This is a genomic window from Shewanella sp. 4_MG-2023, assembly GCF_030548015.1.
Lineage (GTDB): Bacteria > Pseudomonadota > Gammaproteobacteria > Enterobacterales > Shewanellaceae > Shewanella.
In genome coordinates this window covers 57672-115342 of record NZ_JAUORL010000002.1, presented here as the reverse complement: position 1 = coordinate 115342, position 57671 = coordinate 57672, and the positions used below count along the sequence as shown (strand labels likewise).

The 57671-nt window shown below is 42.0% G+C and carries 53 protein-coding genes and 1 tRNA gene (2 of these 54 cut by a window edge); 26 read left to right on the top strand and 28 right to left on the bottom strand.

Annotation, left to right across the window (positions count from 1 at the left end; all coding sequences use genetic code 11):
- The 4 genes from Q4546_RS01485 to pepA form a co-directional block, all read right to left on the bottom strand.
- Positions 1–283, bottom strand: partial view of a PBPRA1643 family SWIM/SEC-C metal-binding motif protein gene (locus tag Q4546_RS01485; protein ID WP_102438807.1) — the 5' portion only. Its footprint begins 53 nt before the window's first position; only the first 283 of its 336 coding nucleotides appear in the window; its start codon is at positions 281–283; its stop codon lies off the left edge, out of view.
- A gap of 389 nt (positions 284–672) precedes the next feature.
- Positions 673–3588 (bottom strand): valine--tRNA ligase, encoded by a 2916-nt coding sequence (locus Q4546_RS01480; RefSeq protein WP_102475554.1) that lies wholly within the window; start codon positions 3586–3588, stop codon positions 673–675.
- Between the two features lie 58 nt (positions 3589–3646).
- Positions 3647–4099 carry a DNA polymerase III subunit chi gene (locus Q4546_RS01475; protein ID WP_102438803.1) on the bottom strand — a complete coding sequence of 151 codons (453 nt, stop codon included), beginning with the start codon at positions 4097–4099 and terminating at the stop codon, positions 3647–3649.
- Positions 4100–4412: 313 nt separating this feature from the next.
- The gene (pepA, locus tag Q4546_RS01470; RefSeq protein ID WP_102438801.1) at positions 4413–5921 is read right to left on the bottom strand and encodes a leucyl aminopeptidase; all 1509 of its coding nucleotides are present in this window, start codon (positions 5919–5921) and stop codon (positions 4413–4415) included.
- Positions 5922–6177: 256 nt separating this feature from the next.
- On the opposite strand from pepA, the gene lptF reads away from it, so the two are divergent.
- Positions 6178–7290, top strand: a complete 1113-nt coding sequence (lptF, locus tag Q4546_RS01465; RefSeq protein ID WP_102438799.1) for an LPS export ABC transporter permease LptF — start codon at positions 6178–6180, stop codon at positions 7288–7290.
- Positions 7287–8345 (top strand): LPS export ABC transporter permease LptG, encoded by a 1059-nt coding sequence (gene lptG, locus Q4546_RS01460; protein ID WP_102438797.1) that lies wholly within the window; start codon positions 7287–7289, stop codon positions 8343–8345. The genes lptF and lptG overlap by 4 nt, the downstream gene beginning before the upstream one ends.
- A 367-nt stretch (positions 8346–8712) precedes the next feature.
- On the opposite strand, the gene Q4546_RS01455 is transcribed toward lptG, so the two are convergent.
- Together Q4546_RS01455 and Q4546_RS01450 are read right to left on the bottom strand one after the other, a co-directional pair.
- Entirely contained in the window at positions 8713–9222 is a 510-nt protein-coding gene (locus Q4546_RS01455; RefSeq protein WP_102438796.1) for an RDD family protein, read from the bottom strand.
- Positions 9223–9309: 87 nt separating this feature from the next.
- Positions 9310–9567, bottom strand: a complete 258-nt coding sequence (locus Q4546_RS01450) for a DUF2960 domain-containing protein (RefSeq protein ID WP_102438794.1) — start codon at positions 9565–9567, stop codon at positions 9310–9312.
- Between the two features lie 213 nt (positions 9568–9780).
- Between Q4546_RS01450 and Q4546_RS01445 the strand changes: the two genes are divergently transcribed.
- Positions 9781–10344, top strand: a complete 564-nt coding sequence (locus tag Q4546_RS01445; protein WP_102438792.1) for a DsrE family protein — start codon at positions 9781–9783, stop codon at positions 10342–10344.
- Positions 10345–10477: 133 nt separating this feature from the next.
- Here Q4546_RS01445 and Q4546_RS01440 read toward each other — a convergent pair whose 3' ends face one another.
- From Q4546_RS01440 to Q4546_RS01425, 4 genes are all read right to left on the bottom strand, one after another.
- Positions 10478–11146, bottom strand: coding sequence for a DUF2913 family protein (locus tag Q4546_RS01440; RefSeq protein ID WP_102438790.1), 669 nt, complete (start codon positions 11144–11146; stop codon positions 10478–10480).
- A gap of 74 nt (positions 11147–11220) precedes the next feature.
- The gene (locus Q4546_RS01435; protein WP_102438788.1) at positions 11221–11856 is read right to left on the bottom strand and encodes a peroxiredoxin-like family protein; all 636 of its coding nucleotides are present in this window, start codon (positions 11854–11856) and stop codon (positions 11221–11223) included.
- 235 nt (positions 11857–12091) lie between these two features.
- On the bottom strand, positions 12092–13393 hold the full coding sequence (locus tag Q4546_RS01430; protein WP_076541129.1) for a DEAD/DEAH box helicase: 1302 nt from the start codon (positions 13391–13393) through the stop codon (positions 12092–12094).
- A gap of 334 nt (positions 13394–13727) precedes the next feature.
- Positions 13728–15515, bottom strand: coding sequence for an aminopeptidase P family protein (locus tag Q4546_RS01425; RefSeq protein WP_102531565.1), 1788 nt, complete (start codon positions 15513–15515; stop codon positions 13728–13730).
- Between the two features lie 252 nt (positions 15516–15767).
- Between Q4546_RS01425 and Q4546_RS01420 the strand changes: the two genes are divergently transcribed.
- Positions 15768–16982 (top strand): Xaa-Pro peptidase family protein, encoded by a 1215-nt coding sequence (locus Q4546_RS01420; protein WP_102438784.1) that lies wholly within the window; start codon positions 15768–15770, stop codon positions 16980–16982.
- 245 nt (positions 16983–17227) lie between these two features.
- Here the strand turns inward: Q4546_RS01420 and Q4546_RS01415 are convergent, their stop codons facing one another.
- The 4 genes from Q4546_RS01415 to Q4546_RS01400 all read right to left on the bottom strand — a co-directional run bounded on the left by Q4546_RS01415 (position 17228) and on the right by Q4546_RS01400 (position 20028).
- Positions 17228–17698, bottom strand: coding sequence for an FKBP-type peptidyl-prolyl cis-trans isomerase (locus tag Q4546_RS01415; RefSeq protein WP_102475551.1), 471 nt, complete (start codon positions 17696–17698; stop codon positions 17228–17230).
- 155 nt (positions 17699–17853) lie between these two features.
- Positions 17854–18189: a DUF1294 domain-containing protein gene (locus tag Q4546_RS01410; protein ID WP_157936110.1), complete on the bottom strand. Its 336-nt coding sequence runs from the start codon at positions 18187–18189 to the stop codon at positions 17854–17856.
- Between the two features lie 77 nt (positions 18190–18266).
- Entirely contained in the window at positions 18267–19466 is a 1200-nt protein-coding gene (locus Q4546_RS01405; protein WP_241904060.1) for a DUF418 domain-containing protein, read from the bottom strand.
- 85 nt (positions 19467–19551) lie between these two features.
- Complete coding sequence (locus Q4546_RS01400; RefSeq protein WP_102475549.1) at positions 19552–20028, bottom strand: hotdog fold domain-containing protein; 477 nt, start codon at positions 20026–20028, stop codon at positions 19552–19554.
- A gap of 342 nt (positions 20029–20370) precedes the next feature.
- On the opposite strand from Q4546_RS01400, the gene Q4546_RS01395 reads away from it, so the two are divergent.
- From Q4546_RS01395 to Q4546_RS01335, 13 genes are all read left to right on the top strand, one after another.
- On the top strand, positions 20371–21291 hold the full coding sequence (locus tag Q4546_RS01395) for a DUF368 domain-containing protein (protein WP_102519337.1): 921 nt from the start codon (positions 20371–20373) through the stop codon (positions 21289–21291).
- A gap of 242 nt (positions 21292–21533) precedes the next feature.
- Positions 21534–22496 carry a DUF523 and DUF1722 domain-containing protein gene (locus Q4546_RS01390; protein ID WP_303445586.1) on the top strand — a complete coding sequence of 321 codons (963 nt, stop codon included), beginning with the start codon at positions 21534–21536 and terminating at the stop codon, positions 22494–22496.
- Positions 22497–22571: 75 nt separating this feature from the next.
- A complete protein-coding gene (locus Q4546_RS01385) occupies positions 22572–24068 on the top strand; it encodes a deoxyribodipyrimidine photo-lyase (RefSeq protein ID WP_303445551.1) in 1497 nt (498 codons plus the stop codon).
- A gap of 320 nt (positions 24069–24388) precedes the next feature.
- Positions 24389–25600: an NnrS family protein gene (locus Q4546_RS01380; protein ID WP_303445550.1), complete on the top strand. Its 1212-nt coding sequence runs from the start codon at positions 24389–24391 to the stop codon at positions 25598–25600.
- A 187-nt stretch (positions 25601–25787) separates the two neighbouring features.
- A complete protein-coding gene (locus Q4546_RS01375; RefSeq protein ID WP_303445585.1) occupies positions 25788–27107 on the top strand; it encodes an ammonia-forming cytochrome c nitrite reductase subunit c552 in 1320 nt (439 codons plus the stop codon).
- A gap of 365 nt (positions 27108–27472) precedes the next feature.
- Positions 27473–27958, top strand: a complete 486-nt coding sequence (locus Q4546_RS01370) for a nuclear transport factor 2 family protein (RefSeq protein ID WP_102519333.1) — start codon at positions 27473–27475, stop codon at positions 27956–27958.
- Positions 27958–28746 carry an SDR family NAD(P)-dependent oxidoreductase gene (locus Q4546_RS01365; protein WP_303445549.1) on the top strand — a complete coding sequence of 263 codons (789 nt, stop codon included), beginning with the start codon at positions 27958–27960 and terminating at the stop codon, positions 28744–28746. Before Q4546_RS01370 ends, Q4546_RS01365 begins: the two co-directional genes overlap by 1 nt.
- A gap of 64 nt (positions 28747–28810) precedes the next feature.
- Positions 28811–30079 carry an NAD(P)/FAD-dependent oxidoreductase gene (locus tag Q4546_RS01360; protein WP_303445548.1) on the top strand — a complete coding sequence of 423 codons (1269 nt, stop codon included), beginning with the start codon at positions 28811–28813 and terminating at the stop codon, positions 30077–30079.
- Complete coding sequence (locus tag Q4546_RS01355) at positions 30076–30864, top strand: DUF1365 domain-containing protein (protein ID WP_303445547.1); 789 nt, start codon at positions 30076–30078, stop codon at positions 30862–30864. The genes Q4546_RS01360 and Q4546_RS01355 overlap by 4 nt, the downstream gene beginning before the upstream one ends.
- Positions 30865–31054: 190 nt before the next feature.
- Positions 31055–32332: a cyclopropane-fatty-acyl-phospholipid synthase family protein gene (locus tag Q4546_RS01350; RefSeq protein ID WP_303445546.1), complete on the top strand. Its 1278-nt coding sequence runs from the start codon at positions 31055–31057 to the stop codon at positions 32330–32332.
- 5 nt (positions 32333–32337) lie between these two features.
- Positions 32338–32862 (top strand): DUF2878 domain-containing protein, encoded by a 525-nt coding sequence (locus Q4546_RS01345; RefSeq protein ID WP_102475539.1) that lies wholly within the window; start codon positions 32338–32340, stop codon positions 32860–32862.
- Between the two features lie 216 nt (positions 32863–33078).
- Complete coding sequence (locus Q4546_RS01340) at positions 33079–33639, top strand: chalcone isomerase family protein (protein ID WP_157936284.1); 561 nt, start codon at positions 33079–33081, stop codon at positions 33637–33639.
- 65 nt (positions 33640–33704) lie between these two features.
- The gene (locus Q4546_RS01335) at positions 33705–34232 is read left to right on the top strand and encodes a DUF3833 domain-containing protein (RefSeq protein WP_303445584.1); all 528 of its coding nucleotides are present in this window, start codon (positions 33705–33707) and stop codon (positions 34230–34232) included.
- Between the two features lie 91 nt (positions 34233–34323).
- On the opposite strand, the gene Q4546_RS01330 is transcribed toward Q4546_RS01335, so the two are convergent.
- Positions 34324–34668: a DUF3634 family protein gene (locus tag Q4546_RS01330; RefSeq protein ID WP_303445545.1), complete on the bottom strand. Its 345-nt coding sequence runs from the start codon at positions 34666–34668 to the stop codon at positions 34324–34326.
- A gap of 298 nt (positions 34669–34966) precedes the next feature.
- On the opposite strand from Q4546_RS01330, the gene Q4546_RS01325 reads away from it, so the two are divergent.
- Together Q4546_RS01325 and Q4546_RS01320 are read left to right on the top strand one after the other, a co-directional pair.
- Entirely contained in the window at positions 34967–36415 is a 1449-nt protein-coding gene (locus tag Q4546_RS01325; RefSeq protein WP_303410451.1) for an NAD-dependent succinate-semialdehyde dehydrogenase, read from the top strand.
- A gap of 156 nt (positions 36416–36571) precedes the next feature.
- Complete coding sequence (locus tag Q4546_RS01320; protein WP_102438751.1) at positions 36572–37297, top strand: DUF599 domain-containing protein; 726 nt, start codon at positions 36572–36574, stop codon at positions 37295–37297.
- Positions 37298–37429: 132 nt separating this feature from the next.
- Here the strand turns inward: Q4546_RS01320 and Q4546_RS01315 are convergent, their stop codons facing one another.
- The 6 genes from Q4546_RS01315 to rpsU form a co-directional block, all read right to left on the bottom strand.
- Positions 37430–38323 carry a polysaccharide lyase family 7 protein gene (locus tag Q4546_RS01315; protein WP_303445544.1) on the bottom strand — a complete coding sequence of 298 codons (894 nt, stop codon included), beginning with the start codon at positions 38321–38323 and terminating at the stop codon, positions 37430–37432.
- A gap of 414 nt (positions 38324–38737) precedes the next feature.
- Positions 38738–38814, bottom strand: a tRNA-Ile gene (locus tag Q4546_RS01310).
- 215 nt (positions 38815–39029) lie between these two features.
- A complete protein-coding gene (gene rpoD, locus Q4546_RS01305) occupies positions 39030–40859 on the bottom strand; it encodes an RNA polymerase sigma factor RpoD (protein ID WP_102439278.1) in 1830 nt (609 codons plus the stop codon).
- 144 nt (positions 40860–41003) lie between these two features.
- Positions 41004–42731: a DNA primase gene (gene dnaG, locus Q4546_RS01300; RefSeq protein ID WP_303445543.1), complete on the bottom strand. Its 1728-nt coding sequence runs from the start codon at positions 42729–42731 to the stop codon at positions 41004–41006.
- 84 nt (positions 42732–42815) lie between these two features.
- Positions 42816–43259 carry a GatB/YqeY domain-containing protein gene (locus tag Q4546_RS01295; protein WP_102439276.1) on the bottom strand — a complete coding sequence of 148 codons (444 nt, stop codon included), beginning with the start codon at positions 43257–43259 and terminating at the stop codon, positions 42816–42818.
- Between the two features lie 7 nt (positions 43260–43266).
- Positions 43267–43482: a 30S ribosomal protein S21 gene (gene rpsU, locus Q4546_RS01290; RefSeq protein ID WP_055024252.1), complete on the bottom strand. Its 216-nt coding sequence runs from the start codon at positions 43480–43482 to the stop codon at positions 43267–43269.
- Between the two features lie 237 nt (positions 43483–43719).
- Between rpsU and tsaD the strand changes: the two genes are divergently transcribed.
- Complete coding sequence (gene tsaD, locus Q4546_RS01285) at positions 43720–44733, top strand: tRNA (adenosine(37)-N6)-threonylcarbamoyltransferase complex transferase subunit TsaD (protein ID WP_303445542.1); 1014 nt, start codon at positions 43720–43722, stop codon at positions 44731–44733.
- Positions 44734–44823: 90 nt separating this feature from the next.
- Here the strand turns inward: tsaD and plsY are convergent, their stop codons facing one another.
- The gene (gene plsY, locus Q4546_RS01280) at positions 44824–45432 is read right to left on the bottom strand and encodes a glycerol-3-phosphate 1-O-acyltransferase PlsY (RefSeq protein WP_102439274.1); all 609 of its coding nucleotides are present in this window, start codon (positions 45430–45432) and stop codon (positions 44824–44826) included.
- A gap of 241 nt (positions 45433–45673) precedes the next feature.
- Between plsY and folB the strand changes: the two genes are divergently transcribed.
- The 4 genes from folB (at position 45674) to Q4546_RS01260 (ending at position 48368) form a co-directional block, all read left to right on the top strand.
- Positions 45674–46027 (top strand): dihydroneopterin aldolase, encoded by a 354-nt coding sequence (gene folB / locus Q4546_RS01275; protein ID WP_102439273.1) that lies wholly within the window; start codon positions 45674–45676, stop codon positions 46025–46027.
- A gap of 64 nt (positions 46028–46091) precedes the next feature.
- Positions 46092–46595, top strand: a complete 504-nt coding sequence (gene folK, locus Q4546_RS01270) for a 2-amino-4-hydroxy-6-hydroxymethyldihydropteridine diphosphokinase (protein WP_102439272.1) — start codon at positions 46092–46094, stop codon at positions 46593–46595.
- 17 nt (positions 46596–46612) lie between these two features.
- Positions 46613–47413 (top strand): undecaprenyl-diphosphate phosphatase, encoded by an 801-nt coding sequence (locus tag Q4546_RS01265; RefSeq protein ID WP_102439271.1) that lies wholly within the window; start codon positions 46613–46615, stop codon positions 47411–47413.
- Between the two features lie 127 nt (positions 47414–47540).
- Positions 47541–48368, top strand: coding sequence for a methyltransferase domain-containing protein (locus Q4546_RS01260; RefSeq protein WP_102439270.1), 828 nt, complete (start codon positions 47541–47543; stop codon positions 48366–48368).
- A gap of 155 nt (positions 48369–48523) precedes the next feature.
- Here Q4546_RS01260 and Q4546_RS01255 read toward each other — a convergent pair whose 3' ends face one another.
- Together Q4546_RS01255 and Q4546_RS01250 are read right to left on the bottom strand one after the other, a co-directional pair.
- On the bottom strand, positions 48524–48790 hold the full coding sequence (locus tag Q4546_RS01255; protein WP_076542485.1) for an Lpp/OprI family alanine-zipper lipoprotein: 267 nt from the start codon (positions 48788–48790) through the stop codon (positions 48524–48526).
- A 276-nt stretch (positions 48791–49066) separates the two neighbouring features.
- On the bottom strand, positions 49067–50296 hold the full coding sequence (locus Q4546_RS01250; protein ID WP_303445541.1) for a multifunctional CCA addition/repair protein: 1230 nt from the start codon (positions 50294–50296) through the stop codon (positions 49067–49069).
- Between the two features lie 142 nt (positions 50297–50438).
- Here Q4546_RS01250 and Q4546_RS01245 point away from each other — a divergent pair, with 142 nt between their 5' ends.
- Both Q4546_RS01245 and Q4546_RS01240 read left to right on the top strand, forming a co-directional pair.
- Complete coding sequence (locus Q4546_RS01245; RefSeq protein ID WP_303445540.1) at positions 50439–52055, top strand: ExeA family protein; 1617 nt, start codon at positions 50439–50441, stop codon at positions 52053–52055.
- Complete coding sequence (locus Q4546_RS01240) at positions 52055–53206, top strand: general secretion pathway protein GspB (RefSeq protein WP_303445539.1); 1152 nt, start codon at positions 52055–52057, stop codon at positions 53204–53206. Before Q4546_RS01245 ends, Q4546_RS01240 begins: the two co-directional genes overlap by 1 nt.
- A gap of 175 nt (positions 53207–53381) precedes the next feature.
- Here the strand turns inward: Q4546_RS01240 and nhaD are convergent, their stop codons facing one another.
- From nhaD to Q4546_RS01220, 4 genes are all read right to left on the bottom strand, one after another.
- Positions 53382–54629 (bottom strand): sodium:proton antiporter NhaD, encoded by a 1248-nt coding sequence (gene nhaD / locus Q4546_RS01235; RefSeq protein WP_102439266.1) that lies wholly within the window; start codon positions 54627–54629, stop codon positions 53382–53384.
- Between the two features lie 191 nt (positions 54630–54820).
- The gene (gene hemL / locus Q4546_RS01230) at positions 54821–56113 is read right to left on the bottom strand and encodes a glutamate-1-semialdehyde 2,1-aminomutase (RefSeq protein ID WP_102439265.1); all 1293 of its coding nucleotides are present in this window, start codon (positions 56111–56113) and stop codon (positions 54821–54823) included.
- 27 nt (positions 56114–56140) lie between these two features.
- Positions 56141–57160: an aspartate carbamoyltransferase gene (locus Q4546_RS01225; protein WP_102439264.1), complete on the bottom strand. Its 1020-nt coding sequence runs from the start codon at positions 57158–57160 to the stop codon at positions 56141–56143.
- Between the two features lie 145 nt (positions 57161–57305).
- Positions 57306–57671 carry the 3' portion of a chloride channel protein gene (locus Q4546_RS01220; protein ID WP_102439263.1) on the bottom strand. 1359 nt of this gene lie beyond the right edge of the window, so the window shows 366 of its 1725 coding nt (coding positions 1360–1725); its start codon lies off the right edge, out of view; the stop codon is at positions 57306–57308.

The window sequence follows — 57671 nt, the reverse complement described above, 5'->3', positions numbered from 1 at the left end:
TACGGTTAATTTTGGCTTCTGCGGTGACTGCCGTTGGCTTGTTTAAAATACCCAGAAGTTCAAATATATCTTCAGCGACGTCACTGTTAACAGTAATAGTTGCGACTAGTTTGCTCTCTGCAACTAATGCTTCAACTTCAAGCTTACGCTTATCAGTTTGAACTGATAACTGTAAAGGAAGCGCTGCAGTGCCAGGTTTAGCTTGGCGTTTGGTGTTGTAACCACTTTCGCCATAGGCAGGTTTTGGCGTTTGACGGCCTTTGAAAAAGAATTTATCTGACATGTGTTGTGCCTGCCTATCGTTTTAAATGTCGAGTATTTGAACCAAGGTGGTAAACCAAGGCATTTGAAGCTAACTTAAGGTTGATAAGTGATTATAAGCTAAAGCTTCAAGACTCTTAAAATGGATGAAAAATATCTAGAGGCGAAGCTTATACAGTATCTAAGCCATTTTGACCATTTTTTTAGGTATTATTTGCCTGAATAAGCCGCCAGTGGCGTTGTAATTAACTTAATGGAGATAAGTTTTTACAATCTATTGTAACTGCTCAACAATCATACTTTTCATCGCTTGGGTTAATTTTAGCCATTAAAAAAGGCTATCAAATACCTTGATAGCCTTTTTAGTTTGGGTTTATTTAGCGAGATGGCAAATAAACCAAGCTTTGTTACTTAGCCTTCTAGCTTAGCAAGTTCTGCTTTTTGCTCTGCAAGCTTATCCATATCACGTTGATATTCAGCTTGCTTAGCACGTTCTTTTTCAATCACGGCGGCAGGGGCTTTAGCCACAAAGCCTTGGTTAGATAACTTGCCTTCAATGCGCTTGAACTCGCCAGCTGCTTTTTCAAGTAGCTTGTCGATACGGGCTACTTCTTTAGCCACATCAATCAACCCTGCCATTGGGATTAATAGCTCCATGTCACCGACAAGTTGGGTAGTCGACATTGGGGCAGTTTCACCATCAGCAAGAATTGTCATAGACTCAAGCTTAGCTAGTGTCTTGAAGAAAGTTTGATTAGCCTCTAAACGTGCCTTATCTTGCTCACTCACGCCGCGAAGTAGGGCGTTAAGTGGCTTAGATGGGGCAATGTTTAGTTCAGCGCGAATGTTACGCACAGCAGTAATGACTTGCTTAACCCACTCAAGATCTTCCATTGCCTGCGCGTCTACCTTAGTTGCGTCATACTCAGGGAATTGCGCAATCATTAAGGTATCACCTTCAACACCTGCTAGCGGCTTAACGCGCTGCCAGATAGTTTCAGTGAGGTAAGGCATCATTGGGTGCATTAGGCGCTGCATTTGCTCAAGTACATTAACCAGCGTATGACGTGTGCCACGCAGTTGTGCATCGGTGCCGTTTTGCATTACCGGCTTAGTGAGCTCTAGGTACCAGTCACAGAATTGGTTCCAGGTGAACTCATAAATAGTATTAGCCGCTAAGTCGAAACGGTAATTGGCCATGTGCTCATCGTAGGTTTTAACGGTTTCGTTAAACAGACCGATAATCCAGCGATCAGCTAGCGACAATTCCATTGCTCCTGGCTTGCCATCAACCAAGATTTGGCCGCAATCTAATGCTTCGCCGATAGCATCGTCTGCTGCATCTTCAGTTTGCACTTCAGTGTTCATCAACACGTAACGTGATGCGTTCCAGATCTTGTTACAGAAGCTGCGGTAACCATCAAGGCGTTTCATGTCCCAGTTAATGTCACGACCGGTTGATGCCATTGAAGCTAAAGTAAAGCGCAGTGCATCGGTGCCATGTGCTTCAATACCTTCACTGAATTCTTTACGAGTGCTTTTTTCAATTTTAGCGGCCATTTTGGGCTGCATCATATTGCCGGTACGTTTTTCAACAAGTGATTCAAGATCGATACCGTCAATCATGTCTAAAGGATCTAATACGTTACCTTTAGATTTGGACATCTTATTACCGGCTTCATCACGGATAAGTCCAGTGACATATACCGTTTTGAAAGGCACTTGCGGCTTGCCGTTTTCATCTTTGATGAAATGCATGGTCATCATGATCATGCGCGCCACCCAGAAGAAGATAATATCAAAACCAGTGACCAACACGTCAGTTGGGTGGAAAGCTTTCAATTCTTCAGTATTTTTTGGCCAGCCAAGTGTTGAGAATGTCCATAACGCTGAGCTGAACCAGGTATCTAATACATCGTTATCTTGACGTAAAACAACCGAGTCATCTAGCTTATGTTTAGTGCGAACTTCAGTTTCGTCACGACCCACATAGACTTTGCCACTTTCGTCATACCAAGCTGGGATACGATGTCCCCACCAAAGTTGACGTGAGATACACCAATCTTGAATGTCGCGCATCCAAGAGTTGTACATGTTCTCGTATTGCTGTGGCACAAACTTGATGTCGCCGTTATCAACCGCTTCCATGGCTGTTTTAGCCATAGGCGCAACTGACACATACCATTGGTCGGTAAGTAGTGGCTCAATAACCACGCCAGAGCGGTCGCCGTATGGCACTTTTAATCCGTGAGGATCAATTTTGCCTAATAAACCTAAGGTGTCGAACTCTTCAACAATGGCTTTACGTGCAGCAAAGCGCTCAAGACCGGCATAACGCTCAGGTAAGCTGTTATCTAATTCGGTGTTTGCGGTGCCATCAGTATTTACCACTTCTGCAGCGCTACGAATGTCAGCATTGATGGTTAAGATGTTGAACATAGGTAGGGCGTGACGCTTACCGACTTCATAATCGTTAAAGTCATGAGCTGGAGTGATTTTCACACAGCCGGTACCAAACTCCATGTCAACATAGTCATCTGCCACAACAGGAATACGACGGTTAACGATTGGCAGAAGAATGAACTTACCAATAAGTGATTGATAACGCTCGTCATCAGGGTGAACCGCAACGGCACTATCACCTAGCATGGTTTCAGGACGTGTGGTGGCAACTTCTAAGTAGTCTTTACCGTCGGCTGTCAATGCGCCATCAGCTAACGGGTAGCGGAAATGCCACATGCTACCTTGCTTTTCTTTGTTTTCTACTTCGAGATCTGAAATAGCAGTGTGCAGTTTTGGATCCCAGTTGACTAAGCGTTTACCACGATAAATCAACTCGTCATCATATAAGCGTACAAATACTTCTTGTACGGCTTCAGACATACCTTCGTCCATTGTGAAACGTTCACGATCCCAATCAACAGAAGCGCCTAAACGACGTAGCTGTTTGGTGATGGTGCCACCTGATTCATTTTTCCAATCCCAGATGCGCTCGATAAAGTTATCACGGCCTAGGTCGTGACGACCTAAACCTTCTTCTGCAAAGACTTTACGCTCAACCAGCATTTGGGTTGCAATGCCTGCGTGATCGGTACCCACTTGCCAAAGGGTGTTTTTGCCCTTCATGCGCTGGTAGCGAGTCAACGTATCCATGATGGTGTCTTGGAATGCATGACCCATGTGCAAACTACCCGTCACATTTGGTGGCGGGATCATGATGCAATAGTTACCTTTTGACTCATCGCCATGTGGTTTGAAGTAGCCTTGCTCTTCCCAATTTTGGTATAGAGATTGCTCAATTGACTGCGGATTATATGTTTTTTCCATGGGATTTTTGTTTTCTCAATCTAAATTAATAGTTGGTATTGTTAACGAATCAACTGACTTAAACGCCAGTGAACTCAGTGGTAGTAAGCTCAATGCCCAATTGCTTGTATTCACGGTAGCGAATACGGGCAATCTGTTTAAGCGCATCATCATTAGCAACAAAATCGATAATATGCGGAAAGTTAACCGCAAATGCTGGCACTTGGTCTGCAAGGTTTATCAGTAATTGGCGACTTTTATTGGCGCCTAATTTATCAAAACCAATCTCGACAGGTGAACCTGTTATCGGTCCTTCCCCTTTTAAATTGTGGGGAACAAATGCTGTTGGCTCAAATTGCCATAATAATTCATCAATGGCATAGGCTTGTTGCTTATTCTGACAGTGAATATAAACAAGCTGCTGCTGGCGATAATGCCGTTCTGCAATCTGACATGCTGCAAGGTATACGCTTTCAAGCGCACTGGCTTGGGTATTGATTGCTGGCATTAAGTAAAACAGAGTCTTTGACATTATTTTAATTTTTGATGAAGTAAAGGCGAATTTTACACTAAAAGCATCGATTGGGGCTAGGGTGCAGGAGAGTTAATTTTGCTTAATTGAATAGAAATCTGCTGAAATTTTAGCAATCCTTGTGTTCGCATTTATTTGTCAGGCTTATCGGTTTGCTTGCTACTCAAAGGGAGCTGTTTTTGCGGTTTTAAAATATGTAAACCTTCGAACAAGAGGGATAAAAAAGGCGAAGTAACTACTTCGCCTTTTATTAGGTTACTGCCTGTTATTTACAGTAAACTATTAGCAACAAACTATTTGCAACAAAAGTCAATTACTCGCCTTGCTCAACTCCTGCGCGGTTCAATAAGAACTGGCTTAATATTGGTACTGGACGACCTGTAGAGCCTTTATTAGCGCCACTGTTCCAAGCTGTACCGGCAACATCAAGATGTGCCCAGTTATATTTTTTAGCAAAGCGCGCTAAGAAACAAGCTGCAGTGATTGACCCTGCTGGACGACCACCTAGGTTAGTCATATCAGCAAACGGGCTTTCAAGCATTTCTTGATACTCATCCCAAATCGGCATGCGCCATGCGCGATCACCTGATTGCTCACCGGCATTGAGTATTTCATGGGCAAGTGGATTATGAGATGAGAATAAACCTGAAGCATGTTTGCCCAGAGCAATGACACAAGCACCAGTTAATGTGGCAGTATCAATCACTAATTCTGGGTCAAAACGCTCAACATAAGTCAGCACGTCACATAATACTAAGCGGCCTTCGGCATCAGTATTAAGCACTTCAACAGTTTGACCTGACATAGTGGTTAAGATGTCACCAGGGCGATAAGCATTACCCGCAACCATGTTTTCACAACCTGCAAGAATACCGATAACGTTAATTGGCAGCTTCATTTCACATAAGGCTTTCATGGCGCCAATAACACCGGCAGCGCCACCCATGTCGTATTTCATCTCATCCATGGCCTCGCCCGGCTTTAATGAAATACCACCAGAATCGAAGGTAAGGCCTTTACCAACAAGGACGATTGGCTTTTGAGTCTCATCAACTGCGCCCTTATATTCCATTACTGTCATGATAGATTCATTGGCACTAGCACGCCCTACAGCAAGGTATGAATGCATACCGAGTTTTGCCATTTGCTCTTCGCCCACAGTTGAAACCGTAAGGCTGTCATGAACTTCAGCAATTTGACGTGCTTGAGAGGCTAAGTATGCAGGGTTACAAATGTTTGGCGGCATGTTGGCAACATCACGGCATAAGTGCATACCTGATGATACTGCCATTCCATGGTCGATAGCGCGTTCACCAAGAGTTAACTCGCGACGAGTCGGGACATTGAATACCATTTTACGTAACGGACGACGGGTTTCGCCTTTACGGGTTTTCAGAGCATCAAAGCTATATAAACTGTTATAAGTAGTTTCAACTGCTTGGCGTACTTTCCAATAAGTATCGCGGCCTTTAACGTGTAATTCAGTTAAGAAGCAAACTGCTTCCATTGAACCCGTTTCATTTAAGGTATTGATAGTCTTTGTGATAATTTGTTTGTATTGGCGCTCATCAAGTTCACGCTCTTTGCCACAACCGACTAACAAAACACGCTCACTGAGCACATTGGGAACATGATGCAATAATAACATCTGTCCAGGTTTGCCTTCTAAATCACCGCGTCGAAGCAAGTTACTGATGTAACCTTCACTGATTTTATCCAACTGCTCTGCGATACCTGACAAACGACGTGGTTCGTATACACCGACAACGATACAAGCTGAACGTTGTTTCTCGGGGCTGCCGCTCTTTACGCTAAACTCCATGAGCACTCCTAGATTATTAAAGACAAATTTTTATATTTATTAGATAATGTTTTAATTCGGCCTGTTAGGCCATATTTACAAACCTTTAAGGAAATAAATCCTTGGTAATTTTCTGCTATATCAGCTAAATGAATTACACTTAAAGAAGCTCACGCGCTGGTCAGAAAACTATCAATAACTGCTAAAAGCAGACATTTAATAGTGAAGTTACTCTGATACCAGCAAAAAGACAAGTTTTAGACTGTGGATCCTACCTGTGATTGTATTTAGATACTTGATCGTTGAAGTTTTAAAAGCCCAATTTGCGATACTTTTGGTGCTGTTAACTATTTTTATTAGCCAGCAATTTGTGCGAGTACTGGGAGATGCCTCTGATGGTGATTTTCCTGCGTCTTTAGTGCTGACGTTATTGGGGCTAAATTTACCGCAATTAACCGTTTTGGTGTTGCCGCTGAGCTTTTTCTTAGGGATATTGCTCGCCCATGGGCGAATGTATGCCGAAAATGAAATGGTGGTGCTTCATGGCGTCGGGATCAGTGAGTGGTATGTCACCCGTGTGACCTTGCTTTTGGCGGTAGCAAATTTAGTGTTTACTGGTATTTTATCGGTTTATGTAGGTCCATGGGCGGAAGAAAGACAAAATCAAGTGCTAGAACAGGCACAGTCAGAAGCCGGTTTAGCAGCAATTACCCAAGGCCGCTTTCAAGCTAGCCCTAATGGCCGAGCTGTGTTGTTTGTTGAAAAAATCACTAAATCTAACGAATTACAAAAAGTGTTTGTGGCTCAGTTACCTGATCCTGAAGACGAAAAAGGCTTAACTAATATTGTGGTTTCAGAAAATGGCCGCGTAGTGGAAGATAAGTTTGGTAGCCAGCAATTACAACTTGATAATGGTACCCGTTATCAAGGTAGCCCGAATAATCTTGACTATCAAATGATTGAGTTTGGTGGTTATAAGATGGAAATTAAAGAGCAAGAAGTGGATGAACGTCGTCGTAAGCTTTCAGCTTTACCGGTTGATCAGTTACTTGCTACGCCAGGCCCTGAAGCAGCAGCAGAATTCCATTGGCGTTTAGCGCTGCCTTTAGCGATTCCACTCATGACCTTAATTGCAGTGCCACTGGCTCGGGTGAATGTAAGGCAAGGTAAGTTTGCCAAAATGTTCCCAGCGATTTTACTTTATTTAGGCTATTTCGGCTTAATGGTTGCCGGCCGTAAAGCGCTTGAGGATGAAGTCATCCCACAAGTATTAGGCATGTGGTGGATCCATGGCTCCGCATTTATTATCGGTATACTCTTACTGGGTAAAGAGCGTCCAAGTGGTGCTAAGTTACTGCAATTACTTAAACGTAAGAAGGTGGCAGTATGAAGATACTCGATCTCTATATTGCCCGAGTGATTATTGGCACATCGGCGTTATGTTTACTTATTTTAACTGGCTTGTCGGGCATCATTAAGTGGGTTGATCAGCTACGTGTAGTTGGCCGCGGTGCTTACACTATGTTTGATGCGATTATCTATGTTATTTACTTAATCCCCCGTGATATTGAGTTGTTTTTCCCCATTGCAGTATTACTTGGGGCGCTGATTGGTATGGGAATGTTGGCATCGAACTCTGAATTAGTAGTAATGCAGGCGTCCGGTATGTCTCGGTTGCAAATTACGATTTCAGCGATGAAAACTGCCATTCCATTGATGATCATTGTAATGGCCTTAGGCGAGTGGGGTGCACCTGTTGCAGAAAGAACGGCCAAAGAGCTACAAGCAACCAAAGTTTCTGGTGGTAGCCTGATCAAATCTCATCGAGGCGTGTGGGCAAGAGACGGTGACTTATTTGTCAATATTGGTGAAGTTGAAACCATAAACACCTTAAATAAAGTGACCTTTTATAAGTTTAATGATCAGTTAGAGTTAACCACCATGACTCAGGCTCAAAGCGCTAAATTTTCTAATGATGTATGGCGCTTATTTGATGTTAAAAATACCATAGTTACTGATAACAAGATTAGCTTCGAATACCAAGAAGAGCGAATTTGGAACTCTACCTTAACCCCTGATAAATTAAGTGTGGTGTCAGTAAAACCTGAAGCGTTAAGCATTCAAGGTCTAGTGGGTTATTTAGATTACCTTGAAGCTAATCAGCAAGATCCGAGTCGTTATGAGCTGGCTTTGTGGCGTAAAATTATGCAGCCAATTACTGTAGCAGTGATGATTTTAGTGGCACTGTCATTTGTATTTGGCCCCTTAAGAACCGTGACAATGGGCGCAAGAGTCTTGCTTGGCGTGGTCGCTGGCTTTAGCTTTTATATTTGTAGTGAGATATTTGGCCCTATGAGTATTGTTTATGGCTTACCCGCCTATATAGGTGCAGGTATGCCACCACTACTCTTTAGTATTGGCGCGTTATATTTCATCAGAAAATAGCCTTTGCCTGATAGGGCGCTTGCTTCTGGCAAGTCTGCAATAATAAATATCCCAATGACGTTAGTTGTTGGGATTTTTTTATATTTACTTGACCACATCAATTTACTTGACCACATCAACCAGGGTTTTATTGCTGTACTCTACCTCTACCTCTACCTCTACCTCTACCTCTACCTCTACCTCTAGTTCTGCTTTTAGTTTGAGCCTTAGCCTTAGCCCAAATCGCTGCGCCATGTTAGCGGCTTGATGTTCTACAGCGCCAATAAAAAACGCCGTAACCCATAGGATTACGGCGTGTTCTTTGATGGTATTAGTTTATGGCACTAGTTTATGGCATTAGTTTGTGCCGCTAGTTTGTGCCGCTAGTTTAAGCGCCGCGCCAATTGCGCATTTGGTTCGCTTCAACCGACAGTACTACGACTTCTGATTGGGTCATTTTATCTTGTAGGGCCTGTTTATCAGGATTGATAAGAATAAATAAGTTACCAATACCAGCCAGTGACCACACCACGCGGGCAAGCGCAGTAACAAAACTTAAGTTTTGTCCATTAGGGTGCTGCACTTTTAAGCGCCATGCTCTCATCCCTAATGTTTGACCGCCGCGGCTCCAAAATAAGGCATAAAAAGCGACGACACAAAGTACGACCCATAACTGATAAATACCTTTATACAGTGGGGTTTGATGCAGTGCATCTGCAATGTGCTCGTAACCATCCATTGAAATAACGCCGCTGCTGGTAAGGCCGACAAACAGGCCAAAACCAATGGCACCGGCAACCATATATACGGCTACAGCCAATAATGAGTCATATATTATGGCGCCACAGCGGCGGATAAAGCTGGCTCTAGGGAAATTAGCGTGGTCTGAATTTATCATGTAAATCCTTTTATTGTTGTTGTCACTAATAATTGGTGATGCCACTAATACAAATGCGCTTAACTCTTAGCGGTTAGTTTTTGACTGTTAGCTTTGCTCGTCATCATCACGAACAAATTTGATGCTACTAAAACCGAAACGGGCAAACTCGGTTTTACGGTAATCTTTTTCTGCTTTAGCCCCTTTTTTAGAGGTCATTGCAATTTGCTGTTCCATAGCCAAGAAGTTGGTTAAATCAATACCTTCAGCTTCAGCCGCAGCTTCGTATAGGTCATGATGTATATCGTAACTGAATGCGATTGTTTTGGTTTTACCTTTAAAGGTATAAATGACTTGGCGAGCCATGGAAACTCCTGAGTTTGGCGGCTTAACATTAGCTTGCTAAGCAACACATACGACTAAGATAAGCTGGCGGTTAAGCATTGATACTTGATTACGCAGCTTTGAGATTGATACCCCTGAGCAATTTATTTACAGGGGTAAAAATTTGAGGGCTATTATAGCTAAATGCAGCGTTTCAAGATAGCTTTGTCATAATGCAATCAATAAGGATAAAAGATGCACAAAATATCAAGTCTCAAATTGCTGATGGTTAGCTTACTATTGGTAACCTCTAGTGCTGCTATGGCAGGAAAAGAGGCCTTTAAAGCTGGAACTGTGATAAAAGGCTATGGCGAAATCGCGACAATTGACAGCCAACTGGCCTTGCCAAAAGGCATGCAATTTAATATCGCTTTTGATATGAGCAAAGCGGCTAAGGTTGGTGAGGTTAATCGCAGTTTAAATACCCTTGCTAGATTTATTAATATGCATGAGGCTGCAGGGGTTAAATCTAAAGATATTAATTTAGCTATGGTCGTACATGGCAGCGCCGTTGGGGACTTAGCTGATGATGGCTATTATCGCCAGCAACACGGCTTAGCTGCGCCCATCGAAAATGCCAATAAAGCCTTGGTACAGCAATTAACTGAATATGGGGTGAAGGTCTATATTTGTGGTCAAAGCGCAGCGTATTACAACCTTAGTAATCAAGCATTATTGCCTGGAGTTGAAATGGCGTTATCAGCAATGACGGCCCATGCTATTTTGGCGGAGCAAGGCTATAGCCTTAACCCATTCTAAAGCCGTTTCTAAAACCTTTTCTAAAATGTTTGGCTAAACATCATCTTAAAATTCTTTAAGAAACCCAACCAGAAACAAAAAAAAAGCGCCGACATTAAGTTAGCGCTTTTCGTTACAGCAGTTAATTAGCGAGTTAAGCCAGCGACTCTACTAATAAACATAACTCTGATAACTGGTTGTTTGGGTATACCAAATAGGTTTTATGATGTTTGATAAGACTGGTTTTTTTATTACCTTGGCTAACCAATAGCCCTTTATTGAGCGCTTGCTCGGCAAAATATTGCTCATCACCACGCACATAGATAGCTAAAGGCTTAATGAGTCTATCTACATCAAAATAGTGCGACAGCTGATGTTCACAAATCACCATACTCGATTGACCATTACCCGCCAGTTTGAGCTTTTTGGCTCCTGAGTCTGAAAACGCAGTATCAGTAATAACAAACCATTCGTTGCTATCTAAATGCTCGATAAGCGCATCGATTGCGCCTTTTTCAGATAAGGTGGTGGTGAGCACTTGTTGGTATTGAGTTGCGATACGTTGCAGTAGCTGCGGTAACATGGCGCCAGCGCCTTGGCTGCGAGCCATACGGATCCAGCTATTGAGATCATCTGCAACCATTTTAGGAAAGCGCTTATCCCGTAATGACTCCACCATCCATGCACACAGAAAATGACTTTCTTGGGCTGGGGTTCGCTTGGCTTTTTGCTTTAATGCAGACTCTTGCAAGGCTTTAATCCCTGCTTCAGCTAGGGCCAAAATCGCTTGGTTGTATGTTGGTGCTTGTGTTGTATTTTGCATAAATAACTCCGCCGCAGAAAAATGGGAAGTGCGGCGAGGCTATTGTAGCAAAGGCGAGTTATTGCTGCTGCAAATTATTGCCCTTGCAGTAATTTAGCCGCGGTTAAGATAAGCTCAGGTGCGGGGCGCACTTTATAATTTGGATTTATGTATTGAAAGTGTACCAAGCCGGTTTTATCTGCCAGATAAACTGCAGGCACTGGTAAGACTAAGCGCTGCTCACCTGCAGGTGTGGTCCAAAGAGTATTTTCAACACTGAGCTTGGCGCGGTACATACTAGTGACTTTTTCACTGGTATAAAAGGCAATACCAAATGCTTGGGATGCGGTCATATTTTCATCTGATAGCAATAGGTAATCCAGTTTATTGTCATTCATTGAGGCTTTAAGTTTAGCGGGTGAGTCAGGTGAAATCCCCACTAACTGAAAACCCATTTCAATTAATTTAGGCTCAATAGCTTTAAGTTGGCCCATTTGAACATTACAAAATGGGCACCAACCGCCACGATAGAAAAAGAAGATAGTGGGCTTAGCTGCGGTTAATGCTAGTAGGTTAACCTTATTGCCGGCAACATCTTTAAGGTCAAGGTTCGGGATTTGTTGTCCATTCATTAATGGCATGACGTGGTATTCATCGCTAGCAATAGGTTTAGCCATTGAAGGTAAGCTAAATAAGGCCATTGCGACGACTAATATAAGTTTTTTTAACATGCTGAAATCCATATTCAATTAAAGTGATGATCTTAGTGAGCGCCCTAATTGGCACTTCTTATCGCCGAGTTATACTGGTTATAATATTCGCTGTTACGGCGACAATGATTAGACCTGATCACCACAGTTTTTATTTCATCGAACTTACTTAAAGCGAATAATGAGTTACTTATTGGTTTTTAGGCATAAAAAAAGGCGCTAATAGCGCCTTAATATTGAAATAATAAAGGGATGATTACTTCAGTTTTTTGTACTTAACGGTACTGGTTGATTTACCTACCGTTACGCGGCGACCTTGCATGTTACGCTCACCGACAACTTGCTCACCCGCGCTATCAGCACGTTGTTGTTTCTTCGCAAAGCTACGACGCTTTTGAATTTGCTTTAACAGTAATTCACGGCTGCCAACTTCATAACCTGGCGCAGTAATTCGGCGAATTGGTTGACCGATTAATTTTTCAATATCATGTAAGGTGCGCTCTTCTTCGCGGCTCACAAATGAAATTGCGGTACCTGATTTACCTGCACGTCCGGTGCGGCCGATACGGTGCACATAATCTTCAGCAAGAAATGGTAAGTCATAGTTAACAACATAGCCTAAATCTTGAATATCCAATCCACGAGCGGCAACTTCGGTTGCAACTAGCACACGTACTTTACCTTCAACAAATTCACGTAATGCACGGCGTCGACTGCCCTGGGCTTTTTCGCCATGAACCACAGCTGACGGAATACCATCAAGGTTAAGTTCTTTCACTAGCTTATCTGCAGCATCACGGGTGGCAGTGAAGACTAACACCTGTTGCCAGTTTTTAGTGCCAATCAATTCAGATAGTAATTCACGCTTACGGCGCTGCTCAACGGGATAAACCACTTGGCTTACGGTATCTGCGGTGGTGTTTTGTTTGTCAGCAGTAATGACCACTGGCTTTTCAAGCATTTCGTTAGCAAGCTTCTTAACTGAGGTTGAGAAGGTGGCTGAGAATAATAAGTTTTGACGCTGCTTATTCACGGCTTGAAGAATTTTTTGAATGTCGGTGCTAAAGCCCATATCCAGCATACGGTCAGCTTCATCAAGGACTAAAAACTCAACATTTGAAAGGCTTAAGTTACATGCGTTTAAATGCTCAAGTAAACGCCCTGGGGTTGCTACAATAATGTCAGCACCACGTTTAAGCTTTTGCGCTTGGCTAGTCAGCTTTACGCCGCCATAAATGGTCAGTACTTCCATGTTGATGTTCTTGCTGTAATCAGCAATATTGTCAGCAACCTGAGCAGCTAGCTCGCGCGTCGGGGTTAAGATTAACGCGCGGGTATTTGAATGCTGTAACTCACGTGGGTTTTCAACCATTTTTTGCAGCATAGGTAATGCAAATGCGGCTGTTTTACCAGTACCGGTTTGGGCGCTGGCAAGTACATCTTGGCCACGACGAATTGCTGGAATAGCTTGTTGTTGAACGGGTGTCATAGTTTTATACCCGCAATCAGCGATCGCACTTAATATTTCTGGGGCGAAGCTAAAAGATTCAAATTTCATTGGTATCTTGTTCCTATCATTATCACGTCATTCAACAGTTCAGTGGCTAGTTAACTAAAAATATTAGTTTTCAACCTGCCTGAGTATAGTTCATCGTGCTAGTACCAAAACGACTTAGCATGTCATTTTAACATGGGTTTTAAAGTTCGCTAATGGATCAGCGGCGGCGGAGTATAACAAAGTTTTTTGATTAATTCTTAACTAAGTTTTGTGGTCAGTTTTTAGGGCATGATTATGGCGACGTTATGGCAATTAGAAACGGGCTCTGAAAACAAAAATGCCCAATTTAAATGGCTTAAAATTGGGCAAGTATGGGGATAATGACTGAGTTATATTAAAGCTCAGTCGTTACCTCAGTTAACCATGCAAGGTCATCACCTGTGAGCATAGTTGATAAGGTGGTAAACACTTTTTGATGGTAGCGATTTAACCAATCAATTTCAGCTTGAGTGAGTAAGGATTTATCAATTAAACGCTTATCAATAGGGATTAGTGTTAAGGCATCAAACTCCAGCATTTCACGCTCAGCATTAACTAGGCTTGGTGATGGGAGCACAGCCACTAGGTTTTCAATGCGAATACCAAATTCATTAGCGCGGTAATACCCCGGCTCATTGGATAACACCATACCTGGCAATAATGGCACGCCATTCACGTTTTTACCAATGCGCTGCGGGCCTTCATGAACACTTAAAAAATGTCCTACGCCATGGCCTGTGCCATGGTCATAATCAAAACCATGTTGCCACAAGTACTGACGAGCAAAGCCATCTAACTGCTGGCCTGATGTGCCTTTAGGGAATTTGGCTTGATCAAGGGCAATATGACCTTTTAATACTAAGGTGACCATTTTTTGTTGCTCAGCGCTGACGTCACCAATGGCAATAGTACGGGTGACATCTGTGGTGCCATCAAGGTATTGCGCCCCAGAATCTACCAAGTAAATGCTGTTCATGGTCATTTGACTTGGCGTGGCGTCATTATGATTGTAATGACACATAGCGGCGTTAGCACCGGTGGCTGAAATGGTATCAAAGCTTGGCTCACGATAAAGCGGGTCAATTAATCTGAATGATTCCAGTTTATCGGCAAGCTGGGCTTCATCATAAAGACGGTTGGCGGCAACTTCCATATCAAGCCAAGCAAGAAAACGGCTTACTGCTGCACCATCACGGATATGACATGCTCGCATACCACTAAGCTCGGCGGCATTCTTTTGTGCTTTTGGCAGCGCGACAGGATCTGAGCCCGCAACTAATATGGCGCCCGCTTGCTCTGCGGTTAGCTGGGTCCAAGCATTGCTGGTATTAGGGTCTGCCAGCAGTTTTACACCGTTAAGTTGCTTAAGCGCTTCAGCTAATAATGATTCATCTTTAAATTCAACGCCAGCGCCGACATGCTCAGCAAAGCCTTGGGGCAGTTTGTTGCTATCAGCAAATAAGGTCATATCACCGTTGGCATTGAGTAACGCGCAGCCTAAGGTGACGGGTAATCTTGGCACATCGTTGCCACGAATATTAAGTAACCAACAGAATGAGTCTAAAGCGGCAATTAATGCCATATCGGCGCCTTGCTTGGCAATGATGTCACCAATTTGTTGACGTTTATCAAGGCTATTACGGCCTGCGCCCTCATGGCTAAATAAGGTAATGGGCTCTGTTGGTAGCATTGGGCGTTGCTGCCAATGGATATCAATTGGGTTTTCAGCAACTGACACTAAGCTAATATCAGCTTTTGTTAATTGATGCTGTGCTTGTTGATACCAAGCTAAGGTATGTAATCGGCTATCTATGCCAACACGTTTACCTTGAGCTAACTTATCAATCAGCCATTGAATTTGCGGCGTATCCGTTAGGCTTTCATAACTAAACAACTGCGCATCAACTTGCAGTGCCACTTGCACTGTGTAACGACCGTCAACAAAAATAGCGGCCGTGTCTTTTAAAATAATAGCCATGCCCGCCGAGCCGGTAAAACCAGTAGCCCAATGCAGCCTTTCATTGCGCTCAGGGACATATTCACCGAGGTATTCATCTGCTCGGGGAATAATAAAAGCATCGAGATTTTGTTGCGACATGGTTTGGCGAATGGCGTCAAGGCGCTGAGTGATCGTATCTGGCATGGTTGCTCCATTGGAGGTGGCTGATTGATTCAGTCTTATTAAGGTAAAGCGATTATCGCAACGGCGGTTTATTTTCAAACAAAGCGCTGACGATAGTCATCATCTGCAGGGTAACCGCAGCGAGTGTAATGTTGAAATACAATTGATAATTTATATTGTATACATTTTGTGGTTGAAGTTTACACTATGCGGATTATCGGATCACTAATAGAATAAAATTTGCTTATCTAGCATTAATTATCGGAGCGTACTATGACAGTCGGAGTCGGAACCCAAACCCCACAACAAGCATTAGCGAGTTTGTCAGATATGACCCATGATGTGGCTGCTATTGGGGTAGGAGAGTTTGAACAGCGAATTAGCCAAGCACAGCAATTAATGCAGCAACAAGGCATTGAAGCCATCTACATTAATGCTGGCACTAACCTGTACTATTTTACCGGTACTCGCTGGTATGCTAGCGAGCGTATGGTTGGGGCGATTATTCCTGCCTGCGGTGAGCTTGAATATATTGCCCCTGCATTTGAGCTTGATACCTTACAAGGTTATATGGCCGTCAAGGGCAAGGTGAATACCTGGCAAGAAGATGAAAGCCCTTTTCAGTTATTTGCCGACATGCTAGCAAATAAAGGCATTAATGCTGGCAAGGTGGGCATTGATGAAGCCAGCGCTTTCTTTATTTTTGATGGTATTCGCAGCGCCAATGATCAACTCAATTATGTGAATGCCAAAAGCATCACTGCCGGTTGTAGAATGATTAAATCGCCAGCGGAGCTGGCCTTGTTGCAACGAGCTAAGGACATGACCTTAGCGGTTCATATTGCTGCCGCCAGTATCTTACGTGAAGGCATTAGCACCAAAGAAGTGGAAGATTTTATCCATCAAGCCCACATCAAGGTTGGCGCGCCAGCAGGTTCATATTTTTGCATTGTATTGTTTGGCGAAGATACCGCTTACCCCCATGGGGTTAAGTCGCCTAAAACACTGGATTTAAACGACACGGTATTGATTGATACCGGTTGTCAGCTAGGCGGCTATAACTCAGATATTACCCGCACTTATGTATTTGGTGAGCCAAGTGAGCGCCAACGTGAATTATGGAATTTAGAGCAACAAGCGCAACTGGCGGCGTTTGCTGCTGCGACTATTGGCGCAACGTGTGCAAGTGTTGATAAAGCGGCTCGAGAAGTAATCGTTAATGCAGGTTTTGGCCCAGGTTATGATGTGCCAGGCTTACCCCATCGCACCGGACACGGAATTGGCTTAGATATTCATGAATGGCCCTATTTAGTGCTAAACGATCACACCCAGCTAGCAGCAGGAATGTGCTTTAGTAACGAGCCGATGTTATGTGTACCAGGTGAGTTTGGCGTTAGACACGAAGATCATTTTTATATGACTGAATCTGGCGCTGTGTGGTTCACCCAGCCGGCTAAATCAATTGATGATCCATTTGGGCTAAGCTAGATATCGACATCACTATTTAGTGAGTTGCGATAAACAATATAGATGAACCAATAAAAAATCCCTTGTAGCTTGGCTATAAGGGATTTTTATTTTCTGGCGCTTAAACCTTAAACCTTAAACCTTAAACCTTAAACCTAGAGGCTTAAACTTAGTCGCTAAAACTTAGTTGTCTAAACTTAGCCGTCTAAACTTAGCTACTTAAATTGTGATCTTTAGTCAGAGTAGATTTTTAGCTGATTTCATTCTTAGTTTATTGCTAATAGCTCAACTTCAAAAATGAGTACTGAACCGCCTTGGATTTTACCTGCCGAGCGATTGCCATAAGCTAAGCTGCTAGGAACAAAAAAGCGGAACTTATCGCCCACTGACATTAATTGCACCCCTTCAGTCCAGCCAGGAATAACCCGATTTAGTGGGAAGTCGATACTTTCACCACGTTCAACCGAACTATCAAATACCGTACCGTCGATAAGTGTGCCGTGATAATGAACGGTCACTGTGTCAGTCGCTTTTGGATGCTCAGTTGCATCACCTTTATGCATTATTTCATATTGTAGCCCTGACAAGGTGGTAACGACATCTGGATTTTTTTCATTTTCTAATAAGAAAGCATTGCCTTTAATGATGTTCTCTTTCGAGGCTTTTTCATTGTTTGATTGCGTGTAAAAGTAAAAGATGATCCCTGCGATCACACAAACGGACAAAATGATTTTCATAACTTCTTCTTATGGTTGCTAGCAATAAATGAATGGTACTCACCCAAGTGCAGTGGGTAAAGTGCAGCGGCGTTTTTTTAACGGCTAAATCATGATTTTTAACCCAAAGAGCTTAGTTAGCGGTTTAGAAACATACCACATAAGTTTTAGCACAGTTAAAGCCCTTGATATTGCAGGTAAGCCAAGCCCGCCAAAGCCAATATATTGATAACTATGCTGCAGAGGTAAATCCACTTAAAAGGTGTTTTCTGGGTTTTGTGCCTAAATGTTTGTTGAGCCAAAAGCCCTGCAGGCCAGCCACTAAGTAACGCAAAAAGGTGTAAAGTGCGCTCTTGTGTTCGCCATGTTTGTTTTGCTGCTGCGCGTTTATCAAGCCATGTAATCAAAAAGCTTAACAGGTTTATCGCGGCAACATAAATTGCCAAAAATGGCCAAATGCTATAACTAAAGAGTGCCATTAAGCATAAGCTGATTAGTGCAAATATTTTCATCAGTGTCATGAATCCTTTTATTCCAAAGTATCAACTTTCATTTTAAATATCAGCTTAACAGTTAGTTTTTAACCCAGTCATTTTTTTGAAACCAGCTTACGCCAAAGTGACTCTAGCGGGCCTTGGCTAAAATAGCGCAAATAAAGCGGCGCTAACAGCAATTGCAGCCCACTTAAGCCAAGTGCAATTAAGATATAGTCAACTCTATCAAGGCTGGCGTTAAGCTCAGGCATAAGATAACGAAATAGGCTGACACCTATGATGGATTGTAAAATATAACAACTAAAAGCCAGCTTTCCCACAGCTTGAAAAGGCGCGAGCACGTGAGTGGAATCTTGACAGGCTTTTACTATAAGGTGTAAGTAAATCAATGCCATAGGAATTGCACTTAGCATCATCACTATTGCTGAAAACTCAACTAAAATAGCGCTTGAACTGAAGCTTAACAGGCTATCTAGGCTTGATAATATAATGGCCGCAATAGCGCACTTGATTAAGGTTGTCCGCTCTAATCCATGTTCAAATGCCCCTTGTTGATAAAGTGCCATTCCCCACATCATTAGCCCCCCTAAAAACCACATTAAGGTTAACGGTATAATCAGTAACATGTAACCGACTTGGTTAAGTTGTAATAACACTATGTCACTATAATTTGCAGACCATGCTTGCAGCTGCTGAAGGTGGAATTCAGAGCCGCGATAATAATACTCTGGCTCTACTAACAAGCTCAGCAAGGCCATAACGAGCAGCGAGCCAACAATAAATTGATTAGCCCGTTTTTTTAACTGGGTGATATCGCCGTTGAGGTAATTCAGGGCTAAAAATGCACTAAAGGCATAACTGAGTAATATATCGCCGCCCCAAATAAAAATGCCATGGAGTAAACCAAATACTGCAAGCCATATTATGCGCCGTTTTAATAATGGGTAGGCCACTAAACTAGCCGCCTCGTAGCGCTTATATTGAATATATAATCCAGCGCCAAATAGGATAGATAGCAGCGAAATAAAGCGCCCTTCAAGGAAGAAATTACTAAAGACTTCTAAAATGATGTCTGATTGAATTTGAGGGTAATGCTGCGCATAGCCATAAAAGCTATTGTTCATAAAAAAAATGTTCATGAACAAAATACCAATAATGGCGATGCCTCTGAGGGCATCCATATTGGCATTGCGATTACCGTGACTTTCATTAATGGTTAATGACGCTGGTGGTGGCTGTTGAAGTGTATCTGAGGTTAATGCATTAGGGCGATTAATATGAGTTGAAGGATCCATTTCGAGTTCATATCTTTGTTGATTAATTATTGTAATAAAAGACTAACAGCCTGCGGTTAAAATTGATACAGACTGTTAGCTGAGACTACTTAGCGGGTTTTTCTGAAATCCATAATTTGATACTGCCACGAACAACCACTTTGCCTTCAGTATCATAGGCATTAACCGGTACTAACATATCGCCCACTTGCCATTGCTCAGGGGTGACTTCGGCGACACATAAAATATCTGTGCCCGCTTTGGCGGTGTAATCAACCGACATGCCTTTTGGGATCCAGCGTAAATGCTTTGGAATAGACGCTTCTGCCATCACGCCCATGGCCATCTCTAAACCATTACAAATAGCAATAACGTGCACGGTTTTTATGTGGTTGTGTACCGCGCGACGTTTTTTAACTAAAACAGCACAGTGGTTAACTCTTAATGCGGTCACGAGAGGGCGCACGGTAGCAAAGTAGGGCGCTGTTCTTGATACCATCATTGAGAATATTTTATTACCGAAAGGGTATTTAGTGACTTTGTGATACAAGGCTAATACGTGATTGGGTTTATCGTGACTCATAGCAGTCCTTTAATGATTCTAAACGTAGGATTAATGTTGTTTTCAGCCATCTGGTTTTATTTTTATCTGGTCAGATGAGTTTTTGGGGTTTGAGTTTAACATCCTTGTAACGGCTTGCACATAAGCGAATCATATTGATAAAAGATATATTCCTTCACTGAGCTTAGTGCAGGTATAATTTGTTTTATATGCTGTTACTGCTAACCAAGTCACATGACTTTCAGTTTATAAACGTCCAACATAAGATGTTTATCGGCTGGCTTTAAGATAAGGTTTTATCAGGTATTTAAGCTTGTATTTCTCACCTCTAAGGTGTGTTCATTTTATTAATAAGGATTGGTTTTGCATCATTTATTAAATTACTTCAAAGGCATGGCGATGGGCGCAGCCGATGTTGTACCTGGCGTTTCTGGCGGCACAATTGCTTTTATTACGGGCATTTTAGACCCGTTATTAGATGCGATTCGTAAAATTAATCCTTCACTTTTTGGCATTATTAAGCAGCAAGGTTTTAAAGCGGCTTTCATGCACATTAATGGCCCTTTTTTGGTTTGTGTGTTTGGCGGGATCCTAACCAGTATCTTCACGCTGGCAAAACTCATTTCTTGGTTGTTAACTAATCATCCTATACCGGTATGGTCGTTCTTTTTCGGGCTGATTTTATTTTCTGTTGTTCATATGCTTAAGCAAGTGAAAGGGATTAACTTGCTCCAAGTGGCATTATTTATCTTAGGTGTCGCCTTTGCTTGGGCTATCACAGTGCTTAATCCCATTGAGCTTGAAGTGAGTTATTTTACCTTCTTTATATCTGGCTGCATTGCCATTTGCGCGATGATTTTACCAGGTATTTCAGGTAGTTTTATTCTGTTGCTATTAGGTATGTATCCAGCCGTATTAGCTGCAGCCAAAGGCTTTGATATTTTAATGCTGGCTTGTTTTGCCTGTGGTTGTGTTGTGGGCTTACTGAGCTTTAGTCATGTGCTTTCAGCCATGCTACGTAAGTTTCATGATCAAACACTGATGTTTTTAACTGGGTTAATGTTAGGCACCTTAGGTAAAATCTGGCCATGGAAAGAAGTCCTCACTTGGCGTGAAAATTCCAGTGGTGAGCTGGTGGCACTCACTGAACAAAACTTATCGCCAATGCAATTTGAGCAAATGACGGGCGAGCCTGCTCAATTAGTGGCTGCGGTAATTTGTTTAATAGTGGGTATTAGCCTAGTTTGGGGCCTAGAGAAATTCGGTCAACAGCATTCGTCTTAAAGCGCGGTTTTTAATTTAACCGAAAATATGATGAGAAGGGCTAAGCAGCAATTGTTTAGCCTTTTTTATGGGATTGAACAATGGGTTGATGTTTGCTTTGACATTCTTGACCCTGATTTGAACCTACTGAAAATTAACTGCAAAAGAGTGATTGCTTATATCCAATTCAGGGCTACTATCAATAAAAAGATGATCTAACTAATTACATGGCACGTAAACAAATGTAAGCCACAAGGAGTTGTATAGTGAATAAAGAAATCTTTAAACCTGAGAGAATTCAGATAGGTATCAGTAGTTGCCTGTTAGGGCAAAAAGTAAGATTTGATGGCGGCCATAAAAACTCAAATTATTGCAATAAAGATCTCGCGCCATTTTTTGATTACATCAGCGTATGCCCTGAAATGGCCATAGGTATGGGCGCGCCACGCAAAAGTATTCGCCAAGAAATTGATGGTGATAAAATTTTTGTTAAAAGTGCAGATGGTAGTATCGATGTTACCGACAAACTTGCTGAGTTTAGTGAAAAGCGGGTTAAGGAACTCAACTTTATTGGTGGCTATATTCTCTGCGCTAAATCGCCAACCTGCGGTATGGAGCGGGTGATTGAGTATAAATACGGTACCAATAATGGCACTAAATCTGGTGTGGGAGTTTATGCCAGAAAATTAATGGAGACCTATCCCCATTTACCCGTGGAAGAAGAAGGGCGGCTACATGATCCTTTGATAAAAGAGAACTTTATTACCCGCGTCTATGCTTACCATGAATGGCATTGCTTGCAAGCTGAAGGCTGGACTAAGCACAAACTCATGCAGTTTCATGCCCGTTATAAATACCTATTAATGGCTCACAGCCCACAATGGTATCGTGATTTAGGGCCAATCTTAGCGAAGATTGATGATCTTGAGGCCACAGCACAAACCTATTTTGAAGGCTTTATGACGGCGTTAAAGATCAAAGCGACGCGAAAAAACCATACCAGTACCTTGCAGCACATTCAGGGCTATTTCAAAAAACATCTGTCTAAAGATCAAAAAGAAGAGCTTACCGAATCGATAATGAAATACCGCGAAGGACTATTACCCTTATTGGTGCCAATAACCTTAATTAACCATTATTTACGCGAACACCCAACCCCTTATATTGAAGGGCAGGTGTATTTAAATCCGCATCCTGAAGAACTCAGGTTACGCTACGCTTACTAAGTTGTAATAAACGTGGTCGTATTAACCCTGCGGTTGGCGTAAACCAGATAAGACTTTAGCTAAGAGGTTGTATTAATGAATAGCTTAATTTGGTTTAGGCAAGACTTGCGTCTTGCTGATAACCATAGTGTTGTTGAAGCTTTTGAGCTGGCTCGTCAAACAAATGGTCAAGTTAAAGCGATTTTTATTGCCAGTACTGAGCAGTGGAAAAGTCATGATGTCGCGCCGATTCAAGTGGATTTTATTGAGCGCCATGTCAACCTTTTAGCCCAAAGTCTAGCTGCATTAGGGGTTGAGTTGGAGGTGATAACCTTACCTTGGTTCGACGATGTTATGGACTGGATGCCGCAATACCTAATCGATAATCAAATAGATCAGGTATTTGCCACCCAGGAACCCGAGTTTAATGAACGTAAACGCGATCAACAGCTTATTGATATTGGTGTACCTATCCAGTTTATCGCTCAAGATTGCATTATCGCGGCAGGAGAAGTTAATAATCTGGCTGGCAGCATGTATAAAGTGTTTACGCCATTTTCGAAAAAGTGGCGTGAGATAGTGTCATCTAGACGAATTGCACCAGTGGCTGTGCCAGAAGCTATTGGCGCAGCAGTTGATAAACCTAAACCGATAGCATTTGATTATCCGAAAGTCTCTAGTCAGCATTGGCTTGCTGGTGAGGGGGCTGCAAAGCGCATTTTAGACCGTTTCTGCGCTAATAATTTACAGGATTATCTAGCAGAAAGAGACTTTCCTGCGCTAGACAGTACCAGCCGATTATCACCTTATTTAGCCATTGGGGTGATTAGTGCTAACCAATGTCTCGCCTCAGTATTGAACCGTTTTCCAGATGCATTAGTGGATGATACTAGTCCTGCTAAAACCTGGGTCAATGAGTTGGCTTGGCGTGAGTTTTATCGGCACCTGTTAGTGGCATTTCCTGATTTGTCTAAAGGCAAAAACTTTAATGAAAATGGCAGCAAAGTAAATTGGCGTAATCATCCCCAAGAGTTCAAAGCTTGGTGTGACGGCGTAACCGGCTTTCCCATTGTTGATGCCGCAATGAGGCAGTTAAATCAAACCGGTTGGATGCATAATCGTTTGCGCATGGTGGTGGCGAGCTTTTTAACTAAGCATTTGTTGGTGGATTGGCGTTGGGGCGAACGCTATTTTCGACAGCACCTTATCGATGGTGACTTGGCTGCCAACAATGGCGGTTGGCAATGGTCTGCTGGTACGGGCTGTGACGCCCAGCCTTATTTTCGGGTTTTTAATCCGATGAATCAAAGTAGTAAATTTGACCCCGATGCCAGTTTTATCAAGCATTATATTCCAGAGTTGGCCTCGGTGAGTTTAAAGCAAATTCATCAGCCTATATTCAGTGGTGATACTTTGAGTTGTGATGGTATAAACAGCAATGAAATAAGTGAGCAAGATATCAATGCTAACGGCGAGTTATTTGCTTTTGAACGTGAGTTTTCGTCTGCTAAATTGCACTACCCCAGTCCGATAGTTGAACATGCCATGGCGAGAAAGCGTGCCATTGAAGTCCTAAGCGCGCTAAAGCGCTAGGGCTTTCTGGCCTTTTATGAGCAGTATATTTTAATCATATCTCCATTCTTATTTAGTCCTTGCTTCCCCTTTGTTTGCCGATTAAAGCTGGCGAAACGAGTGAGTTAACTTAACCATCTCCCCAATAGTCATTGCTAATGCAGTGACTTGGTTTTGAGCTTATTTGCTCCAAGCACGCTATGATTGTTTGCCTGAGTTCACAGTTTCAATTAGGTTTGTAACAGAATGGCTAATCGCTATTGCTGCTTGGCTCAGAACAGCATAATATAATATGTATATAAAATGCATGTTATGTGTTCACCAAAAAAGGCTTGATAATTATGCTAAATATTGACGACCCAGCAGAAATAGAAAAAACCGCTGCTATTTGGCGCTTAGCTTTTAGGCCTTTTTTCTTAGGTGGCGCAGCACTGGCAATGTTGTATATCCCATTATGGTTAATGGGCTGGTTTACCCCGCAATACAGCCTATTTAATAGTAATTTTTGGGCGAACGTATTACCTTTATGGTGGCACCCCCATGAAATGTTATTTGGTTTTATTTTAGCTATTGTCTGTGGTTTTTTACTCACGGCAGTGCAAACTTGGACCAATCAACCTAGCCTTAAAGGCATCCCTCTGGCGATTACTTTTATCAGTTGGCTACTTGCTAGGTTACTGCTGTTATTGCCGATGGATATCCCGTTAATTTTACCGGCATTTTTTGATAGTGTCTTTTTAGGCATTGCTGCATTTACCATGTGGCGATGCGTTTATCGGGTAAAGCAATGGCAGAACATTGGTTTTTCAATCATGCTCATGGTAGCGCTTATAGTTAATCTTGTGAGTTATTACGCATTAAACGAACGCAATTTTATTTTAGCTAATCAAATTTGGCAGGGAATGATATTTTGGCTGGCGCTACTGATTACCATAGTTGGTGGACGGGTTATTCCGTTTTTTACCGCCATGCGTTTAAAGGCTACTAAAGCTCAGCCAATTTTTGTTGTAGAAAAGGGCTTGCTGATATTAATGGTACTTTTGGCTGTTCAAGCTATATTTAAGTTATTGCCTGTAGCTGTTGAGCAAGTGTTGTTATTGCTAGCAGGTACGCTGCATTTAGTTCGATTTAGCCGTTGGTTACCCCACAAAACCCTGTCTGAGCCGATGTTGTGGTCATTACATGTGTCTTATTTGTCACTGCCACTATCGCTACTGGGGTTAGGTTGGTTTATCAATGATGACTATGCTTATCGAAGCATGTTGCACTTATTTGCTATTGGTTGTGTTGCTTCTCTATGTTTAGCCATGATTTCAAGAGTGTCACTGGGCCACACCAGTAGAAATATTTATCAAGGGCCTAGCATGGTATTGGCGTTTGCCTGTTTACCCATAGCTGCAATATTTCGTGCCATTATGCCTTTGCTTTTACCCGCTCAAACCCAAATGTGGTTGTGGTTAGCAGGTGGGTTTTGGTTTATGGCTTTTGGATTATTTGTGCTGCATTACAGCCCAATACTTACTCGTCCTCGTATTGATGGCAGGCCTGGCTAAGCTGGGTCAGCTAAAAGTGAAGTCACCGTTTTAAGCAATTTAAGTCGTTAAAACTATAGAATTTATACTAGTCAGTTATGTCAGTTTGTAATATTAAGGAAGCACAGTGAACAAACGTTTATCCCTAGTTGCCCGAGATTTAGTCGTTAAATCAAAGGCAGTAAAAGCAGTATCGGTATTATTAAGCCTGAGTTTTTTTGGCTGCGCAGTTGCGTCTGAAACCAAGGATATTTTTGAAACTAAATTTCCTGAACATTATGAGTCATGGGCGGCAACTGAAGAGCAGTCTGAACGTGAAGATATGTTAGCCCAGTATCCAGCTAACATCATCTTATGGGCTGGTTCATCATTTGCCAAAGAATATCACAGCCCTAGAGGTCATCAATTTGCTGTTGCGGATGTGACGCAAACATTACGTACTGGTGTGCCACCAAAAGAAGGCGAGAAAGGCACCTCTGCCAGTTGTTGGACCTGTAAAACCCCTGATGCACCAAGACTAATTAATGAGTTAGGCTTTGAAGGTTATTCAGCAAAAAACTTTACCGATTTAGGTACTGAAATTAAAAGCGTGGTTTATTGTAGTGATTGCCATGAAAACGGTTCTGAAAAATTAGCCCTACCAAGGCCTCATGCTCAGAATGCGATGAATAAAGTGGGTCTGCCATTTGCGGAACAATCAGTTTCTATGCAGGGGGCACAAGTTTGTGGCCAGTGCCACGTGACTTATTATTTCCAGCCTGAAAAAAGTAACGTAGTAAACATGCCTTGGATCTTCGGTAGTACAGCTGATGATATTGAGAAGTACTATGATACCCGCCGTTTTTTCGAGTGGATTCACCCTATTTCTAAAACGCCAATACTCAAAGCGCGTCATCCAGAATTTGAGCATTGGAGCCGAAGTAAGCATGCTGAACATAACGTAACCTGTATTACTTGTCATATGCCTGCGGAAGAAAATGAACAAGGTGAGACATTTACCAGCCATAAGGTTGATAAAGCATTACCGTATTTTGATCAAACCTGTAAAGGCTGTCATCAAAGTAAAGACGAAATCACAGCTAAACTGAACAGTGATAAACAAGAAATTGATGCCATGGCACGTAAGGTTGAGGGCCTATTGGTTAAGGCGCATTACGAAGCTAAAGCCGCTTGGGATGCTGGTGCAAATTGGCATCAAATGAATGAAGGCATCATGGGGATTCGTCACGGACAGTGGCGCTGGGATTTTGCCATGGCTTCACATGGTTTATATGCCCATAACCCAGATGAAGGTCGTGAGTTATTAACTAAAGCTATTGAGCAAGCAACCGCTGCGCGTGAGTCTATTGCGGGAGTCCTTAGATTGCTTAAGGTTACCGAGGTGCAATACCCTGACATTAGCAGTAAAGAATCTGCTCATGCTGCGGTTGGAATTGATGAAGTTAAGTTAAGCGAAGAGAAGCAAAAATTCATCAAAGAAGAAGTTGAGAAAAACTGGGACCCAATTGCTGCAAGAGGTTACCAGTGAGCTAAATTTATTAGCTTAAAATAGCGATAGAGACTGATATCGCCAAAGCTGATTATTGTGTTTATTAAAGGCGCTTAGTGAAAACTAAGCGCCTTTTTTATTGTGACCTGCAGCGACTATCGTTGCGTATTAATCATTAACAATCCGATTAAGTAGCATTATTTACTTATTGAAAATCAATGATTATTTAAGTTATTTATCGGTTAAACATAGGACAAAACGTGCAACTAAGCTTACTATTAATCTTGCAGTCGCAATATGACAGCTCGATTTGATTACCAAAGTTTGCAAGGTTTAGCTAAGCGCCACCTAGATTGCTATTAGTTAATCAGCTAATCGTTATTTGAGGTGGTAAAGGAGACATAATGCCAAGTACTGCCAATACTGTGAGTCATTTAACTGAGCCAGCCAGCAATAATGATCTTGCTAGACCACAAATTATTGATGACTTTATCGGTATGTACCAGCTGCTTAATAAAGACAGCTTACACTTGCTTAATCAGGTGTATAGCGATGAGATTATCTTTCAAGATCCATTACACAAAGTTGAAGGTATTGAAAACCTTAGCCTGTACTTTGCTAACCTATATGCCAACGTTGACCATATTGAATTTGATATTAAAGAGGTGAGCTGTAGCCATCAGCAGGCCGCCGTTTTCTGGGCAATGCACTATCGTCACTCTAAATTAAACAACGGCCAACTCATCACTGTTGAAGGAATGAGCCAGCTTAAATTTAGCGATAAAATTACAGCCCATCGCGATTATTTTGATCTTGGCAGTATGCTGTATGAACAACTCCCGTTAGTAGGTCGGTTGATTAAGTTCATCAAAAACAAGGCGTCAGCATAATGGAACAAGCTAACTCTCATCAGGGAAACGTTCATCAATCAGTAGCAAGACCTGCAGTGTTAATCACCGGGGCCAGTTCTGGTATCGGTTTAGCACTAGCGATGCTTTATGTTGAAAAAGGCTACATGGTATTTGCTTGTGGCCGTAATGAGGAGCGCTTAAATGCCATAAGTGGCGTTGTGCCGCTTGCTTTTGATATTAACGTTAAAGAGCAAATTCAAACCGCAGCGCAAACATTATCAGATAAATTAGCCGCATCTAACGCGAAATTACAGCTGGTTATTCTTAATGCGGGTAGTTGTGAATACATTGAAAATCCGCTGCGTTTTGATGGCGCTTTATTTGAGCGAGTGATTCAAACTAATGTCATCTCGATGGGTTATTGTTTAGAGCATTTCTTACCGCTAGTGACTACCAACGGCAGAGTGGCGTTAATGAGTTCCAGTGCGACCTATTTACCTTTTCCTAAGGCTGAAGCCTATGGCGCGTCAAAAGCTGCAGTGAGTTACCTTGCCAGTAGTCTTCGTCTTGATTTAAAAGCAATCGGTATCGGTGTCAGTGTTATTTGTCCGGGCTTTGTGAAAACCCCATTAACCGATAAAAATGACTTTGCGATGCCAATGCAAATCAGCGCTGATGACGCTGCGAATACCATTTTTAAAGAATTAAAAACGGGTAAGAATGAAATCCACTTTCCTAAGCGCTTCACACTAATATTGAAAGCAATATCGTGCTTGCCCTCAGCGTTAATTAACAAAATGTTGGCACCCAAAGTCAGTCAGAAATAAGTTCTAAATTCAAATGCCATTAACTGTAGTCATAGCAATAATAATAATGAGTTGAAGGAATAATATGAAAAAAATAGCAGTTGTGGGATCGGGTATTTCAGGACTGACCTGTGCACATTTACTCAGTGAGCTTCATCAAGTCACCGTATTTGAAGCTAACGATTATATTGGCGGCCATACTGCGACCATTGATGTTGAAGTAGGCGGTAAGCCTTATGCTATCGACAGTGGTTTTATTGTCTTTAATGACCGCACTTACCCACGTTTTCAAAAGCTAATGGCAAAAATGAACATTGAATCATTACCCACTGAAATGAGCTTTAGTGTGCGTAATGTGCAAACCGGATTAGAATACAATGGCCATACCTTGTGGAGCATGTTTGCCCAAAGACGTAACTTGTTAAAACCAGATTTCTATAAGTTTTTAGCCGAGATAGTGCGTTTTAATAATCAATGCAAGGCTATCTTTGAAGCGGAAAACTACCCGAGTGACAGTTTAGGGCAGTTTTTAGATGCTGAAGGTTTCTCTGACTTTTTTAGCGAGCATTACATCTTGCCAATGGGCGCGGCCATTTGGTCTGCCAGTATCAATGATATGCGCAAATTCTCATTGCGATTTTTTATTCAATTTTTCCATAACCATGGCTTACTTAATATTAGTGACCGCCCACAATGGTACGTATTAAAAGGTGGCTCTCGAAGCTATATTCCTGCGCTTATTGCTCCTTTCAAACAGCGATTGTTTTTAAACTCTGCAGTGACCTCCATTGAACGCAGCGACGATGGGGTTAACTTACGTATTAATGATGGCGAAGTTCAACGCTTTGATGAAGTCATTCTAGCTTGCCATAGCGACCAAGCGTTGGCGATGCTTACCGATGCAACTGAGGATGAAAAACAAGTACTTGGGGCGATGGCATATCAAAATAATGAAGTAGTTTTGCATACAGATACTAATCTACTGCCAAAACGCAAAGCGGCATGGGCCAGTTGGAATTACCGCCTAGAAGGCAAGGATGCAGCTGAAATTGCTGACAGACCTGCCAGCGTGACTTATAACATGAACATTTTGCAGCGCTTACCCAAAGATGCGCCGACGTTTTGTGTGACTTTAAATCAAACAGATTTAATTGATGAGTCTAAAATTCTCAGAAAATTCAATTATGCCCATCCAGTGTTTAATGAGTCGAGTATGAAAGCCCAAGGCGAACGTAAACGTATTTGCGGCGTTAACCATACTCATTTTGCTGGCGCCTATTGGTATAACGGTTTTCATGAAGATGGTGTCCACAGTGCACTTGATGTGTGCAATGATTTTGGCATTAGCCTATGAGTGAATTCACCAGTGGAATATACAGTGGCGATATTATTCACCGGCGCTTTACGCCGAAGCTGCACAGCTTTAGTTATCAGATTGCCTTACTGGCAATAGACTTAGATGAAGTGGCGCAGCTATCTAAGGTTAGCCGTTTATTTAGCGCAGTTGAGCGCTCAGTACTACGATTTAATCCTGATGATTATTTAAATGCCCTTGAAAGCCAGTTTAATTGCTCCCCTGTTGATGCAGCATTGATAGATAAAATGAGCCCGCCGCAAGCGATGAAACAGCGGGTGTTATGGACGATAGCAAAGCTTGGGGCTCAGACGCAGTGTGACAGAGTCGTGTTTGCTGGCCAAGTGAGGCATTTTGGTTTTTATTTTAGCCCGGTTAACTTCTATTTTTGCTATCAAGGTGACGAAGCGGTTTATATGCTGGCGGAGGTAAGTAATACGCCATGGGATCAGCGCCATTGTTACTTAGTCAATCTCACTAAAACCACCACCACAGATAAAGTGTTTCATGTTTCGCCATTTATGGATCTTGAGATGCATTATTTTTGGAAGGTCATCGCGCCAAGCAAGCGCTTAAATGTGACCATACAAAACAGGGATGATGCCGACAATAAGCTGTTCGATGCCAGTTTGTTGCTCAATAAAAAGGATTTTACCGCCAAAAATATTCGCAGTATGTTGCTCAGTTTTCCGCTAATGACATTGAAAATTATGTTTGGAATTTATTGGCAAGCGCTGAAGTTATTTATTAAACGGATCCCTTTTATCTCTCATCCACAAACTTAAATTAAACCAAATCATGAAATGATGCGTATTGGTTTAGTAATGTTCAACTCATAACAAATAATTTTTGCCTAGCGAGAGTTTTAGTGTATTGAAATCTAACCTGTTGTTTATGAGTAAAAATAAAATTTACAGCTAAAATACTAATAGCGCACAAAAAATTGCATATAAAAAGTAGTCAGCGGAGAGAGTTATGGAAAATGCGGCAACCAACACCAGCTTAGTGCAAGAGACTATTTCTGACAGCTTTGCGAAGAAGATTTTGCTTAAGGCATTAGCCCACTTGTCAGATGGCCATCTTACCATTGTTAGTTCTGATAACTCTGCAATTGGCAGCTCAGAGCAAAGCTTAAGCTTTGGTAATGTCGATTCTGACTTGCATGCCACTATGCAGGTGTCTCACCCCAGTTTTTACAAGCAGATCATTTGGGGTGGTTCAATTGGCGCTGGCGAAGCCTACATTCAAGGTCATTGGTCGAGCCCTGATTTAACTAAAGTGGTGCAGATTTTTGCCCGAAACCTCTCATTACTGGATAAAATTGAGCGTTACTTTTCATGGTTTAGTGTTGGTATTAATCGTATCGGTCATTTGTTTAACCGCAATTCATCAACGGGTTCAAAGCGCAATATTCTGGCGCATTATGATTTAGGCAACCCGATGTATGAGCAGTTTCTAGATAAAGAAATGCTCTATTCAAGCGCGCTATACCCGCACCACGATGCCAGTTTAGAACAAGCCCAGCAGCATAAGCTGCAAACCATTTGTGAGCGTCTTGATTTACAAGCGGGGCAAACCGTTCTTGAGGTCGGTACTGGTTGGGGGGCGTTGGCGATATATGCGGCCAAGCACTTTGATGTCACCGTGACCACGACAACTATCTCTGATGCCCAATATGATTACGCACTAGAGCGGGTAGAGCAAGAAGGCTTAACTGACAAAATAACTTTGTTAAAAGACGATTACCGTATTTTGACCGGTGAGTATGACCGCGTGGTGTCCATTGAAATGATTGAAGCGGTAGGTCATGAATATTTACCGGGCTTCTTTAAGAAGTTAGAAAGTTTACTTAAGCCAAATGGGCGCATGTTAATTCAAGCCATTACCATAGCTGATCAGCGCTATGACAGTTACCGTAAAAGTGTCGACTTTATCCAGCGCTATATTTTCCCTGGTGGTTGTTTACCGTCTATCAGTGAAATGAATAAGCACATTGCCAATAAAACTGACATGGTGGTGTGGTCCATCAATGATATGGGTAAAGATTACGCTCAAACCTTAAACCATTGGCATGAAAAATTTGATAAAGCCCAAGACCGAATCAAAGAGATGGGCTATGGCGAAGACTTTATCAGAATGTGGAAGTTTTACCTGAGTTATTGTGAAGGTGGATTTTTAGAAAGAACTACCAGCACAGTTCATTTAGTGGCAGTAAGGCCGCAATATCGTACTGCATTAGCCAGTGGCGCATAACGTATATGCTCTGGGTTAATCATAATATCATTATCAATGTTATTGCCTTTCAGATTATCTGGTGGGCAGGGGTATTAGCTGGCAATCAGCTGCTATATATCCCAGGATTATTGTTGATTTGGCACTTTATCGTCAGCCGTCAACGGGTTTTAGATATCAAAGTGATGCTCAGTTGCACCATTATCGGGGTACTAGTTGACTTAACGCTTACCTTAACGGGGCTTTTTGATTTTACGGTTGTGCCTATATGGTTATTACTGCTGTGGTGTTATTTTGCGATTTCACTTAATTACAGTTTAAGCATTTTTAGCGGCTTACCCATTATTGTTCAAGTGTTAGTTGGTGGCGTATTTGGTAGTTTAAGTTACCTTGCTGGAGCCAACTTCGGCGCGGTCGATTTCCCTCACGGCGATTTGTTTACCACTGCAATTTTAGCCATTATTTGGGCCTTGTTGATGCCGTTATTTTTTCACATTGCCAAGTTCATTCGCCACAAACACGAAGTGAAACAAATTGCCCAGCTTATTTAATTAACCCAGCTTTGTGTACCTAACGGCGGTGCAATTATCTGGCTGTGGTTGGCTGATTATATTGGCTCAATAGAGGAACTCAATATGATGAATAGTTATTCTCGGATAAGCTCGTTAGCAGTTCCTAATGCGCTTGGTGTAAATACACGTGCAAGTTTTCACTTAGTTGTTTTGAGCTTAGTTAGGTTTTTTTTTAGTGCCTGTATCTTAGCTGTTATGAGTACAAACGTATTGGCTAACGCACAAGAGTTAAATACTGAGCCAACTCCCGCAGCAGAACTAATTTCATCAGTGCAATCTTCGTCAGTGCCAACGACACCAGCTTCGACAGCATTAGCCACGACAGATTTTAAACTGGTAGGCCAAGCCGATCTGGATTTATTGTGGTTTTCGGTTTACAGCGCCAAGCTAATGTCAGTAGATGGTGAATACAAAAATCAGCAATATCCACTGAAACTTGAAATCCAATACCATAGAGATATTGATGCAGAAGATTTAATTGAAGCTACCGTAGAGCAGTGGCAGCACATTGGTATCGAGCAAAGTCGCATCCCTCAACTGCAGGCTCATCTAGAAGGTATATGGCCTGATGTTAAGCAAGGTGACACTCTAAGCTTTATGATGCACGAGCAAAATAAAGGCCAGTTTTTTTATAACGAACAGCCTTTGGCGATGATCTTAGAACCGGGGTTTGCAGACGCATTTCTTGGCATTTGGTTATCAGAAAACACCAGCAGGCCTAAATTACGTCAGCAGTTAATTGGAGTTAAGAAATGATTAAAGCAAGTTTAGCGTTAACGGCATTAAACAGTACGTGGCGACAGTTGCAATGCGCTTACGCTATGGCTAAGAAGTCATCTTTGCTGGTCATTTCGTTAGTGTTATTGACAGCGTGTTCATCAGCATCTATTGAAGATTATGATAAAACCACTCCGGAACTTCATTTACGTAGCTTTTTTGACGGCAAGTTAACTGCGGCGGGTATCGTACAAGACTTCTCTGGCACAGTGACCCGAAAATTTACCGTCACTATGGAAGCCAGTTGGCAAGGTAATAAAGGGGTTATTAACGAGTGGTTTATTTATGATGATGGCGAAAAGCAAACCCGAATTTGGCATATAACCGATTTAGGTAATGGCCAATATGAAGGTACGGCGAATGATATTTTAGGCACTGCGACCGGTGAGGCCAGAGGCAGTGCGCTGCGCTGGGCTTATGACATGATTTTAGAGGTTGATGACTCAGAATATGAGGTGCATTTTGATGACTGGATGTTTTTAGTGGATGAAAGCACCATTATAAACAAAAGCGATATCATCAAATTTGGGGTTACGGTTGCTCAGGTTACGTTAGTCATCAGCAAAGAGTAACTCAAATATCAATGGCTGAAGGCAGATTGAAGGCATTACAGTAGCGGTCAACTAATACAACTTATATTGACCGCTAAAGCCTCTGGCTTCCTTAACCCTTTAGCTTTGAATTGTCCTGTTGCTTCTTATCATAATACTCAAATGGAAAAACGTTTCTGATCCGTTGGGTGATTTTGTCACCAACATTGGCAGAGACATGTAATCTTACCCCGTTCAGTTTTTCAGCTCTGACAGTACAAGTGAGCTTTTCGTGTTTGGCTATATTTTTACATTCCCGCAGAAATGCTTCAGGGATTTTCCCCGAGTGCTTATCGAGTTTGCCGTTTTTAAAATGCATTTCAAAGACTTTCAATCCTCTGCTGCCTGAAAAAATGAGCTTGTAAGCGATAATCAGAAATAACAGCACAAATAATATTTTAAATAGTGTATCTACCATAACAATATCCTTGTATTTACAGCCTGAGTGCCTTGAATATTAATTGAAATGACTCAGTAGGTTAAATCAAAATTTTCAATGTCTTACTGATTAAAATACTCTGCTAGTTGAGGAATGCAATTATTTTTAACGCTTTGTAATCTAGCTCACATTTACAGGGCATTTAAGCGGCGATTGTAAAGGGCGAAATGGGGGCACAGCTTGGTTGTCAGCCAGTTGCTAAATCGTTAGCTCGTTAACCTTCGCAAACTTAGCTAAGATAGTAGTGTCTGCTATTTTGCTGCTAAAGGATACGATTGTGCATTTACAAGACCCCAGTTTGTTACGTCATCAATGTTATATCAATGGGCAATGGCGTGATGCCATATCGACCCATTGCGACACGATTATTAATCCTGCCACCAATAAAGAGCTAGGTACAGTGCCAAGAATGGGCCAGACTGAAACCCAGCAAGCCATTGAAAGCGCCAATAGTGCCTTAGCAGCATGGCAAGCACTCACAGCTAAACAGCGCCAAATAATATTAATGACTTGGTTTGAGCTGATATTAGCCCATAGCGATGATTTAGCGCTGATTATGACCTTAGAGCAAGGTAAGCCATTAGCCGAAGCCAAAGCTGAAGTCGCTTATGCCGCCTCCTTTGTGCAATGGTTCGCTGAAGAGGCCAAACGGGTTTATGGTGAGACCATTCCAGCCCATCAAGCTGATAAACGTATTATGGTGATTAAGCAGGCCGTAGGCGTTACCGCTGCTATTACGCCGTGGAATTTCCCGCTTGCGATGATAACCCGTAAAGCTGCACCTGCATTAGCAGCGGGTTGCACTATGGTGCTTAAACCTGCGCCGCAAACCCCCTTTAGCGCCTTAGCCTTAGCTGAGCTTGCAAGTCGAGCCGGTGTTCCTGCTGGGGTATTTAACGTGATCAGCGGCGATGCCATCGCCATCGGTGCAGAGCTTTGTGCTAACCCCATAGTGAGAAAGTTGTCCTTTACTGGCTCAACCGCTGTAGGCGTAAAGCTGATGCAGCAATGCGCGCCAAGTATTAAAAAGCTATCCCTTGAGCTTGGTGGTAATGCACCGTTTATTGTCTTTGATGATGCTGATATTGACGCGGCAGTTGAAGGGGCTATTCAAGCCAAATATCGTAATGCCGGACAAACCTGTGTTTGCGCTAATCGTATCTATGTTCAAAAAGGCTTATATCAGCAATTTGTGGCAAAGTTTACCCAAGCAGCAGCGCAGCTCAAAGTGGGTAACGGCTTAGATGATGGCGTCACTATTGGACCACTAATAAACCAAGCCGCAGTAGCAAAGGTGCAAGCTCATATTGATGATGCGCTACAACAAGGCGGTCAAATTGTATTGGGTGGTAAGGGCGATGCTTTAGGCGCTAACTTTTTTAAGCCGACAGTATTGGTTAATCTAAAGCAGTCGATGAAAGTGGCCAAAGAAGAAACCTTTGGGCCGTTAGCGGCGATTTTTGAATTTGATTCAGTTGAACAAGTGATCAAACAAGCCAACGATACCGAGTTTGGTTTAGCGGCTTACTTTTACGCCAAAGATATCTCTACCGTATATCAAGTATCAGAAGCCCTTGAGTACGGTATGGTCGGGGTTAATACCGGGTTAATTTCGAATGAAGTCGCCCCCTTTGGCGGAGTGAAGTCTTCAGGGCTTGGCCGCGAAGGCTCCCATCATGGTATCGATGAGTATCTTGAAATGAAATATATTTGCTTAGCGGTTTAAAGGCTGCCTTGGTCGTAAATATACGCTTCAATCAAGCTGATAACTGCCTAGCTGTTATTAAACTTGATTATTTAGCGGTTAATAACATGAAGGCTATTTAAGGCAAGAGTAATGTGTTGCATAATTAACCATTAATTCCATAATAGCTTGAGTCTTATGCTTTTCTCTTTTATCGATTTTATCGCTTTAGCGTGTTTCTTCTCATGCTGGGTGGGTTACACTTTTTTTGCCCGTAAAAAGGCCAAAACAACGAACTGTATCGCCCGCTGTTTGCATCAGCATCGTATCTATTGGATGGCCGAAGTGATGACCAAGGAGATCCGTGTGGGTGAGGCAGCATTGTTGGCAAACTTAGAACGTAATATCGCTTTTTTTGCCTCAACCACCTTACTGGTGTTGGCGGGTGTATTGACCTTATTTGCTCAAGTTGAGCGCCTTGAAGAAGTGATCAGCTCTATTCCCTTTGCCGCTGAACCTAATCATGCCTTAGTGCAGGTGAAGTTGGCTATGCTGGCAAGTATTTTTGTATTAGCCTTTTTTCAATTTACTTGGTCAATGCGTCAATATGGCTTTTTAAATGTGATGATTGGCGCAGCGCCCATTGATCGCACACGAAGCAATAAAAACTTGGCAAAGTATTCGCGCCAAATGGCCACGGTGGGCGATCAGGCCGCTCACTCTTACAATTATGGCTTACGAAGTTATTACTTTTCCATGGCAGCGCTTTGTTGGTTTTGGAACCCCATCTTACTGATAATAGCCAGCTTGCTGGTGGTTTATATTCTCTATCATCGAGAGTTTAACTCTCGGGCTGTTAAAGCCATTACTGCGGCGCAAAATTATTTGGAAATCGCTCAACAGGAACGTGAAAGTAAGAACTAAGTACCTGTTTAAGGGCCGTTAGAGCTATTTCAATGGCAAGGTAAGATGGAAAAACCAATGTAATCCGTGTGTTTATAAGAACGGTTTACATTGGTTTGTAATGCGGTGTATTACTCAGCAATTAAAGAGAGCTTATTGCGCTTGTTTTGTGTCTATGGCGTATTCTAAATTGTAGAAATGAGCTTCGCTTTTACCGTTTTCGAACTGGTTATAAACCCCAGCTTTGAAGTAGCTTAGCATGTCTTTCCAGTAGCTAATGTCATGCTTCACTTTAGTGACACCATCAACTTTAATGACCAGCTTTTGATCGCCAATAATGATGTCAAAATGCGTTGGCACATCAGGGGTAAACTTCCCTAAATTCATTCTCACATACGAATTTTTACAAACAGGCGTATCGCGGTTTCCACTGTCTTTACCACAATTCACATTGTTATTTTTGATGATAGCCCAATAATGATCTTTTATGCCTTTTCGGTCGGCTTCGTAAACGACACGCAGTAATGGGTGAGGGATATAACCCACACCATGCTTGCCATCGTCAAAAGTACCTTTGTTGTGTACCTGTAAGAAGGTCATCGCATCATTTTTCGAAGGGCTGTTTTCTACGGCTTCTCGTGGATTGATAGGCATTAAATCAGCAGATAGACGATAAAAAGTTTGGCTTTCATCAGATTTGAAGTTTTCTAAGACGCGTAGTTCATTACGTAACTTATAACCTTCCATATTCATGACCAGGGCTTCAGAGCCTTTATCTACATAAAAGTGCTCATTAACGATACCGCTAAAATTGCTGTCTTGAGCTAATTCATATTTACTGCCGGGTTTTGCGTTTGGTGTTGATATTTGCAGTTTTGAGGCACTTAATATTGATGAAAATTTTGCATAATCAGCAGGCGCTACTTGCTCACCTGTTGCTGGTTTCATCTCGATATTTGAAGGTGTTGGCGTTTCGGAGCTTGATGCACAACCACCCAGTAAACTACTAACAATAAGCGCTAAGGGTAACAGTTTTATTTTTTTCATTTTTATTCCTTTTAACGAAAACCTTGAGCCAAAATGTCATGGCAAACAGCGATGTAACAGTAGTAGGTTTAATTTAATATAATAATACAAATAAACTGTGTTTTAGATCAATTTTTTGTGAAGTTATCATTTGGGGTATGTGTTTTTGTTAAATTTCAGTAAGGCAGCCAAATATAAAAACGCTTTGAGTGTTATTTGCAATCAATGGAATGTTAGTTTGATGTCTTTAGGCTCACAGTGGAATTAAAGTCATGATAAAGCTGCTAGAACTATTTAGTGACTTACATCATTTGTGAGTTTTCAGCCGCTATCTACGTGGAATGATGATGTTGATATTTGTTGGTATTTCGCTAAAGTTAAAATTTTAGACATGAAAAAGCCGCTTGAATAAATCCAAGCGGCCTATCAATAAATTGGTGGCCCCTCCCAGACTCGAACTGGGGACCTGACGATTATGAGTCGTATGCTCTAACCAACTGAGCTAAGGGGCCGACTTAAGATAGTCGTCACTATCGAAAGCGGAAAGAAGTATACGAAGTTTATTCACGGTTGTCACCCGCCAATTGCTGAGAATTGTGACTAAAAGATTCAATTGGTTATCTGTTAAGCAATCATGAGGTTTTTTATATTAAATAAAGTAATTTTGAGGCAAAAAAAAGCCCGAATTAACGGGCTTTCATTATTGTTGCAACTTCTTAGTGAGACTCTATTCGTCTAAGAAAGACTTCAAGATTTCTGAGCGAGAAGGGTGACGCAATTTACGTAGTGCTTTTGCTTCAATTTGACGAATACGTTCACGGGTTACATCAAACTGTTTACCCACTTCTTCAAGGGTATGGTCGGTATTCATATCAATACCAAAACGCATACGTAACACTTTAGCTTCTCGGGCTGTTAGGCCTGCTAGCACTTCATGAGTGGCATTTTTAAGACTTTCGCTTGTTGCTGAGTCTAATGGTAGCTCAAGCGTGTTATCTTCAATGAAGTCACCTAAGTGCGAATCTTCATCATCACCAATAGGTGTTTCCATTGAGATTGGCTCTTTAGCGATTTTCAGCACTTTAAGGATCTTATCTTCAGGCATTAACATGCGCTCTGATAATTCTTCAGGTGTTGGTTCGCGACCCATTTCTTGTAACATCTGACGTGAAATACGGTTAAGTTTATTAATCGTTTCAATCATGTGTACTGGAATACGAATGGTTCGTGCTTGGTCAGCAATTGAACGAGTAATCGCCTGACGGATCCACCAGGTTGCATAAGTTGAGAACTTATAACCACGACGGTATTCGAACTTATCTACAGCTTTCATCAAACCAATGTTACCTTCTTGAATCAAATCCAAGAACTGTAAGCCACGGTTGGTGTACTTTTTAGCAATAGAAATTACTAGACGTAAGTTCGCTTCAACCATTTCTTTCTTCGCACGACGAGCTCTTGCTTCACCGATTGACATACGACGGTTGATGTCTTTAATTGCGCGAATGACTAAGCCGGTTTCTTCTTCGATAGCAGCAAGTTTAGTGCTACAACGAATCACATCGTCTTTAACCATACGTAAGCCTTCAGCATAAGGCTTATTACTGCTCATTTCAGCATGGAACCAAGTTAAGTCAGTTTCATTACCGGTGAAGAACTTAACAAAGTTTTTCTTTGGCATTTTAGCTTGTTCAACACAAAGCTTAAGGATTAAACGCTCTTGTACACGTACGCGATCCATCATAGAACGCATGCTTTTTACTAAGCGATCAAATTGCTTTGGTACTAAACGGAATTCTTTGAAAAGCTCGCCAATGACAAATAAAGCACCGATGGCTTCAGGGTGATCACGGCCTTTTTTCTCAATAACAGCTAAGCCTTTTTCAAACACTTCGCGTAATTGAGTAAACTTCTCTTTAGCTTCTTCAGGATCTGGACCTTTTGGGCCTTCCTCTTCGTCTTCAGCATCTTCGGCATCATCTTCGTCTTCTAACTCTTCTTCTGATAACTCAGAACCAACGTGTGTTGCTGTTGGTGCTACGTCATCATCATCAGGGTTAACAAAACCTGCGATAATGTCAGTTAAACGTATTTCGTCAGCTTCATACTTATCAAACTGCTCTAAAATCATCGCAATCGCTTGCGGATATTCAGAGACAGAACTTTGAACCGTATTAATGCCTTCTTCAATACGTTTTGCGATGACGATTTCGCCTTCGCGAGTCAATAACTCAACTGTACCCATTTCACGCATATACATACGTACTGGGTCAGTGGTACGACCTAATTCACTTTCTACCGTTGCAAGCGCTGCTGCAGCTTCTTCTGCTGCATCTTCGTCGGTGTTGTCCTCAGACATCATCATGTCATCGGCATCTGGCGCTTGTTCAAACACGCGGATGCCCATGTCATTGATCATCTGGACAATATCTTCAATCTGATCAGAATCGACCATGTCAGCTGGCAAGTGGTCATTGACTTCAGCATAGGTTAAATAACCTTGCTCTTTACCTTTAGCAAGCAACAATTTAAGTTGCGACTGCGGAGTATGCTCCATAGATATCATCCAAGTTGGTAACTGAAATAACGACTGGACACCTGCCGAGGCAAAGTGTCAAGCAAATCGTCAATTATAGCTCTATGAACTAAAGTACGCTAGTCCATGACATGACTTAAGGGAACATTTTTTTAATAAAAGATGTTATTTAGCAATGCCTTTCATTATAGAAATAAGCTTCGTGAGCTGAATTTTTTCAGCTTTATTTAGAGTTTGTTTAAGACTCAGTTCCTGATAGCGTTGTTCAATATATTGATTGTTCAACCAGATCAGGGATTGTTTAAACTCTTGAACTAGGTTTTCATCCGCCACTTGGTGGTCCCATTGGGCCAATTTTATCAACGCATTTTTTTGTTCATGCTGACGATAAATCTCAAGTAGTTGTGCGCTGTTTAACTTTCGGTCTCGAGTTAAATTCAATAAATCACTGAGCAATTCGATGCCAGCAATCTTTAAATGTGCAAGTGAGGGTTGTATAGCTAAGCCATATCCTAACTCTGGACGTTGTACTAATAATGCAATGGCTAATCGCAGTGGGGTACCACGCCCTTGTAAACCTTTTTTATTCATAGGTTGTTGCTGTTTTACTGCAAAACCTAACTTTTTCTTTAGATCATCTGCGCTATTCATACCAATTTTATGGGCGAGATTTTCTAATAATAAATTCTGTAACACAGTGTCTTGAACACGTTCGATTAGCGACATAGCTTGTTTAGCCAATGAGCTTTTATCACTACCGAATTTACTGGTTAAGGTCTCAAATAAAAACGCCGGTAAGTCGAGGGCGCGGACCATTAACTCTTCAAAACCGTCTTTGCCTACTTGGCGAACCATGGTATCTGGATCTTCGCCTTGAGGTAAAAACATAAACCTAACGACATCACCAGGCTTTAATAAAGGCAGTGCGGTTTCTAGTGCACGCCAAGCGGCTTCTTTACCTGCTCGGTCACCGTCGTAACAACAAATGACTTCTTTAGCACTACGCACTAACAGCTGAAATTGTTCAGCGGTTGTTGCTGTGCCAAGTGATGCAACGGCATAATCAACACCAAATTGGGCAAGCGCCACAACGTCCATATAGCCTTCAACAATTAATACTTGTTGTGGGTCTCTATGGGTTTGCTTGAGTTCGTAAAGACCGTAAAGCTCATTTCCCTTATGAAATATGGGCGTTTCTGGCGAATTCAAGTACTTTGGTGTTCCATCGCCTAAAACTCGACCACCAAAGCCAACAACTCGGCCTCTGCGGTCGCGAATAGGAAACATTAACCGATCGCGAAAGCGGTCATATCGCTTGCCATTATCGTTGGCAATTAGCATTCCGGCGGTGAGTAATTTGTCTTGTGCTGCAGGGTTTTGGCGATATCGACTTAATAGTCCATCCCAACCATCTGGCGCAAAACCGATTCCAAAATGCTCTACAACATCACTGGAGAGCCCTCTGAATTCTAAATAATCTACAACTTTTTGTTTGTCGCTGTGTTGACGCAATTGATTTTGATAATAAAGATTCGCTTCTTCCATCAATTGGTATAAGTCACGACTTAAACTTTGATCTTTTTTAGGACCAGTACCTTGCTCTCTTGGTACCTCGAGTCCGAGTTTACCGGCAAGCTCTTCAATGGCATCGACAAATTCTAGTCGATCATATTCCATGATAAAATCAATGGCGTTGCCATGAGCACCACAACCAAAGCAGTGGTAAAATTGCTTGTCTTGACTGACGGTAAAAGAAGGTGATTTTTCGCTATGAAAAGGACAACATGCAGAGTGATTTTTCCCTGCTTTTTTCAAAGGTACACGGTGATCAATTAGATCAACAATGTCAGTTCGAGCTATTAGCTCATTGATAAAGTCACGAGGTATCGCCATAAATGCTATAGGTCTCGCATTACCAAATAGATAAAACAAACAAGCCGTGCAAGGTGCACGGCTTATTCACACATTAACGATCTGTTAGTTTAATTTAGCACGGATTAGACTGCCAATGGCACCCATATCTGCACGACCTTGAACCTTAGATTTTAATGCTCCCATTACTTTGCCCATATCCGCCATGGTTGATGCACCTACCTGAGAGATAGCTTCATCAATGATTGCGGCAACTTCTTCTTCTGTTAAAGGAGAAGGCAAGAAAGTTTCAATGACTTGAATCTCTGCTGCTTCAGCTGCTGCTAACTCCGGGCGATTTGCTGACTCATACTGAGTTATAGAATCGCGACGTTGTTTTACCATTTTGGTTAAAACGGCTATTGTCTGTTCATCAGTCAGAGTTTCGCGGGTATCCACTTCAATCTGTTTAATGGCAGACAGTGCCATACGAATTGTCCCCAAACGCGCCTTATCTTTGGCACGCATAGCTTCTTTCATTTGGTCTTTTAGCTGTTCGACTAGGCTCATAGTGAGATTAGTATAAACGTACGCGACGTGCGTTTTCGCGAGAAAGCTTCTTAGCTAGACGCTTAACAGCGGCAGCTTTTGCGCGCTTACGTGCAGAAGTTGGCTTCTCGTAGAATTCACGAGCGCGAACATCAGCTAAGATACCTGCTTTTTCACAAGAGCGCTTGAAACGACGAAGAGCTACGTCGAATGGTTCGTTTTCACGTACTTTAATAATTGGCATACGCCATCACCCCTTAGGTGTAGTTAATTTGGCACTACCTGTTTTGGTAGATTAACCAAGGCTATTTAAAATGGTGCCGAATTCTACATCGATTACGATGCTTTTGTAAACCCCTTTGTTAATCGCAAATGACAATCAAGGTGTCATTTTTTTGAGACTGATGATTATGCTTGGTGGAATAAAATCTTCTCAACAGGTAGAATTGCCGGCCTTACAAATTTATCAAGACGAGATGCTATGCGGGTTTTAGGTATTGAAACATCATGCGATGAAACTGGAATCGCTGTTTATGATGATGAGCAGGGACTATTATCCCATGCTTTATATAGCCAAGTGAAATTACATGCAGATTATGGTGGTGTTGTGCCTGAATTAGCATCTCGTGATCATGTGCGTAAAATTATTCCATTGATTAAGCAGGCGCTTAAAGAGGCTAACTCTACTGTTGATGATATTGATGGCATCGCTTTTACTAAAGGACCTGGATTAATTGGCGCGCTATTAGTCGGCGCTTGTGTTGGGCGTTCATTGGCATATTCGTGGGACAAGCCTGCAATTGGAGTTCACCATATGGAAGGGCATTTATTAGCGCCAATGCTTGAAGATGATGCGCCTGAGTTCCCTTTTCTTGCTCTGCTGGTATCTGGCGGTCACTCAATGTTAGTGCAAGTAGAAGGCATTGGCCGTTATCAGGTGTTAGGTGAATCGGTTGATGACGCTGCTGGTGAAGCATTTGATAAAACCGCTAAGCTGATGGGGCTTGATTACCCTGGTGGGCCACGTTTAGCTAAGTTAGCAGCAAAAGGTGTTGAGGCAGGTTATAAATTCCCTCGACCAATGACAGATAAACCAGGGCTTAATTTTAGCTTTTCAGGCTTAAAAACCTTTACCGCGAATACCATCGCTAAAGAGCCTGATGATGAGCAAACAAGAGCCAATATTGCCCGCGCTTTTGAAGAGGCAGTGGTGGATACTTTAGCGATTAAGTGTCAACGCGCATTAAAACAAACAGGTTATAATCGCTTAGTTGTAGCAGGTGGAGTGAGCGCTAATACTCGGTTAAGAGAAAATTTAGCGACCATGATGGCTAAGTTAAATGGTGAGGTGTTTTATCCAAGAGGTGAGTTTTGTACCGATAATGGTGCAATGATCGCTTTTGCTGGCTTACAGCGCTTAAAAGCTGGGCAGGTGGAGTCGTTAGAGGTAGAAGGCAAGCCGCGCTGGCCATTAGATATCTTGTCTGCTGTGTAATTAAGTCATTACCTGATATGAAAAAACCTAAGCCATGGCTTAGGTTTTTTTATATCAATAATATAATCAGTTAGATAGTTTGAGTTAAAACTAGTTAGCTTGTTTTTTCTTACGGGAAAGCTTGCTTTCTTCGCCCACTCTCAAGCGCTTAATATTATCTTTATGGCGAATGACAATTAATAAAGAGAGCATTGCCACTGGAATGACAAAGCGCTCGTCTAACCACCATGTGTAAACTGGTGCAAGTATTGCAGTTAAAATGGCGGCTAATGATGAATAGCGAGTAATAATTACAAATACTAACCAAGTAATAATTAACATGGCGGCTAAATCGCCGCCAATAGGAGCCATCGCGCCAAAGGCAGTTGCTACGCCTTTGCCGCCTTGAAAGTTAAAAAAGAGCGGGTAGATGTGGCCTAAACAAGCTGCGATGGCAATGAGCCCTAATGACACCGCATCTTGACCGAGTAAGTAGCTGCAATAGCTGGGCGCGGCGCCTTTAAGCATGTCGAAAAATAAAACTAAGGCAGCAGAGCTTGCGCCACCGATACGAAGTACGTTGGTTGCCCCAGGGTTGCCTGAGCCTTCAGTGCGAGGGTCGGGTAAACCTCTTAATTTGCAAACCAAAATGGCACTTGAAATAGAACCGGCTAGGTAGGCGGTTATAATCATCAATATTGTGATTGTAACAGCGCTCAAATTGGTGTCCTTAGTCTTCTTAGGGTATCATCGCCCATTAATTTATATCACTTGATCTTAATGGTTATTATCAGCTTTTAAAACGCTATTTAGAATGGTTATCATTCATAAATAGCTAGCCATTATCCTACTGCTTTAGTTGCTCAGGAAAAAGACAAAAATCATGATAACGGTTAATTGATGTCATTATCAGCTTTTTTAGGCTGTTTTTTTAAAAAAATGAGTAAAACTCGGAGAAAGCATGGATAAAGTACTTATTCGCGAGCTAAAAATTGAAACTGTAATAGGGATCTACGAGTGGGAAAAACAAATACAGCAAATATTGCTCATCGATTTAGATATGGCTTGGGATAATAAAATGGCTGCTGCCACTGATGATTATCAACATGCCTTGTGCTACGAAAGTGTGTCTAATCGCCTCACTGCATTAATCACTCAAAAACCCGTTGAGCTAATTGAAACTGTCGCAGAAATGATTGCCGAGTGTTTGATGACTGAATTTAAGGTTGAAGGCGTTAAAGTGACAGTGATGAAACCTGGTGCGGTACCTACTGCAGTCTCTGTTGGTGTGGTTATTGAGCGCGGTCAATTTTAGTAACATGTTTTAGCACTATTTAATCATCTTTTCATGTTTGTTCTTTATATTACAGAGTGAGTTAATGGCACGTATTTATATCAGTCTAGGCACTAATATTGACCCTGTTGCACACATGCAGTCAGGATTAATTGATTTGCAGCAGCAATTTGGCCCATTACAGTTATCAAGGATGTTTGAAAGTGAAGCAGTTGGGTTTCAAGGTACCAACTTTTTAAATATGGTGGCCGCAGCTGATACCGATATGAGTATTGCTGAGGTGGTTGCCAGCTTTAAACGAATAGAAAAGCAAAATGGCCGCATTCGCGGTGAAAAAAAATTTAGTCCACGAAGTTTAGATATCGACTTACTGCTTTATGATAATGAAATTTGTCAGCAACCGGTTGAACTGCCTCGAGGTGAGATTTTATTTAATGCTTTTGTATTGTGGCCGCTGGCAGAAATTGCGCCGCAATTAACTCACCCAATAACGCATCAACCCTATCAATTACTTTGGGATAATTACGATAAATCTAGCCAGCATATTTGGCCGATTGAGTTTGACTTCCCTGCAACACTGACACGTTAATATTATAAAGGACAATCATGGAAACCATTCAGGTTATTATACTTGCCATCATTCAAGGGCTAACAGAGTTTTTACCGATTTCAAGCTCCGCTCACCTGATTTTGCCGGCGCAAGTTTTAGGCTGGCAAGATCAAGGTCTTTTCTTTGATGTCGCTGTTCATATTGGTTCATTATTAGCGGTAGTGATCTATTTTAGAAAAGAAATATGGCTCATGCTCAATGCGTGGATAGCGAGCATGGTTAAAGGTGTTCATACCCAAGACAGTAAATTAGCTTGGTGGATCATTTTAGCGACATTACCGGCGGTGTTCTTTGGCTTTATGGCAAAAGATTTAATCGAAACCTACCTTCGTGGCCCTGGGGTAATTGCTATCACAACAGTTATATTTGGTTTGCTGTTGTGGGTCGGTGATAAAATGGCCCGTAATGAGCTAACCGAGTATCAAACCGGTTGGAGAAAGGCGCTATTAATTGGTTTTGCTCAAGCGTTGGCGATTATTCCAGGCACGTCACGTTCAGGTATTACCATCACCGCCGCTTTGATGTTAGGTCTAAACAAAGAAGCTGCAGCACGCTTTTCATTTTTAATGTCAATACCGGTGATTTTAGGTGCGGCGATTTTAATGACTAAAGATGCCGTTTCAAGTGACTTGGTGATTAATTACGGTGAGGTGCTACTGGGTATCGTGGTTTCGTTTTTTGCAGCCTATACTTGTATTTACTTTTTCTTGAAAATTATCAGCAAGATTGGCATGACCCCATTTGTGCTGTATCGCCTAACGCTTGGCGCAGTATTATGTGGCTTTATATTCCTGTAATATAAACCACAATAGATTAATCATTATGAGAGACAAAATCATCAATGATTAATAAAATAAAAAACGGGTGTTATCACCCGTTTTTTATTCCTTAAATTTAGCTGTAAAGTCTAGGACGTTTTCTGTAATGAACTCAATTTTGATCTGCCCTAAGTGTGCGACAGCATTGCATTATCATCAGGCCTCAGCAGGCTACTATTGTGATAATAAGCATCATATTGATAAAAATGCCCAAGGCTATTTATCCTTTGTTACCTCAACCAAGTTCAAGGGCGCGAATGAGTCACGTCAGCAACTGCGCTCGAAACGCTTTCTTATGGCTGAAGACTTATTTAAACCGTTAATGGATAAACTGAGTGAGTCATTTAATCAATTGATTGATGGGCGCACCGAACTACAGCACCTGAATTTTAGCTGTGCAGATGGTCTATATTTGCGACACCTTGCTACCAGCACTAATGTTGATGTTAGCCATTGGGGCGTTTCTGAAGCTGAGAACGCACTATTTGCAGCCAGCAAAGAAAATACCCCAGCTAGTCTAATCCTTACCCCTTATAAGAAGTTACCTTTTGCTGATAACAGTTTAGATATCGTGTCGCTATTTGACGTGGCTTTAAAAGGTAAAGAGTGCCTAAGGGTGTTAAAAGACAGCGGTCGATTATTAATGTTAGTGCCCGGTCCTCGGCATTTATGGCAACTGAAGCAGCAGGTATATGACAATTTAGCGGAAAAGCCATTGCAGTTGAATTTACCCAAGCAGATTGAAGTGGTTAATACAAAATCGATTAGCTTTACTGGTGATGTGAGCGGCGAACAAGCGATGACACTGTTGGAGATGAACCACCTTGCATGGCGGGTTAATGATCAATTAAAGCATCAAATTAAGAGTCATCCTGTGACAGGGTTAGAATTTGATTATGTATTGATTACTGCAAAGCTAGCAGAAGCCAAGTAAGTTTATTACAGAGTTAACGTTTGCGCGGCATGCCCTTATGTTGATTTAATCCTGCAGATACAATTAAGGCTTGAAATGGTAAACGACTTAAGTCTGTTTACTATGTTCAAGCCTTAATAATCAACCTATAAAAATAAGCTAATTTTCATGGTTTCTTACTTTTTGTAAGAAGAAGCCATGTTATCGATGCGATCGTTTGCACGCTTAGCTTCAGCTTGAGCGTCCATAGAAGCTGCTTTAGAATCTTTCACATCAGCAGATAATTTGCTTTGCTCTGATTTTAAAGAGCTAACTTCAGAAGATAGTTGATCAACTTTGTTACCTAGGTTAGCAACACTTTCTTCTAAAGCAGTAGTGTTTGCACAACCACCGATAAGAGCAGTCATAGCAACACCAGCAATCATTAATACTTTCTTGTTCATGGAAAATCCCTTCATTATAGGTTGTAATAAGTTGCTGAGGCGTAATACCCAACAGCCTTTTAATTATGTCACAGCTATTGTATTTTGCTACACAAATTGGCAAAAAAAATCATAAAAAACAGCGTAAACCCAATTAATATAAGGATATTCATCTGTAGAAATTTGTAAAAAGGCATAATCTACGGCGTTAGTATTAGGTTAATCACTCTGATATTGAAGTAGTGCTAAGGTTTCGTTTAGTGCATCACGATTGCTTAAACGTTACAATTGCAACGCTTATTGTACTTGGCTTTTTTTATACAGGCTAATGGCCTCAGCTCTGCGTATGCTCAACTGCTGTTTAATTTCTGCGCCCTTAAACCCATCACTAATCACCTGTTGCACATCGACCTCTTTAGCAATGTTAAAGCAATGGGTTAAAAACTCGCTTTGAGGATACTGCGCTTGCTCAAAACCTGTTCGACCTTGAATATCGGCCTGACAACATAATAGTAAGTCTGTTAAGCGTTGCGGTTTGCGCCAAAAATCACCCTTATCAAAAATCTTTATAATGGTTTCAGCGCGTAACTCTAGCGCATTATGGATATTTTGATGTTGGTCGCTGCACAGCAGTGCCAATTCCTTGTATTCATTTGGGGCTTTAATTCTTTGTACTAGCTTTTTGATTATCGGTAAGCCCTTTTGGCCGTGCCCATGATGTTTTGGCCAAAGCTCTGTAGGGGTGATGGCCTTACCTAAATCATGAAGCAAAGCGGCAAAACGAATGGTTTTTTTATCAGTGAGCTTAGCCGAGGCTTGCAATACCATCATGGTATGAATGCCTGAGTCAATTTCTGGATGCCATTTTTCAGGTTGAGGTACGCCGAACAAGGCATCTATCTCTGGAAATAGCACCTTAAGCGCCCCACAACTACGCAGCTGCTCAAAAAAGACTTCAGGGTTCTGACTACTTAAAGCTTTATCTAGCTCTTGCCACACGCGCTCAGGCGTTAAATACGCTAACTCGCCTGAGTCACAGATACTTTGCATCAGTGCTATTGTTTCTTGGGCGATAGTAAAACCAAGGTGGGCAAAACGCGCCGCGAATCGGGCAACCCGCAGAACCCGTAATGGATCTTCAATGAATGCATCCGACACATGGCGTAATTGGCGACTTTCAATATCCGCCATGCCGCCATAGGGATCGTATAGATTGCCTTGGTCATCTTGGGCCATGGCATTAATGGTTAGATCGCGACGCAGTAAATCCTGTTCCAGTGTTACCTCTTTATTGGCATCGCAGCTAAAACCAGAATACCCCTGGCCGCTTTTTCTTTCGGTACGTGCTAAGGCATATTCTTGTTGGGTTTTAGGGTGCAAAAAAACGGGGAAATCACGGCCAACTTGACTATAGCCAAGGGCGAACATCTCCTCGGTTGAACCGCCCACAACCACATAGTCTTTATCTTTGACTGGAAGTGATAAAATGCCGTCACGTACAGCGCCACCCACTAAATAGATTTTCATAAATGTTTTTGCCTAAGGAGCTTTATCTTAAGTATCTTAAGATAAATCTTAGCACGACTAACATTTCTGCTGCTAAATTTTGACAAGCAGTACGGCAAGATATAACTTGAGCCGTCAGTTATAGATAAGGATTTTTGGCCCGATGTATAAAGCATTTTATGGATTAAATGATAATCCATTTTCAATCGCACCCAACCCACATTATTTGTTCTTAAGCGACCGTCACCGAGAAGCATTAGCGCATTTAACCTATGGTCTGGGCGAGACCGGTGGCTTCGTGTTATTAACTGGTGAGGTTGGCACTGGCAAAACCACTGTGTCACGTTGTTTATTAAAGCAATTACCTGAGCACACGGATACTGCTTTTATACTTAATCCTTCATTAACTGAACAAGAGTTACTGGCAACCTTGTGTGATGAACTTGCCATTAGCTATGTTGATGCTCCTTCAATTAAACAACTGACCGACTTAATCAGCCAGTATTTACTCAATAATCATAAAAATGGCCGCAATACCGTATTAATTATCGATGAAGCGCAGCATTTGCGCCCTGAGGTGTTAGAGCAACTAAGATTACTGACTAACCTTGAAACAGATACCAAAAAACTGCTGCAAGTGATTCTTATTGGCCAGCCAGAATTACAGCAACTGCTTAAGCGTCAAGAGCTACGTCAGTTAGCCCAGCGAATTACCGCAAGATATCATTTGTTGCCTTTGACCGTTGAAGAGATAGCCTTGTATGTGCAACATCGATTACAAGTCGCTGGGCGTTTTGAGCCGTTATTTTCTAAAAAAGCCTGCAAAGCATTACATAAGTACAGTGGCGGTATTCCACGCTTAACTAACCTGTTGTGTGAACGAGCCTTAATGGCCGGTTATGGCCAATCAAAAGTGCCAATCGATCAGCATATGGTTAAGCAAGCTGCTGCTGAAGTATTAGGGGAAATGCCGGTTGAGACTCGCTCCCATTGGCCTTTAACCATTGCTGCGACATTAGTGATTACCTTTGGGGTGTCTTTTTATGGCTTTTTTCCTCAACAGGTCGGCTCAGAGCAGGCGAGTGCTTTAGTCAATAAACAAGCGGTTGATAAAGTAGCTGTTATTGAAGATGTTGTCCCTGTGGCATTAACACAAGTTAATCGCAATCAAAGCATTGTCCGCGCCGCAATGGCGCAAAGTCGCAGCATTGATAATGCATTTGCTGGACTGTTTGCCTTATGGGGAAAACAACCCATTATTGGTTTATCTTCTTGCCAAGCAGCGACTGAGCAAGGGCTGTTGTGCCATCAGCAGCAGGGGAACTGGAACAGTATTGCAAGGCTTAATTACCCGGCGGTGGTGTATTTAGAAGATCAGCAAGCTAAGCAATTCTATGGGGTTGTGGTAGCTCGCGAAGGTGAGCAAGTATTACTGCAATTAAATGAGCAGCAGCTTTGGGTCAGCAAGGATTGGTTTAACCGTCATTTTAGCGGCACCTTTGAAATTTTATGGCAAACCGATGGAGTAATGCCAAGTGAAATTGGTCAAACATCCAGTTTGTCGCAAATTCAATGGTTAGAAAATAACTTAGCCTTGGTGCAACAACGAGCGCCGAGATTATTAAACCGTTTCGATGATACCTTAGAGCAAGATTTAATGGCCTTTCAGCGTCAACATGGACTTAAATCTGATGGCATAGCAGGGAACCAAACCTTGGTGCAGCTTAACTTATACCTCAGCAAGCAAGGCCCAAGATTAACTAAAGTAGGGCGCAGCTAATGTCTATTTTATTAGATGCCGTGACCAAAGAAAAACAGCAACAGATGGGCGAATTACCTGATGCGGTATTAACCCCAAGGGCTGGTTATAAACCAGCGACTAACCAGCATTGGTTACGTCAGCTTTGGGGCAAGGCGCTGGTGTTAATCTCAGTGATCTTATTAGGTGTGTTATCTGCTTGGGGCTTAGCGAGATTAGTGAAACCGACTTTAACGGCGAATTCAGCACAGACCTCTTATGAGGAAAATTCGACTGTTAAGCAAGCCATATCGCAGCAAAGCCAGAGTTCCAATACCGCTCAAGCAGATAGTGGTGAGATAAGAATTGCCAATAAAGTGGCTTTGCCCTTGGCAAAACCACAAGCTGTTGCTGGCTATGACTTATCTTCAAATAACTCGTCTTTAAATAGCTTATCTTCAAGTGATTCACCTGCAAAGAGTCCGTCAAATAGTGGTGATAATACCCAGTATGAATATCGATTGAATGAGAGTAATCGAGGTCAAGTAAGCTCAGCATCGCAAAATGAGCTTGCAGCCACCGCAGTAAGTTCAACAGGTACTGCAAATGCGAGCAAAAATGACCCTCAACGGCAGTTAACTGCCGCTGAGTTAACCGCGCTCTATGGCGAAGATGCGATTATTTTAGGGGCCAATTCTAACTACAAGCAAACATCGGATTTAACTGCACTGCAGATGAAAGTGGCAACCGCAGCTGAAAACGTCAATTTTGAGCAGCAAGGCGTGAGCAATGAAGTGACCGCTATCCAAAACACCCCAGAAAAAAATCAGTTAACTGCTGAGCAATCGAATAATTTAATGGCCGCTTTTCAAGCCGCTCTTAAAGATGTTGAATATGAAGAATCAGCCAATAAACCTGTGACTGAAGCTGAGTTTGACCCAATCCCTACTCCGAAATCAGATAGCATCCCTAAATACGGTGAGCTACCTGCCAGTGTGCAATTACAAGTACCAGAGTTTAATATTCAGGCTCATGTCTATTCTTCTGATGCAAATAATCGCTGGTTAAACATTGATGGTGCAGAGCTTCAAGAAGGCGATGTGATCAGTGGTAAGCTTAAAATTATCGAAATTAGACCCAGAGATGTGGTACTTGAAATCGATGGCTCAGAGTTTAAAGTGCCAGCAATTTAGTTTGGGTAACTTCTTTAGTTAATCTCTGATTTTAATAAAGGCGCCAATGGCGCCTTTATTGTTTTATGTGTGCTACTCATGTGTGTTACTAGAGCAGAGTATCGGCTGAGCACTGGCTATTAACGCTTAGTTATTAGCTCTGATTATTTTAGCGCTTAGTCTTAAAGCTAACACTTTAGCTATGGATCTGATTAGCGATTAAAATCGTTAAGCCATAACCCACGGAGTAACACAGTAATAATGCAGGAAAGTATTTTAAGTAACTCACAAAGGTGAGCTCTTTTATCTTACTCATGGCAATAATCCCCGCAGCAGAGCCAATGACTAGTAGTGAGCCTCCGACACCGACAGAATAGGTTAAACCTAACCATTGGGCTGTGGTGAGTACTGGCTCTGCTTTAAGTAGCGCCGCAGTCAGTGGTACGTTATCTAAAATTGCTGAGCCTACTCCGGCAAAATAGTTCGATATCGCTGGGTTATACAGCCCATAAGCCTGCGTCAGTAGCTCCAAAGTGCCAATTTCCTTGAGCATGCCTACAAGCAATAAAATCCCTAAAAAGAATAGTAAAGTGTCAAATTCTACTTGGCGAATGTACTCTAAAATTTGAATTTCTTCTTTTTTAGTGTGACTGGTACGCCCAACTAAAAACATCACCGATAATCCAGCAAGAAAGGTAAGCACGGGCGGAATATCAAATAAGATATTAAATAGCATTGTCAGAACAATCGTGACTAAGAAAATCAGTCCGATAATGATATCAATAGGGTTTAGTTGTTTATCTACCGGTGTGGTACTGACATGACCTTCAGCGTTTAGAGAGAATAACAGCGCTAATAGCATCACACTAATGCCGGCAGGTAAAAACAAAATCAGTAGTTGTGACATTTGCACTTTACCGGCAAGAAATATCATTAAGGTGGTGACATCACCCGTTATCAAGGCTACTCCGCCTGAGTTAACCGCGAAGATAATTAATACTGCCATACGGCGACGCATTCGACTTGCTAAATTAAATGTGGTTAATAAGCCTAAGGACACCAAGGTGGCAGTGACATTGTCACAGAAGGTGGATAGTACCAGTGCAAAAAGGCCGACTTGCAGCATCAGCATTCTGACAGAAACTTGCTGCGGAAAGATTTTTTGTACTAACAGCTGGATCATGCCTTTGGCGTTGAGATAAGCCACAAAGGTCATTGTCGACATGAGAAATAACCACAAGGTGGCAATTTCCAGTAAATTGTCGTTTAACTCTGCGGCAATGAACGGGGTTTTGTCGGTGCCAGCAGCAGAGATGAATAAACTAATCCAAGCAATACAGCCAAGAAATAGCGTGGTTTTGGCTTTGTTAATATGAGTGACTTCTTCAAACACAATACTGAGTAAGGCAAGTACTGCCAGCGATATGAGAAAGACTTCAAACATATTGATATTTCCATTGCTGCTTAGCAAAGCTAGATTGCTAAAATGAAAGTAGGCAAACCAAGTTAATATTGGTTTGTTTCAGTGCGCGGAATTTCATCACATAAACAGGGTTGTTACAACTTCGTTCTTATTTGGTTACAAAAAAAGGGATTAATAGCAATGCTATCAACCCCTTTTATTTTATCGGGCGATTACAGTGCTTTTAACGCCGCAAAAGCTTTATCTGCTGCCGCTAGGGTCATTTCAAGTTCTTCTTCGCCATGAGCCATTGATAAGAAGCCTGCTTCATAAGCACTTGGTGCTAAGTAAACGCCTTCATCTAGCATAAGGTGATAGAAGTTACGGAAATGCTCCATGTTGCACTTAGTCACTTGATCAAAACTAGTAATAGGGCTGGTGTCTTCAGTGAAGAAGAAGCCAAACATGCCGCCAACATAGTTAATGTTAAGTGGTATACCGTGCTTGTCTGCAGCGGCTTTAAAGCCTTCTGCAATACGTTTAGTTTTTGCTGCTAACTCGTCATAAAGACCGTCTTGGCAAAGGGCTTCCATTTGTGCAAGACCTGCAGTCATCGCAATTGGGTTACCTGATAAAGTACCTGCTTGGTAAACTGGGCCAGTAGGTGCAATAAACTGCATCACATCTTTACGACCACCAAAAGCGCCCACTGGCATGCCGCCACCGATTACTTTACCTAGGGTAGTAAGATCTGGTTTCACATTGTAGTGACCTTGAGCGCCGCTTTTAGACACGCGGAAGCCTGTCATTACTTCATCAATGATCATCAATGCGCCGAATTCATCACAAATTGCTCGCAGGCCTTCTAAGAAGCCGGCAACCGGAGGAATACAGTTCATGTTGCCAGCAACTGGCTCAAGAATAATACAAGAAATCGCTTCAGGGTGTTGCTCGAAGATAGCACGTACTGAATCTAGGTCGTTATAAACCGCGGTAAGTGTGTGCTTTGCAAAATCTTCAGGGATACCTGGTGAGCTAGGTTGACCTAAAGTTAACGCGCCAGAACCTGCTTTTACTAATAAACAGTCAGCATGGCCATGGTAACAACCCTCAAATTTAAGGATTTTGTCACGGTTAGTGAAGCCACGTGCTAAACGAATCGCACTCATGGTCGCTTCAGTACCAGAACTTACCATACGAACTTGTTCAATTGATGGCACCATCTCAATCACTTTTTCAGCCATTTTGACTTCAAGTTCAGTCGGCGCACCAAATGAAAGGCCATTTTCCACAGCGTCTAATACTGCTTGGCGAATTTGTGGGTGATTGTGGCCAAGGATCATTGGGCCCCAAGAACCAACGTAATCGATGTATTTTTTACCATCAGCGTCAAAGATATATGCACCATCTGCTTTTTCGATAAACAGTGGCGAGCCACCGACACCATTAAATGCACGGACTGGAGAGTTAACGCCACCAGGGATGGTTTGTTTAGCCTGTTCAAAAAGCGCTTCTGAGCGGGTCATGTGTAATCCTTTTAAGTCGTTAGCCAATTATTTATCGGCTTTGCGTGAATACCAATTAACGGGGCACTCGTATTGTTGTAGTTGATTTTCAACCCCAAGTGTTAGAGCAAAAAGTGCCATTCTTATAAGTAAGCCATTATCAGCTTGTCTGAAAATTGCCAGACTAGGATGGCTATTTAAATCATTATCTAATTCATTGGCTTGAGCACGAGAGTCTCTTGGCAATGGATGCATTATCACAGTGTTAGATTTACAGTGTTTGGTGTAAATACTGTGATTTAAACGGAATTTTCCGCGATATTTATCCGCTTCATCTTGTGAAGGGAATCGCTCTTCCTGAATGCGAGTTAAATAGAGTATATCAGCCTGATGTAAATTACCTTCTAGCTGATCTGTAATTGTGATCTGATGACCAGCATTTTCAATGTCACTGATCACATAGTCAGGCATTGCTAAGTCAGTTGGTGAAATTAATGTGAACTTCACATCTTTATACATGCATAACAAACGTGACAAGGAATGTACCGTGCGACCATGTTTTAAATCACCGACCATGGCAATGTGCATGCCGCTGATATCTTGTCCGTGATGCCCCAATTCTTTTTGAATGGTAAATAAATCCAATAAAGCCTGTGTCGGGTGCTCGTTAGCGCCATCACCGCCATTTATCACAGGAACGCGGCTGCCTTGTGCGAATTCTTTAACTGAAAAAGCGTCCGGGTGGCGCATAGCGATAACATCTGAATAAGTCGATAATACTCTTGCTGTATCGTAAAGTGATTCACCTTTAGACAATGAGGATGAGCCCATGCCGACGGTTTCTCTTACGTTGCCACCAAGTAAATTAAATGCGCAACCGAAGCTGACTCGAGTGCGAGTACTAGGTTCGAAAAATAAATTACCTAAAATGGCGCCATCAAGCACTTTGGTTCGTTTTTCACGAAGTGCATAAGGGGTCATATCATTGGCAACGTTGAAAATAGTGTTGATTGAATCAATATTCAGTTGGTTAACTGAAAGGATGTGAGAACCTGTAAACTGTGTCATCAGCCTGATTTCCAATTATTAGGCGAGTAAATAGAACTATCTACTCAGTGGTTATGTAGGGTGGCTGAGGCGAGATTTTAACAGAGAGTGAACCAATATTAAATCATGCTAATGATTATTTCTGTTATTTAAGATCTCACGCCAATTATACTTGCCCAGAACGGATTTCTTGCCATAGGTTTGCCCAGCTAATGACCCCAACGACATTATTGGTATTATTCTGATAAATATACACTTCACCACTGCGTTTTAGTGACAATAGCTCGTACACTTCATTTAAGGTTGCGGTATCAGCAACGCCGTGCATCAAATGCCGTGAAAGGGTGGTTTTATCTTCAAAGGACTGCATCTCAAGGCTGAGCATTTCAATTTGGTTATCAGCATTACGTACCATCACTGGGCGGCCTTGCGCACGTTTCATGACTTCAAGCAGTAAGTCATTATCGTCATTAACGATCACAAAGCGTTTATCCATCAGCGCCCGTACGCCTTTCTTTTGCAGCCCAAGATT

What these genes read in the sequence shown, in the direction of transcription:
- Q4546_RS01480 (WP_102475554.1), bottom strand. Translation starts at nt 3,588, where the DNA reads ATGGAAAAAACATATAATCCGCAGTCAATTGAGCAATCTCTATACCAA.
- Q4546_RS01475 (WP_102438803.1), bottom strand. Translation starts at nt 4,099, where the DNA reads ATGTCAAAGACTCTGTTTTACTTAATGCCAGCAATCAATACCCAAGCC.
- pepA (WP_102438801.1), bottom strand. Translation starts at nt 5,921, where the DNA reads ATGGAGTTTAGCGTAAAGAGCGGCAGCCCCGAGAAACAACGTTCAGCT.
- lptG (WP_102438797.1), top strand. Translation starts at nt 7,287, where the DNA reads ATGAAGATACTCGATCTCTATATTGCCCGAGTGATTATTGGCACATCG.
- Q4546_RS01455 (WP_102438796.1), bottom strand. Translation starts at nt 9,222, where the DNA reads ATGATAAATTCAGACCACGCTAATTTCCCTAGAGCCAGCTTTATCCGC.
- Q4546_RS01450 (WP_102438794.1), bottom strand. Translation starts at nt 9,567, where the DNA reads ATGGCTCGCCAAGTCATTTATACCTTTAAAGGTAAAACCAAAACAATC.
- Q4546_RS01445 (WP_102438792.1), top strand. Translation starts at nt 9,781, where the DNA reads ATGCACAAAATATCAAGTCTCAAATTGCTGATGGTTAGCTTACTATTG.
- Q4546_RS01440 (WP_102438790.1), bottom strand. Translation starts at nt 11,146, where the DNA reads ATGCAAAATACAACACAAGCACCAACATACAACCAAGCGATTTTGGCC.
- Q4546_RS01435 (WP_102438788.1), bottom strand. Translation starts at nt 11,856, where the DNA reads ATGTTAAAAAAACTTATATTAGTCGTCGCAATGGCCTTATTTAGCTTA.
- Q4546_RS01430 (WP_076541129.1), bottom strand. Translation starts at nt 13,393, where the DNA reads ATGAAATTTGAATCTTTTAGCTTCGCCCCAGAAATATTAAGTGCGATC.
- Q4546_RS01425 (WP_102531565.1), bottom strand. Translation starts at nt 15,515, where the DNA reads ATGCCAGATACGATCACTCAGCGCCTTGACGCCATTCGCCAAACCATG.
- Q4546_RS01420 (WP_102438784.1), top strand. Translation starts at nt 15,768, where the DNA reads ATGACAGTCGGAGTCGGAACCCAAACCCCACAACAAGCATTAGCGAGT.
- Q4546_RS01415 (WP_102475551.1), bottom strand. Translation starts at nt 17,698, where the DNA reads ATGAAAATCATTTTGTCCGTTTGTGTGATCGCAGGGATCATCTTTTAC.
- Q4546_RS01410 (WP_157936110.1), bottom strand. Translation starts at nt 18,189, where the DNA reads ATGAAAATATTTGCACTAATCAGCTTATGCTTAATGGCACTCTTTAGT.
- Q4546_RS01405 (WP_241904060.1), bottom strand. Translation starts at nt 19,466, where the DNA reads ATGGATCCTTCAACTCATATTAATCGCCCTAATGCATTAACCTCAGAT.
- Q4546_RS01400 (WP_102475549.1), bottom strand. Translation starts at nt 20,028, where the DNA reads ATGAGTCACGATAAACCCAATCACGTATTAGCCTTGTATCACAAAGTC.
- Q4546_RS01385 (WP_303445551.1), top strand. Translation starts at nt 22,572, where the DNA reads ATGAATAGCTTAATTTGGTTTAGGCAAGACTTGCGTCTTGCTGATAAC.
- Q4546_RS01380 (WP_303445550.1), top strand. Translation starts at nt 24,389, where the DNA reads ATGCTAAATATTGACGACCCAGCAGAAATAGAAAAAACCGCTGCTATT.
- Q4546_RS01370 (WP_102519333.1), top strand. Translation starts at nt 27,473, where the DNA reads ATGCCAAGTACTGCCAATACTGTGAGTCATTTAACTGAGCCAGCCAGC.
- Q4546_RS01365 (WP_303445549.1), top strand. Translation starts at nt 27,958, where the DNA reads ATGGAACAAGCTAACTCTCATCAGGGAAACGTTCATCAATCAGTAGCA.
- Q4546_RS01360 (WP_303445548.1), top strand. Translation starts at nt 28,811, where the DNA reads ATGAAAAAAATAGCAGTTGTGGGATCGGGTATTTCAGGACTGACCTGT.
- Q4546_RS01355 (WP_303445547.1), top strand. Translation starts at nt 30,076, where the DNA reads ATGAGTGAATTCACCAGTGGAATATACAGTGGCGATATTATTCACCGG.
- Q4546_RS01350 (WP_303445546.1), top strand. Translation starts at nt 31,055, where the DNA reads ATGGAAAATGCGGCAACCAACACCAGCTTAGTGCAAGAGACTATTTCT.
- Q4546_RS01345 (WP_102475539.1), top strand. Translation starts at nt 32,338, where the DNA reads ATGCTCTGGGTTAATCATAATATCATTATCAATGTTATTGCCTTTCAG.
- Q4546_RS01340 (WP_157936284.1), top strand. Translation starts at nt 33,079, where the DNA reads ATGAGTACAAACGTATTGGCTAACGCACAAGAGTTAAATACTGAGCCA.
- Q4546_RS01335 (WP_303445584.1), top strand. Translation starts at nt 33,705, where the DNA reads ATGGCTAAGAAGTCATCTTTGCTGGTCATTTCGTTAGTGTTATTGACA.
- Q4546_RS01330 (WP_303445545.1), bottom strand. Translation starts at nt 34,668, where the DNA reads ATGGTAGATACACTATTTAAAATATTATTTGTGCTGTTATTTCTGATT.
- Q4546_RS01320 (WP_102438751.1), top strand. Translation starts at nt 36,572, where the DNA reads ATGCTTTTCTCTTTTATCGATTTTATCGCTTTAGCGTGTTTCTTCTCA.
- Q4546_RS01315 (WP_303445544.1), bottom strand. Translation starts at nt 38,323, where the DNA reads ATGAAAAAAATAAAACTGTTACCCTTAGCGCTTATTGTTAGTAGTTTA.
- rpoD (WP_102439278.1), bottom strand. Translation starts at nt 40,859, where the DNA reads ATGGAGCATACTCCGCAGTCGCAACTTAAATTGTTGCTTGCTAAAGGT.
- dnaG (WP_303445543.1), bottom strand. Translation starts at nt 42,731, where the DNA reads ATGGCGATACCTCGTGACTTTATCAATGAGCTAATAGCTCGAACTGAC.
- Q4546_RS01295 (WP_102439276.1), bottom strand. Translation starts at nt 43,259, where the DNA reads ATGAGCCTAGTCGAACAGCTAAAAGACCAAATGAAAGAAGCTATGCGT.
- rpsU (WP_055024252.1), bottom strand. Translation starts at nt 43,482, where the DNA reads ATGCCAATTATTAAAGTACGTGAAAACGAACCATTCGACGTAGCTCTT.
- tsaD (WP_303445542.1), top strand. Translation starts at nt 43,720, where the DNA reads ATGCGGGTTTTAGGTATTGAAACATCATGCGATGAAACTGGAATCGCT.
- folB (WP_102439273.1), top strand. Translation starts at nt 45,674, where the DNA reads ATGGATAAAGTACTTATTCGCGAGCTAAAAATTGAAACTGTAATAGGG.
- folK (WP_102439272.1), top strand. Translation starts at nt 46,092, where the DNA reads ATGGCACGTATTTATATCAGTCTAGGCACTAATATTGACCCTGTTGCA.
- Q4546_RS01265 (WP_102439271.1), top strand. Translation starts at nt 46,613, where the DNA reads ATGGAAACCATTCAGGTTATTATACTTGCCATCATTCAAGGGCTAACA.
- Q4546_RS01260 (WP_102439270.1), top strand. Translation starts at nt 47,541, where the DNA reads ATGAACTCAATTTTGATCTGCCCTAAGTGTGCGACAGCATTGCATTAT.
- Q4546_RS01255 (WP_076542485.1), bottom strand. Translation starts at nt 48,790, where the DNA reads ATGAACAAGAAAGTATTAATGATTGCTGGTGTTGCTATGACTGCTCTT.
- Q4546_RS01250 (WP_303445541.1), bottom strand. Translation starts at nt 50,296, where the DNA reads ATGAAAATCTATTTAGTGGGTGGCGCTGTACGTGACGGCATTTTATCA.
- Q4546_RS01245 (WP_303445540.1), top strand. Translation starts at nt 50,439, where the DNA reads ATGTATAAAGCATTTTATGGATTAAATGATAATCCATTTTCAATCGCA.
- Q4546_RS01240 (WP_303445539.1), top strand. Translation starts at nt 52,055, where the DNA reads ATGTCTATTTTATTAGATGCCGTGACCAAAGAAAAACAGCAACAGATG.
- nhaD (WP_102439266.1), bottom strand. Translation starts at nt 54,629, where the DNA reads ATGTTTGAAGTCTTTCTCATATCGCTGGCAGTACTTGCCTTACTCAGT.
- hemL (WP_102439265.1), bottom strand. Translation starts at nt 56,113, where the DNA reads ATGACCCGCTCAGAAGCGCTTTTTGAACAGGCTAAACAAACCATCCCT.
- Q4546_RS01225 (WP_102439264.1), bottom strand. Translation starts at nt 57,160, where the DNA reads ATGACACAGTTTACAGGTTCTCACATCCTTTCAGTTAACCAACTGAAT.